Source organism: Bacillus sp. JST-5 (assembly GCF_057747715.1).
Genome location: NZ_JBYLHW010000012.1, coordinates 1 through 46205, shown reverse-complemented (window position 1 = coordinate 46205; position 46205 = coordinate 1). Strand labels below are relative to the sequence as shown.

Below are 46205 nucleotides of genomic sequence, written 5' to 3'. Positions count from 1 at the left end.
TTGCCTTTTTTAGAACTTTTGCGGTTTAGAATTTCCAATTCCTTTGATTTTGGTGCTTGACATATTACCGCAGGACTTTGTTACATTCGTACTATTAGGAGAAGGAATTTATGATAAAAAAGTTGCACACCATTGTGTGCAACTTTTTCCTTAGTATACCAGTTGTAAAAAATCTTCTAATGTTATATTTCCAAAATAATGTTTGATATCTACGTCCATTAATGCTTTCTCAATTTCTGAACGCTCATATTTAATTCCTTTTAATCGATCTTCGATGTCTTTCACATCTCCTACACCAAAGAAATCACCATATATTTTACAATTTTCAATAATTCCTTTATTGACTTCTAAGCGAACATCAATTGAGCCAATCGGGAATCTTTGTGAATGTTGATAATTAAATTTTGGTGATTTCCCATAATTCCAATCCCAGTTTTTATATCGTTGTTCAGAGATTTTATGAATTTCTTCCCAATCTTTATCCGTTAATTCGTATGTAGGAATACTTTCTTCTCCTTCAAAGATGTATTGAAGGAGCAACTGTTTAAATTGTTCCATTGTAATTTCTTGATCTAAAAACTCAGAAATATTCGCTACGCGACTACGAATGGATTTAATTCCTTTAGACTCAATTTTTTCTTTTTTTACACGTAAAGCAGAAACTACGTTATCAATTTCAGAATTTAACATTAACGTCCCATGACTAAACATACGACCTCTAGTTGCAAACTGAGCATTTCCAGAAATTTTTCTTCCTTCAACTACGATATCGTTACGACCACTTAATTCAGCATTTACTCCAAGTTTTTTTAATGCACGAATGACCGGTTCGGTAAATTTTCGGAAATTATGAAAACTTTCTCCATCATCTTTTGTAATAAAGCTAAAGTTTAAATTTCCTAAGTCGTGATACACAGCTCCTCCACCAGAAAGTCTGCGAACAACTTTAATATTGTTTTTTTCTACATATTCTGTATTAATTTCCTCAATCGTATTTTGATTTTTCCCAATTATAATTGAGGGTTCATTTATGTAAAATAATAAATACGTTTCATTTATATCTAAATTTTTTAGTGCATATTCTTCAATGGCCAAATTAATGGTTGGATCGGTAATACCTTTATTATCAATAAATAGCATTTTATTTTCCTCCTAGTTAATAGTTAATTGCAATCCCGATTTTGCAAGGAGAACATCTCCTTGGAAATATTTTTTTACTTCTTCTTTCAGTTGTTCAATATTCCCAAAGTGTGGCAAGTGAGTAAGTACTAACTGTTGAACTCCAGCCTTTTCCGCTAATGTTCCTGCATCTTTACTATTCATATGCCCAGCGCTTGTACCATCCATATGTTCATAAAAGTTGCATTCACATAATAACAATTGTGCACCTTTTGTAAACGAAATAAACGATTCTTTAAAAGAACTGTCAGCTGTATAAACCAATGCTTGTCCGCCAGCTTCAATCCTCATCGCATAGCAAGGTACTGGATGATTCGTCTCTAGAAACGAAATTTTGAACGGTCCAACCTCTAATTGTTCCGAAGGATTATAGGCTATCCCTACTGTAACATCTTTATAGGTTAATCGCTCAAAATCAATTTTTTCTTTTGTATGCCCGTAAATCGGTAATGTTTTCTTTTCACCGGATATGTATCTTTGAATGAGAATCGCATGCTGTAAAACCCCAATATCGGCAATATGATCCGCGTGGTAATGAGATATGATAACAGCATCCAGTTGTTCTGGCTTAATATACTCCTGCAACTTCGAAAGCACTCCGCTTCCACAATCAACAAGCAGGTGAAACCCTTCATGTTCAAGTAAATAACCTGTGCTTGCTTCATGAACTTTCGGATATCCACCCCAACAGCCTAATACCGTTATTTTCATTGACACCCCTCCTTTATACCCACTTTTAATATACTCTATTTCGCTTGTTTTTTCACATTTTTCAAATTGTAATAAAACAGTAATGAACATTTTTTAATCTGTTATAGTACAATATATATAACAAAATAGAAAGCAGGTGTATTTATGTATTCAAGTATCGTTGAATTTTTTAAAAATTTACCACCTAAATTGTGTGCGGTTTGTGGAGAAGTCATTGAAGAACAACATGAATGTTACGGAAATCAGTGTCATAAATGTATTGAACTAAAAGATCTATAAATAATTAATGGCGATTTTGCAGCTACAAATTTGTTGATTTTAAACGAAACGACAACCATTATCATTCAAGCCATTAGGTTAAATAAAAAGGCTGTGGATAACCACAGCTTTTTTATTTCAACTACAATTGTAAATATTTCAGTATCTCTTCTTTTGCCTTTATTCCTTGGTTAATACAATCAGGAATTCCTAAACCATCATACGAACTGCCGGCTAAGATAATACCAGGCAAATCGTTTTTCATTTTTTCTCGAATGGTATTTAATCGTGCTTTATGTCCTACCGTATATTGCGGCATTGCATGATTCCAACGCGAAATTACATAAAACTCCGGTTTAGCCTGTAAATTCATAATATTTTTCAAATCTTCTAAAACAATATTTACAATCTCTTCATCTGCTAGATTTACAACTTCTTCATCACCGGCTCTTCCCACATACATACGAATAAGTACTTTTCCTTTTGGTGTAGTATGTGGCCACTTTTTATGAGTCCACGTACATGCCGTAATCGTATAGGAGCTATTTCTAGATACGACAAATCCAGTTCCATTTTCACGTATATTTAAATCTTTTTGGTCAAAAGCCATAGCAACGGTCGCTACAGATGTAGATGGAACATCTTTAAATGAATCAAAATATTCATATTGTGATAACATCATAGGAACAGTGTAATGAGGCGTTGAAATAATTACGCCGTCAGCGATTAATTCTTCTCCTCGGTTAACGACAATTTTATATTGATTATTTTCTTTATATATTTTCTCTACTTTTGTTCCTTTGCGAATCATAGTAGGATCAAGATGGGCTTCAATCGCCTCAACAAATGATTGCAATCCAGTTGTAAAAGTTAAAAACTGTCCTTTTGATTGATTTGGATTGCTATTTCTTTTTGGTGAAGCTTTTCCCATACCAATAATTAAACTTCGATATTTCTTTTCCACTTCATAAAATTGTGGGAACGTAGACATTAAACTTAATTTATCAATATCACCAGCATATATTCCAGATAGGAGTGGCTCAATTAAATTTTCGACTACTTCGCTTCCTAATCTTCTTCTGAAAAAATGACCTAACGACTGATCACCTTTCTCTTTGGAACGAGGTAATATGAAATCTGCCGCAGCTCTTAACTTACCAATTGGTGAAAATAGACCTGATGTAATAAATGGAGTTAATTTTGTTGGTATACCCATAATGGAGCCACCAGGAATCGGATGCAATTTTTCTTTTACTAAAACAAAGGACTGTCCGGTGGCATTATTCACAAGTTTATCGCCCATTCCAACCTCATATGCTAATTGGCTAGCACTTGTTTTTCGCTCTAAAAAGGAATCAGGGCCCCGTTCAATAATGAATCCATCTTTTACTACCGTTTGAATTTTACCACCAAGTCTGTGACTTCCTTCAACTAATAATATCTCAAGAGGCAATTGTTTTTCTTTTATCTCTTTTTGAAGATAAAAAGCGGTGGATAAGCCGGCTATTCCTCCACCGATAATAACTACCCTTTTCTTCCCTACTGACATGGTAATCATCGCCTTCTGTTAATTTGACATTCCAAGTTTCTTTAAAATTACATTTGCAAGTGCATCAATAAACTCATCGTTGGCATTTGGCATTTCCGGACGAAAATAAGAAGCACCTACTTCATCAGTAACCGCCTTACATTCTATATCATTGTCATACAATACTTCTAAATGTTCTGCAACAAATCCAACTGGACAATAAACAAATGCTTTATATCCTTTTTCATTGTATAAATCTCTAGTTAGATCTTGTACATCCGGCCCTAACCAAGGTTCTGGTGTATTTCCTGCACTTTGCCATCCAATTGCATATTCTTTGACACCGGCCTCTTTTGCAATTAGTTCAGCTGTTTCTTCTAATTGTTTCGGATAAGGATCTCCATATTGTAAGATTTTTTCCGGTAAACTATGAGCAGAAAATATAACAATCGCATGTTCGCGTTCTTCTTCGCTCATACGAGCAAACGTCTTTTTCAATTGTTCTGCCCAAAATTGAATAAATTTTGGCTCATCATACCAACTTTCAACAGATGTAATAGTTGGACCGCCTAATTTTTCTGCTTCATCTTTTGCTCTACCATTATAAGATTTTACACTGAATGTTGAAAAATGCGGCGCCAAAACAATGCTGACTGCCTCTTCTAAACCATCACGATGCATATCTTGGACAGCATCTTCAACAAACGGTTCAATATGTTTTAAGCCTAAGTATTTTGTAAATTCAATTTCATCTTGAATTTCATTTAACCTTTTTTCAAGTTTATCGGCTTGCTCTTCAGTAATTTTGGCTAAAGGAGATATACCTCCGATGGCACGATACCTTTCTGTTAAATCTTGAATTAATTCTTCTGAAGGCTTTCTTCCATGACGGATATGTGTGTAATATCTTTCAATATCTTCTTCTTTATATGGCGTTCCGTAAGCCATGACTAAAAGTCCCATTTTCTTTTTGCTCATTGAAGACACCTCATTATTTATTTTGAGAATATTCATGAATAAAAGATGTTAATCTATTTAATGTTTCCGGTTGAACTTCTGGGAAAACCCCATGCCCTAGATTAAAGATAAATCCAGGTCTTTCCATCCCTTCATCCAAGATCCTCTTCACTTGTTTTTCAATGACTTCCCATGGAGCTAATAAATAGGAAGGATCTAAGTTTCCTTGGATCGCTTTTGTTACACCTTTTTCTCTAGCCTCTCGAATAGATAATCGCCAATCAAGCCCAATGACATCTAATGGGAGGTCATTCCATTCCATTGCTAGATGAGTTGCTCCTACTCCATGCATAATAAGTGGTATATTTTCTTTACGAAGTTCTGTAAAAATCTTATTCATCGACGGTTTGATGAACGTACGATAATCATTCGCGTTCAGTGTACCAATCCAAGAATCGAAAATTTGAATAGCACTGGCACCTGCTTTAATTTGCGCTTTTGTATACGTAATAATCATATCACTAAGCTTGTCCATAAGGGCAAACCAAGCATCTTGATCAGAATACATGAAAGCTTTTGTTTTATGATAGTTTCTTGAAGGTCCGCCCTCAATCAAATAACTAGCGATTGTAAATGGTGCACCAGAAAATCCGATAAGAGGTACGGTTAATTGTTCTTCAGTAAGAATTCGGATTGTTTCCAATACATACGGAATATCGTTTTCTGGATCAATGTTCGTTAACTTTTCAACATCTTGTAAAGTACGAATCGGGTTATGGATGACAGGTCCGATTCCTCCTTTAATTTCAACATCTACCCCCATTGCCGGCAGCGGAGTCATAATATCTTTATATAAAATAGCAGCATCGACATTATATTGTTCTACTGGAAGTCTCGTTACATACGCACATAGCTCTGGTTGATGCGTAATTTCAAATAAGGAATATTTTTCTTTTAATGCCCGATATTCTGGTTGTGATCTCCCAGCTTGTCTCATATACCAAACCGGAACATGTTCCGTTTTTTCTCCTCTAGCTGCCCGCAAAAGTGTATCATTTTCTATTTTAGGCATTTATGTACCACCTTTCACATACTTATGTCATTTTAATATATTTTTCATAAAATACAAAAATATTTGCCCCGTCTATTTTATGGTTAAAATATAGCCTTTCCGAATAAAATTGTATAGTATAGTAGGGAAATTGTCATAAAATTGACTGATTTATCTTCTTTATTTTGTCATAAATATTGGGGGAATACAAAATGAACATACATATTACAAGTGGGACATTTCCGTTTATGATGAACATAAAAAAGAAACATCAAAAAAAACATTCCATTATTCTAATGCAAAGCGAAGCGGATACCCTTTTGGTACATGAAACAAATGGAAAATCGATTTTCCAAACACCTAGGTCGTATGAGGTAATTAGTCATATTGGAGTCTTACAGCAAAAAGGATTTTGTGTGATGCACTATATTCCTATTGATGAAGAAGCGATTGATGTTTTTGAATATCGTTTAAAAAATCATTCATTAAATATCGAACTCTTTTATGGCTTCCAAGCCTTTCGGGCACTACGACCAAAAAAAGGAAACACCTACGTGCTAATGTCAGTATGGAAGGATGCCAACGCTTACTCTCTATCGGAAAAATTGTATACATTTCCTGATTCTCTCATTCAAGAATTTAGCCTTCAAATGTTAAAAATGCATAGTCCCACTTATGTAAGAAAATATTGGATTCCTAAAGAAGAAGATTTGGAGAAATAAAAAATAACCGCTTGTAGCTTTGCGGTTATTTTTTATTTGATTTTACTAAGTGATTCCGATTCGCATATATCGCTGCTTGTGTTCGATCGCTTACTCCGAGTTTACTTAAAATATTGCTCACATGAGTTTTCACCGTTTTAATCCCAATAAAAAGTTCTTTACTTATTTCTTGATTTGTCATACCTTCTCCAATGCACATTAAAACTTCCAATTCTCTTTCTGTTAGGTCTTCATGTGGTTTTCTTTCTTTTGTGCGTAGTTTAGTCATCATTTTATTAGCAACTTTTGGTTCAATAACTGACTGATTATTAACTGCTTTATAAACTGCTTCAATCACTTCTTCAGCGCGAGCAGTTTTTAATAAATAGCTAAACGCTCCCGCTTCAATAGCAGGGAATACTGTTTCATCATCATAGTAGCTAGTTATAATAATAATTTTACAATCTGGATAAAATTCCATAATTTCTTTTGTTGCATCAATACCGGTCCCGTTCTCCATTAATAAATCCATTAAGACCACATCCGGCCTTGTTTCACGAACTAATTTTACCGCTTCTTTCCCACTAGAACCTTCTCCAACGATTTCTATTTTATCTTCTGTAATTAAATATGAGATTAATCCCTTTCTAACCATGTCATGATCATCAATGACCGCTACTTTTATTTTGTCCACTTACTTTCTCCCCTTTAATGGAACTCTAATGTCAATATATGTCCCTTCGTTAATTTTTGAGCGAATATTAAATATGCCACCTATTTCTTCGCAACGTTCTCTCATAGTTTTTAACCCATAGGAAGTCAATTTATCTTCCATAAGATTAAATCCTTTTCCATTATCACCAATAAATAAATGTACATATTGTTCCTTTTCGGTCATAGACACCTTAACCAAATTTGCATCTGAATGACGAAGAATGTTGGATAATGCTTCTTGAACGATTCGAAAAAGATGCTCTTCTTGTGCTTTTGAGAGCGCATCAATTTCATCAATACTAGCGTCAAACTGTAAATTTGTTTTCTCTTTTAATTCCCGTAATAATTTGATTAGACCGTCACTTAAAGAATCGTTGCTTAAATCCACTGGTCGTAAATGCAGCAATAACGCTCTCATTTCGCCTTGTGCTTTTGAAGCAATTTCCGCTATTTCCTCCAGCTGTTTTTTTGCCTGTTTTGCGTCAATATCAATTAAGCGTAATGTTGCAGATGATAACATACCAAGAGCAAATAATTGCTGACTAACTGAATCATGTAAATCTCTTGCTAATCGTTGCCTTTCTTCTAAAACCGCAGCAGAATGAGCTTGCTCAGCTAGCGTTGCATTTTCATCTGCTAAGCGTTGCAACGAAGCGACTTGATCTTCAATATATGAAGCCAAGTCATTTAACTCATGAGCTATTAAACCAATATCATCATTTTCTTTCACTTCAATTCGTTCCGAAAATTTCCCTCTTCTTAATGTAGAAACAAACGTTAATAAGTCCCCCATTCGACTTTTAAAAATTTCGCTTCCTCTTAATCCAAAATAAAGGGTAGTTCCAATCGATAGTAAAAACAAATAGATAGATATATAGGTAACTGCTGTTATCGTTATGGATTTCGGAGAAAAAACGGTCATAAATAATTGCATACTAACAAAGAACAGTAAGCTAATAATGAATCCCGTTGCAATATAATGCTTTACAAACCATAATCGTAAACTAATAAATGAATTTTTCATAAATCTACACCCTATCTATACGGATGGAACCGATACTTAGTTTTACTCTTATATGAATCTTTCTTGTAGCTTCTTCGTAATCCGGTGAAATATAAGTTACCCAATCCCCTCTTCCAATTTGATCATACGATTCTTTAAATAATTTAATATCACCAATAGAATTAAATGCTTCTATTTTAACTGGAACATCCTCAGGCAAAATGATTTTCACATCACCTATTCTACCCTTAATAAATACAGGTGTTTCTTGATCAGGGATAAACGCTTTACTGAAATCAATGTAATAATTCCCAACGGCATTTACAAGATTCATTGGTTCTAATGACCAGTTAGATTTTTTAAATTCAAAATTTCCAACTAAGACATTTTTTCCTTGTGAGTTTTTTTGATCCCAATCCATATCTGAATGAAAGTGTTGACTACCATTTTCCGAACTATAGGTGTATGTCAAAATTTTGGGTGACTTTTTTTTCTTTTTAAATAATAATTTTTTCACACCAATGTATATAAAAATCAAAGGCCATAAACTCCAAAAGTCTGAAAAATGAAAGGTCAATATTCCATTGTCATCCAATATTAAGAGGCTGGAGAAAACAGTCAAAAATAATCCGAAAAATAGTCTTGAAGATGAATGCATTTTTAACGATTGTATTAATAAAATTACACCTAATAAAAGAAATACGTATGGGTAAAACAAATCAAGAAAACTTTGGAATTCAAGAGAAACGACACCTAAGTTTATTAATAAAAGAATGACACCAATTCCAAGTAAAATACATGCGACAACTATTTGTGAGGCTGTTCTCATTTATTAGTCCCTTCTTTCTTTGAGCTAACTTTAATATAAATATACTGGAGAAGAATACACGTGAAAACTTCGCACGGGACGATATATTCTCCGTCTAGAGACTGATTTTTCGATTTTATATTTTTGTACACATAAAAAATAGGATGTAAGATTTTCCAAATTAATGTTTTGCTATAAAAATATATTTGTAATAGATTATAACTAAGCTAATTTTTTCGAATGATGAAATAAATTTGAATTGATGAAAACTTTTGATTATACTGTTTCTTTATAAAGTGTACTATGAAAATATAAAAATTGTAATATATCGAGGTGAATAATTTTATGTTTAATAAGCTAAATGAAAAACTTCAAAACTATTACGAAGAAATGGTTCACATTCGAAGATATTTGCATCAGCATCCCGAGCTTTCCTTCCAAGAGTTCAAAACTGCTGCCTACATAGCTGACTATTATCGAAATCTTGGAGTGGAAGTGCAAACAAATGTTGGAGGGAATGGAGTTGTTGCAAAAATTAAAGGGAAACATCCAGGAAAAACAGTCGCTTTACGAGCAGATTTTGATGCACTTCCTATTCAAGATGAAAAAGATGTTCCATACAAATCAACAGTTCCTGGAGTCATGCATGCTTGTGGACACGATGGCCATACAGCTACATTGTTAGTTCTTGCAAAAGTGTTACATGAACTTAGAGATGAACTAAAAGGAGAATATGTGTTAATCCATCAACATGCAGAAGAATATGCTCCTGGTGGGGCTATTACGATGATAGAAGATGGTTGTTTAAATGGAGTAGATGTAATATTCGGAACCCACCTATGGGCGACAGAACCAACAGGTACAATTCAGTATCGAGTTGGTCCGATTATGGCTGCTGCTGACCGATTCGAGATTACCATTCAAGGAAAAGGTGGTCACGGAGCACAACCACACCGAACCAAAGATGCCATCGTTTGCGCTTCACAACTCGTTGTAAATTTACAACAAATCGTTAGCAGAAAAGTAAATCCTATTGATTCAGCAGTTGTTTCCATTGGTTCGTTTGTTTCCGATAACGCATTTAATGTTATAGCTGATAAGGCTAAATTAATTGGAACAGTTCGAACATTTAACGAGGAGATAAGAAACTTTATTGAAAAAGATATTGAACGTATCGTTCAAGGTACATGTATGACGAATGATTGCAGCTATGAATATTTATATGATCGTGGTTATCCAGCCGTTGTTAATCATAAGGAAGAAACCGAATTTTTAGCAGAGGTAGCTGGAACCATTGATGGAGTTAAAACGGTAGAAGAAGCTGAACCTCAAATGGGAGGAGAAGATTTTGCCTATTATCTTCAACATGTAAAAGGTGCGTTTTTCTTTACAGGAGCAAAACCAGTGAATGAAAATGATGCCTATCCGCATCACCATCCAAAATTTGATATCGATGAAAAAGCAATGCTTATTGCAGCAAAAACATTAGGAAAAGCAGCTATCGAATATCAAAATATTAAGTAATATAATATCAGCCTAGCGTAAATGGCCACAAATTTAAGGAATACAATTTGAGGGGTGAAAGAACCCTATTGGAAAAGGGTGAGCAGTTCTATACAACTCACCCTTTATTTTCTATAATAAAAACACTTTTATTCCAATCTCTTTTAGCTAATTCTTTGAAAATATTTGATTCTATATGCATAAATAGCTGTTTCTCCCAAAGTATCCAACAATTTGTAGTTCGCATATGCCCCTACTGCAGCTCCAATCCCTGGCATTAATTGCAACATTTTCGCTAAATCAATATAATCCCGGTATTCTTGCTGAACTACTTGCCAATCAATTTCTTTTTTATCGATCGGTAATTGTTCCCAGTGACAAATTTTGTTTAACGTCTCTTTCTTTTTTTCATAACTGGAAAAGGCTAATAAGAAAACATGCAATAAAAATAGTTTCTCTTCCCTTTTATTGAGTGGGCAGTTATGAATAGCGGCTACATCATGTAAAAATTTCATTTTAATCGATAACAATAGCGGAAAATCAGCCAGTCCAAGGAGGATCCCTCCAGCTCCTGTCCCTGCTCCCTCAACTACAGCCGTTTTTCGATAAGTTTCTAATTTTTCTTTAATGACACGTTCCCTTTCTTCCAGAGAAAGCAAAAAATCACTCTTTTTTGAGATTAAATACGCTCCAGACAAAACAGCTTCTATCATATTTTTAATACTTGAAGCAATAAACTCATGAACTTTTTCAGGAATTTTTTCATTTATTTTTGTTTGTGTTTTTTTCGCAAATCGATTAAACATCCCTGGTTTTTTTAATATTTTCTTTTTCCAAATTTCAGTTTCAATACGGACTTTTTGTTCATAAGCATTCATCAATGATTCACTCAATTCTTCTTTATTCTTGAATCGTCCATTTTCGAAGTGTTGATGAGCTAACGACATTAACAAAAAAGTAAGTAAACATTCCTCCTATAAGAAGCATTACCAATCCATCTACAGTTTTTCCAAACAATGCAGTTATCAAACTAAATATCACACTTTGACATAATCCAATATATAGTATGATGCGTAGGAATGATTGTTGGCGAATTTTGTGATCGACAGGATAAATTTGAATCCAAATGATATAATCGTAAATTTTCCACATACTTAATAATTGAAATTCAGTCAAATATAAAAATAACAAACCAATGAACCAACTTGCGATATTCCATTGAACGATAGCCATCAATAAACTACCGATTACCGTTAATCTAACAACTAAGCTGAAATAATCTCCATTTCTAACAAAAGATCGCAAATATAAAAAAGTATAGGTACTTTCTTTATTAAAACGGATTGGGGACAGTATAAAATCTGCCCATTTTCTTCGTTTAATTTTATTTTTCATCTTAGGAACATCAGTAAATAAATTTGCCAGTCGATAAAAGTTCGCCATTTTCTTTTCATCGATCGATATTAATTTTATCCAATGCAAACTTTTATTTTTTGATTGCCAATAAAAATATAACGAATATGCGATTAATATCAATAAAATGATCCAAACGAATAAGATGTTTGAATTTTGCAAAAGCATAAACACAATCGTGCCGTTTAATAATAGGCGAATGATAAAATCCCATAAACTTGTGAAACCATCTTTGTCAAAATCGACCCAAAATTTAGTTAATAAATTTATGCCTTTGATGAAGACGATTATAGTTAATAATATTGGTGTGCTAACAGTAAGGTCTATCGTCTTATAGAATAAAGGAGCCCCAATTAAAAACACGATTAACAAAGAATAAGATTGTAAAATGAAACTTAAAAGAAAACATCGAATAAAATATGGCCTCATTTTCGTTTCATAAGGGAGTAAAAAGACTTGATCGGCTTCCTGCAAAAATGTTGTAACCGTTCCTTTCGTTAATAAATACGAAAATATAGGAATAAAAATCCATTCGGAAGGGAATTCATTAGAAATATTATCTACCCATTGTTGATAATAATAAGCTCCGGCACCTAAAGCAATGATTAATACAAAAAGTAAATGGCCGTTTAGCATATAGCGTAAATATTTGCTTATTTCTTTCAAACGTTGGGTACATCTTTTTCTCCATAACTCTTTACTATTCATTAACATCTTCCTTTGTTAATTGAACATATATATCGTCCAAATTAGCATTTCTCATTCCAAATTGATGTCTTAAATTGTCCAATGTACCGCTTGCAATGACTTGTCCATTATGTAAGATGATAAATCGATCACAATAACGTTCAGCTGTCGCTAAAATATGGGTAGACATTAAAATGCCAGAACCAGACCTTTTCATTTGATTCATCAATTGAAGTAATGATTGAATGGCTAATGGATCTAATCCAACAAATGGTTCATCAATGATATATAGAGATGGTTGTACTAAAAAGGCTGACATAATCATTACTTTTTGTTTCATCCCTTTGGAAAAATGAGAAGGAAACCATTTTAGTCTTTTTTCCATTCGAAATTCTTTTATTAATGACGTCATTCTTTTTTCATACTGTTCCTCTTCTAATCCATAAGCCATAGCTGTTAATTTCAAATGTTCTTCTAATGTAAGTTCTTCATATAGTATGGGAGTTTCAGGAATATAACTAAATTGCTTTCGATATTCATTACGGTTCTCATGAAAAGTTATCCCATTAATTGCGATGTTCCCTTTTTTTGGTTCCATTAAGCCTATAATATGTTTAATTGTTGTGCTCTTACCAGCACCATTTAACCCGATTAATGCAACTATTTCTCCATTATTTACTTCAAAAGAAACATCTTTTAATACAGGTGTCCTTGTATATCCCCCTGTTAATGAATCAATTTTCAATAAGCTCATATTCATACTCCTTTAACAATCACTAACTCACTAGCTTTATTTTAACAAAGAATGGATATAAGAAAAAATATTAACAAAATGAAGATTGTGCATATTTCAGAAACCATTGGACAATATAATTATCGAAGGGGACTACAAAGAAAAACGGGGGTGTCTGTTAAAGACAAACACCGTTAGAAATGAAGAGGAAAGGCCTCGTTTCAAAATTGAGGTATTCATTAAAGATCATCAATAAATTCGTTTAACAATTAGAAAACGAATGGGGATGATCAGCTTGAATAGTATAACCTCTTCTCACTCATTTATGAGAATGTAAGGCCCCTTCACACGGGCAAGGTTTGTTATAGATAACAGACCTTGCCCTTTTCTTTCTTTTCCGAGCTATTTAATTTATGATAAAATGACACTAATAATGAATGAAAGGATGGGACAAGATGAGTGATTGTATCTTTTGCAAAATTATAAAGGGGGAAATTCCTTCTGCAAAAGTGTTTGAAAACGATGATGTCGTTGCTTTTCTTGATATTAGTCAAGTGACTAAAGGACATACGCTTGTCATCCCGAAAGTACATAAAGAAAATATTTTTGAATTAACTCCAGAAATTGCTTCAAAGTTATTTGAAGTTGTTCCAGAAATTAGCAATGCCATTAAAAAAGCATACAATCCAATTGGATTAAATTTATTAAATAACAACGGGGAGAAAGCTGGTCAGTCAGTCTTCCACTACCATTTACATATTATTCCTCGCTACGGAGAAGGCGACGGCTTTGGAGCTGTGTGGAAAACTCACGAGAATGATTATTCCCCTCAAGATCTACAAAATATTGCAGAATACATACGGAGTCAAATGTCATAACGGATTAGATGAATCTAGTCCGTTTTTTTATTGATGAAATTTTCAAATATTTTCACTAGGCAGATGTTTAATCATATGATAAGATATACACAATCACTTTTCTCGCTTTAGGCCAGAGGGCACTAAAGGAGTAGTTGAGTTTAGAAAGTTTAGAAGAGGAGAGATGAGGATGCAAACAAAAAATATTGTTTTACTTGCATTATTTGTAGGGATTGGAACAGTGCTACATGCAGTTGTTCCAGGAATTTATTTAGGAATGAAACCCGATTTTAGTTTGACGATGATGTTTTTAGGGATTATTTTATTCCCGGACCGACGATATGTACTACTTCTAACGTTAGCAACTGGTATTATCTCTGGATTGACGACAACATTTCCAGGGGGATTTGTACCAAATATCATTGATAAATTCATTACAGGTTTTGCCTTTTTCACGATAGTTACTTTCATTCATAAATACAAAAATATTATAAGTTACTCCGTATTTACGGCAATCGGAACTTTAATTTCCGGAACAGTCTTTTTAAGTTCCGCATTTCTTATAGTAGGATTACCTGGACCGTTTGTTGCCCTTTTTACATCTGTTGTTTTACCGGCAGTTGTTTTTAACGTAATAGCGTTTGTCATCATTTATCCGATTGTCACACAACTCGCAAAAAGGATGAATTTTGCTTTATAAATAAAATGTGACCTGGTTCTCTCTTAGAATCAGGTCTTTTTAATTGAATACAAATCGATCTTTGAATTATAAAATGGCCCCTATAAAATGAAAAAATATCTATAAATGCAATCCGCTTTATTAATTCTGCTAACTACTTACATCCCAAAAATTATTTCTTCTTTTCTTCCCCTCCTTATTAAATATCTTTAAATGAATGAAAACATTTTTCTTTCTTAAAAATAAAAAAAGGAATTTAAAAAAATATGTAGAAATTTGTAAAACAAAATAATATGAGGTGAAGGAAAGTGAAATTTAAATCATTTCTGTATGGCGCATTGTTTGGCATTATCGTTGGTTCTTCCACCGCCCTATTAACAAGTCCAAAATCCGGGAAAGAGTGGAGAGATTTGATGTTAAATTTAGGAGGAGACACTACCAAGATAAACAAAAAATTATTAACAAAGAAAAAAAACCCATCCATCCAACTGAAAAACGAGTTGAAAAAAATTGAAATTGCTATCAATGAGCTTGAAGATCATTTTATTGAATCAAGGTAACAATTCGATAAATTTTTTTACCATATAATTTCAAAAAATTTTGTAAATTACTATTTATAATTTTTTGTTTTATTGGCATAATAATAGATATATATATTTAAAGAAGGTGAAAAATGTGTCTGAAAAAAACATTTCGAAAAAAGAAGCTCTTTTATTTAGCCAACGAATTGCACAACTTGGGAAAGCGCTATGGAAGTCGGTCGAAAAGGATTGGCAACAATGGATCAAACAATATGACTTAAATATAAACGAACACCATATTTTATGGATCGCTTACCATTTAAAAGGTGCATCTATTTCAGACGTCGCTAAATTTGGAGTGATGCATGTTTCTACTGCTTTTAACTTCTCGAAAAAACTTGAAGAGCGGGGATTATTAACATTTTCAAAAAAGGAAAATGATAAACGAAATACTTATGTCGAATTAACTGAAGAAGGAGAAAAAATCCTCCTACACTTAATTGAACAATACAATCCAGAAGAAAACTCTGTATTTAGCGGAGCTATTCCTTTGAAAAAAATGTATGGGAAATTCCCGGAATTTTTAGAATTAATGGCAATCGTAAGAAATATTTATGGAAACGATTTTATGGAAATTTTTGAAAAGGCATTCAGTAACATAGAAAATGAATTTGTAGAAACTGAAGAAGGTTTAATAAAAAAAGAAAATTCAGAGAAAAAAACAGTTTAACATGATAATAGTTTTTTAAATTGTTCCATCAAATCTATGTACATTTTTTGCTGAAGACATGCTTCTACAGTTTCTTTTACTTTCAATTTAGAGTTTAATTGTTTAGTAAATTCATCTAATAGCGGATGAAAATAAACAAAACCTTCCGCTCTTTGTTCCTCCATTTTCTTGTTCAAAATTTCACAAAGTTCATGGAATTCTTGAACCTCTTCTTCAGACAAATCGTTTAAAATAATTAATTTTGTAAATGGTTCGTTGCTATATGTAAGCATGTTTATCATTAAACGTTGATGATATTGTATTCGCTCTAATTTCTTCAATAATTCATCCATTACAGAGTCCCTTCCTCCTAATTACTTATACAAACATTTCGCATTGGAATAGAATTTTCCTTCTTTTTATTTCTAAATAATTTCTACATTACTCAACATTTTAGTATGTTACGAAATTCGATGATATTCAACTATAAATCTTATTTTCTTCTATTGATTTTTCTAGACGTTCGTAATAAAGTATGTAAGTAAGTTTTTTACCTAAAAAGGATGGAATATTTATGAATTGCTGGAAATCATTTAACGTTGAAAAGCAATATGGTGAAAAATTCTTTGTTATCATGTCTTTCATCGTTATTTTGGGGAGTTTTATTTTACTATATGTACCTATACTAATACTTTTTGGAGAAAAACCATTATATGATAATCATTTATTTTTCTTTATTCTAAGTTTTTTAGCCATTTATCCGGTTCATAAATGTTTTCACTTTTTGCCACTAGTGATTACTAGACATAAATTTATCATTCAATGGAAAACTATTGCATATATATTTCCACAAATAACGATTATTATAAAGGAACCGGTAAAAAAAGGTAATTACGTCATTTCCTTAATTTGTCCATTTATTATTCTAAATGCTGTTATTTTTACTGGAATAACTTTATTTCCTCACTATGTTCATTATTTTACGATATTGTTATCTTTTCATCTTGGAATTTGCTTTACTGATTTTGTATATTTAAAGTATTTAGTAAAAAGTCCAGCAAATTGTTTCATTGAAGAAAGTGCAGACGGATATTCGATATTAACGGAAAAAAAAGCATCCTTGTCATAAGGGTGCTTGTTCCGTAATTTTATATTTTCTAAAAAAAGCATCTATGATAACCAATGAATTTTTGGTATCTTATGTTTAGGGGATCGTTAGGAGGAAGTAACATTGATTGTTTACTTATTTATTATTTTTGCGGTATTTGTCATATATAATATTAATAGATTAACAAATTCGCTTTGTATCCAAAAAGAAATCCCAGAGGATCGTCAACCAAAAGTTTTTCGTACGATCAATATTTTAGTTATGATTTTATTAATCTCGTCATATGTTGAAATATTATATACATAATAAGAGTGGGACTTTTCCGTATAGAAAAGTCCCTTTTTTGTCTACCATGCATTACCACCAGCATGCACAGCCGACAATAATTAAAAGGATAAATAATACAACTAGTAACGCGAAACCACCGCCTGCATATCCTCCAGACATAACTACACCTCCCTACCAGTCGTAGTGTATATTATTCAATTCCTTTATTTTTCGTTTAGGCGTTTCCCCTAAAAGCTAAATTTTAAATGAAACCTCCACAACTACAACCTACAATAATGAGTAAAATAAACAGCACAACTAGTAACACAAAACCGTTATTAGCATGAGACATAAGCAAATACCTCCTTTATTGTGTTCGATTTATCCTATGTTTTTTGTCTACTGGTCGTATAGTACAAATACCTAATTCCATCTATTTTTTTGAAGAAACATTTTATTTCACGGGATCATTTATGATATAGTTAATTTTGTGGAATAATGGATATTGTCCTTTCGTAATAACTCATCAATGACCTACACTCAAACATATATAAGGACAACAAAATGCTCTAGACTAGAAAAGATTTAGGAGATGTGGAACATGAAAAAGCTCGTACTATCAGTTGGACTTGTCATCGGAGTTTTATCACTAACAGCTTGTAACAACGATTCAGAAGTAATCGTCGAATCTAAGGCTGGAAATATTACAAAAGAAGAATTTTATAATGAGTTAAAGGAACGCTACGGCGAAGAAGTTCTCCAAGAACTCGTCTATGAAAAAGTGTTAAATGACCAATTTACAATTCCTAAAGAAGAAATCGAAGAAGAATTAGAAAAAATTAAAAATGAATTGGGAGACAATTTTGATTTAGCTCTTCAATCTTCCGGTATTTCAGATGAAAAGGAATTGAAGGAAATAATTAAATTTAGAAAGTTACAAGAAAGAGCAGCCATACAAGATGTTAAGGTCACTGAAGAAGAATTAAAAGAATATTATGCGGAATTAAAACCAGAAGTAAAAGCTCGCCACATTTTAGTTGAGGACGAAGCAACTGCGAAAGAAGTTAAACAAAAATTAGATGCTGGTGAAGATTTCGCTGCTTTAGCAAAAAAATATTCCAAAGATTCAACAAGTGAATCAGGCGGAGACTTAGGTTGGTTAGTTGAATCCCAATTAGATCAAGATTTCGCTAATGCAGCTTTCAAATTAAAAGAGGGCGAAATTAGTGAACCTGTTAAATCTCAATTTGGATGGCATATCATTCAAGCAACAGAAGTTAAGGAGAAAAAACCTTTTGAAGAAATAAAAGAAAAAATTGAATACGAAGTAAAAGTTTCAAAAGTAGACAATGCGAAGTTTCAAGAAGCATTAAATAAAGCTTTGAAAAAAGCAAAAATTGACGTAAAAGATAAAGACTTTAAAGATTTATTTAAATCTGAATAAATGAAAAAACAAGCATCATTTTCCTTAGGTGGTAAATGATGCTTGTTTTATTTAGTAAAAAATGGAATGAATTTTGTTCAGCATTTCAATATAAAATTAAGTTTTATCCTTAAGATTTTTACATCCCAACAGAAGTTTGTCGTTTTCTTTCCCTTTCTTTTTTCATTCGCTCTAAATACACTTGACCTTCTCTTTCTGCTTCTTCCATCTCTAATTTTCGTTCCTCTCGTGATGTTTTAATAACCATATACGCACTAATGATAATTCCACCTAAAATAATATAAACCCAAAACGGAACCATTTTATCCCTCCTAATAGGTTGTCCATTATTCAATATATGAACAAGGAGGAGAAAATATGAAATATGGATATGTTTATGATAGTTTGATATATTGAGAATTTATTTATGAAAAGTAGGTTTATAAAAGGAACGATTATCAAGTGCAAATATTTTTTCCGTAAATTCTCCGGGCTTCACCTTTTGTAACGCTCGATCCATCATATTCATTTTTGCATCAAGATTATCTATATAATGTAAAATCTCTGCCTCTTTTATTAATGGTGGTTTTGGGCTCCCCCATTCAGCCTTTCCGTGATGACTTAAAACGAGATGCTGAAGAACAATCACTTCTTCTCCTTTAATTCCTAATTCATCTGCTGCTTTACCAATTTCATTGACCATAATGGAAATATGACCGAGGAGATTCCCTTCAACTGTATAAGAAGAAGCAATCGCTCCAGATAATTCCATAACTTTCCCTAAATCGTGAAGAATAATTCCTGCATATAATAAATCTTTATCTAATGATGGATACAGCTGACAAATGGATTTGGCCAAATCGAGCATCGATACAACGTGAAACGCTAATCCAGAAACGAAATCGTGATGATTTTTTGTTGCTGCTGGAAATTCCATAAATGGTTTTTGATATTTTTTTAATAAATGACGAGTGATACGTTGAATATTAGGATTTTGCATTTCAAATATATATTGTGTAATTTTACTCGACATTTCCTCAATGGTAAGTGGAGCTGATTCAAGAAAATCGGATATTTTCACAGAATCCGCTTGGGTAGCAGGACGAATATGTTTAATCCGAAGTTGAATTCGGCCACGGAAATCTTGAATTTCTCCACTAATTTTTACAATAGTTTCCGGAATATACATTTCCTCATCTTCTCGGGATACATCCCATAATTTTGCTTCAATAACTCCGCTTTTATCTTGAAGGATTAATGTTAAAAAAGGTTTGCCATTACTAGCAACTCCTTTTGTACAGCTTTTTACAAGAAGGAATTGATCCACTTGTTCCCCTACTTCCAAATATTGAATACCCTTCACCAAGACCCCTCCCTAACCTAATACTCTAGTAAAACTTACTGTATAGTTACTGCATGAAAATTTATTGTAAATAAAGTATAGCATCATTATCGAACTTCGATAATAATCTGCGATGACAGGTAAAAAATATTACTTGATACTGACGACTTATGTCTTTCAATAGTAAGATCATTTTTTCCAATCGATCATCATCAAAATGGACAAAACCGTCGTCAATGATAATCGGGTATTTCCATTTTCGATCCATCTGTGTCATCAATGCAAATCTTAAAGCAATATATACTTGCTCTTGTGTTGCCTGACTCAATTCATAACAATGGAAAACTGTTAAATCCGCTCTTTTTACTAATAATTCATCATTTGTATCGTCCAATAATATTTCATGATAAGCATGATTCGTTAAAATCGAAAGATAATATCCCGCTTGTTGCAACACTTTTGGTAGTTTCTCGTTTTTATAACGATTAATGGTATTGGAAAGAACATATTGTGCAATTGCATATGTTGCCCATTTTTTGGCTAACTCTTGAAATTCGAATTTCTTATCATAATATTGATAAAGAAGCTCGGTATATGTTCCTCCGTTTTCTAGTAATTCTATTTTATGTTTGATTTCAGCCAATTCGCGTTCCAACATTTCTATTTCTTTTTGAAGTCTCTCCATTTGCATTTCAACTTCGTACAATTCTTCATCTGAAAATGGTTTCGGATCTATTTCACTTTGAATTTTAGATAAGATCATAGGAGGAATTTGCTGCTGAATCATTTCTAACCGTTTCTCTATTTCTATTTTTCTTTCCCATTTTTCAAAATAGACATTCCATTCTTCAACCGTATGTAGTTGAAATTCGTTTAACTTTGATTTCAATTGTTGTTCATAAAAATTTTTATCTTTTTCCAATAAATGATATTCTTCTTTGTATTCTATCAACTTTTTGTTTTTTTCTTCCCATTGATAAAATTTCCGAAGTTCTTCTTGTAATAATTTTTTTAATACAAAAATAAATGAGTGGAAATCCGTAAACTGAAAGTTTCCATCTTCAGAAATTTTCTTTATTGTATCGCCATATTCGTGTAATTCTTTTTCCATTCGAAGTAGTTTATTTTTTAATTCATTTTTTTGTAATAGTTTCATTTTTAATTCATCAAGCAATGTGACTGCTTGATGGATATGTTCAATCCCCAATTCTATTGGTAAGTGTAACATTTTGGCTATGTTTTGATATTCAGATTGTAATTTTTCATACTCAACATTCCAAAGCTTTTTTTGTTCGGCAATCGAGTGCGCATTTCTCTCATCTTGTTCTAATTGCATGTCCAAAACTTCTAGCTGTTTTCGAATCATTTTATCTCTTTCAAGTAACTGAATGACTTCATTCCCATTTTCTTCACTTTCCATTCGCCGAAATTGCTCTAACAATTCTCTTTCTTTTTCTTTATACTCATTTAGAATGAAATCATTTGGATCTTTCCGATAATAAGAAAATATGAAATATAAAATGCCAATGATTAATAATGAAATTGCTAATTCGGATTGTTGAAAGAGAAAACTTCCTATGGATAAAGAAAAAAATAATATAGGAATACCCCATTTTGAAAACAAATTTGATTTTGCAATACTTTTTTCCAATAGAGATTTTTGCTTTTTCACAAATTCTATTTCTTTTTCAACGAGTTGTTTTTCTACGTCGGAATGTACTTTTTCATATTTTACTCTAACATCTTCAGGTAACAGCTTTCTTGATAACGTATCTTTATTTTTCTTACGCTGAAGAATCTCTAATTGAATTTGCTGGAGTTGTTGATCCAATGAACGTTTTTTATCTACTAAAGTATGGCGCTTTTTCTCTAAATTTAAAATATTGGATTTCAAAGACATTCCTATCTTTAGCGACTCAATCTCTTGATCATTAGCTGTAATATTTAATTCTCTTTTTATTCTCTTAATCTCATTAGAAAGCTCTTCAGTTTGAAAGCGAATGGTTTCTGCTTCTTGATCCAATTTATTTATATACGGTGCTTTTTCCAAGACGGAAGATATGAATGTTTCGTTTTCAATGAGATACTTATTTATCTCAAGCTCGGACATCTCTTGTTGAAGAGAATCAATATTGTTCTTTAATCGTTCTACATGATTTTTCACTTCAGAAAGTTTATGGATAAGATCACCTATTCCCTCTATTTCTTCTTGTTTTAATTGTATGTCTTTAACTAAGTCATACTGTTTTTTTACTTTCATCCAATCTTGAATGAGTGGGAATGTACGATTCCATTCATGCAGTTGATTTTTTTCATCTGTTAATCTGGCAAAACGTAGTCGGTTTTGTTTCAACTGATCTCGTTTTAATTCATAGTCTTTTATAAGATTTTCGTATTGTGAAATATTTTTTTTCGCCTCTTGAACTTTCAACTCAAGTTCTTTTAGTCCTCTTAGCTTTTCATTTAATAAAGGCTTCATTCCTTGTTTTTTAAATAGATTGTCTAACTCTTTTTGCAAAGTTTTTTCGGTTTCAAAAATACGATTCGACCCAATTGCACCGGCGGAAAATAAAAATCTGCTTAAATCTTCTTGTTTTACTTTATGTACATGTTGCAATCCATGAATATTAAATGAATAAATCGATTGGAAAAATGATTTATCTATATGGTCTATTATTTCAAGGAGCAGTTCTTCATCCCCGGTAGTGCCGTTTTCAAGAATTACCGTAACATCCCCCACTGCTTTTCCTTTCACACGTTCAATTTGAATGTTTCCAAATTTCTCATGATGAAGAATAATCTTCCCTCCATACTTTCCATGATATTTTGGTTCATATCTTAACTCACTTTGATTTTTCAATGGAAAGCCAAAGAAAATACTATGTATAAATGACATGATTGTCGATTTTCCTGCCTCATTTTCACCAAAAATCACTTGGAGGGAGTTAATATTATTGATGATAAAATTTTCAAATTTCCCGTATCCGTAAATGTGTATTTCTTTAATAATCAAGTTTCTCCCACCATTCATTACTTAAAATAGTCATAAAGTAGATTTTTAGATTGTTCAATTAATTCTTCTTTTTCTTTTTCAGTCAATTCTTCTAAAAATTTTCGTGCGTGTACATGTGAATACAGTGGTGATAGAACTTCATCAAGAGAAATAGGTTGTTGAATTTCTTGTTCTAACTGATGAAAAAAATCTCCTTGAAACATCGAGAAATGATTTTGATTGTTGATTTGAATCTCGTGCACCCATACAAACGGTGTTTGAAATTCCTCTTGGTCTTGCAAAATGGATAATAATTCTTCTTTTGATTCCTCATAATCGTAATTTGTAAATTCTATTTGGAGAAAAGTATTGGTATTTTTTCGCCAATGTTCTTTTCGTTGCAAACAAAAATCTATTAAGGAATCTATCGTTTTGTAATCTTGGCAGTCTATCACTTCTTGCTCCCATATACAGTAAGCCGTTTCAAAAAATTGCACTGTTGTACCGAATTCACTTAGTTCAACAAAGTAAGCTCCTTTATTTCCTAATTCTTTTTTATTTCTCCCTTGGATATTTCCTGGGTATATGATATAAGGTTGTTGACACAAAATTTGTCTTTTATGTATATGCCCAAGTGCCCAATAGTCAAACTCCTTCTTTAAAAGTTGATCGAGGGTAAATGGTGCATAGTTGTAATGCTCATTATTTGCTTGATCTTGGCCATGTAAGATGCCAATATGAAAATCAGCTCCATTTATCTTTTTATATTGTTCAATCATCGATTCATGTACATGTTTATAAGGATAACTAAACCCATACAAATGAACCGATACATCGTTTTTTCTATATTTTTTCACATCCACATAGCTAGGAAAAACATGTACGTTTTCTGGAAATTTAATATTTGTCCAACTTCCGCTTAAATGATCATGATTCCCATGGATGATATAAACAGGAATATCAACATCATTTAACCTTCGAAATCCATCACGAAGTCGAATTTGAGCACGAATACTTCTATTCTCTCCATCATATAAATCTCCAGCTAGAATTAGAAAATCTACTTTCCTATTTATTGCTTCATCAATAATGCGGTTAAAAGCTTGAAAGGTACTTTCTTGAACTCGTTCATAGATTGTACTCGGTAACGTTTTCAATCCAACAAATGGACTATCTAAATGCAAATCTGCCGCATGAATAAAACTTATTTTTTTCATCAGATTTCTTCCTTACCTTTTTCTTCTATTGTAACATCTAAAAAATACGAATGCACGTTCTGTTCTATAAGCAAAATTATTCATATAGATGAATTTTACTTGGATTCTTTTCTAATCATTGTAATAAAAAAACGAGTATAAATGGTTTTTCACATCTATACTCGTTTTTTGAGTTATTTATTTTTGGTTAGTTGGAGTGCTTTTTTAATGTCTTTTAATGCTCCTGATTGTCCGTACATTAATACTCCACCTTTATAAACTTTTGCACCAAAGATTGCTAATAACACAATTGTGATAATTAATATTCCAATTCCTAGGAATCCTTCCCAAAGAGGAAGATCTAACATTCCTACTCTTAAAAACATTAACATTGGCGTAAAGAATGGAATATAAGAAGTAACAGTTACAAAGGATGCTTCTGGATTATCTAAACCAAATACTGCTAGCATAAAGCCTGCAACTACAAACATTATCATTGGAGTAATCATTTGTTGAACATCTTCAATTCTTGTCACTAGCGAACCTAAAAATGCAGCCATCGTAGCATATAATAAATATCCAAGTAAACAGAATACTACACCATAAATAATTGTAGAAAGCTGTGTGTCTTGGAAACCAAAGAACGTGAAAAATCCTCCACTCATCGTTTCAAGGTTCTGTTTAATAGAGAAATATCCAACCCCAATCCAAACAATTAATTGCGTCAAACTTACGAGGGCAATCGCAAAAATTTTCGCGAACATTTGAGTAATTGGCGATACGCTTGAAATTAATATTTCCATAACGCGGGATGATTTTTCCGTAGCCACTTCCATTGCAATCATATTAGCATATAAAATAACTAAGAAATAGATGACAAAAAGCATAACATAAACCATTCCACGTGTTTGGCTTAATTCTTCTTCTGATTTGGCATTTGCTTGTAACGCTTCTCTATCAAATTGGACAGGACTATTTAACATTAGTAATTGTTCATTAGTTAAGTCTAATTTGTTGGCAGCAACAAAAGTTTTTACTTGATGTAATGCTGTTTGCAATTCATTTGCAATGGATGAGTCCGCAATCGATTCTGATTTATATAATCCTTTAATTAACGCTTGATCATCCTGTTGAATAATTAAATATCCTTCTAATTCACCTTCTGTTACTTTGTCCGATAATTCTTCTTCTTGTTCCGTTGTTTGTACAATATGAATGTCTTCATTTATATTGCTCATTTGTTCTTTAAAAAGAGCAAAAAATTCTTCTGTTTCATCTTTAACAGCAACCGTTACTTTTTCTTCTGATTCAAAATAATCAATGATTTTCGAAATGTTTGTTAGAGCCAATATTAAAACGAGAGTAATAATCGTTGAAATAATAAATTGCTTCGATTTCAATTTTGACATGTATGTATAACCTAAGACCGTCCAAAAATTATTCATATTCCGCACCTACTTTCTCAATGAATATATCATTTAATGAAGGTTCTTCTAATGCAAACTTACGGACAAAACCTTTGCCAGATAATTCTTTAAAAATTTTCTCAGCAACGTATTCACCCTCAATTTGCAACTGAATACCTTCTGTTGTCATTTTGGATTTTACAACTCCAGGAATATCTTTTAAGAAAGTTACGTCAAAATCAGCGTGAACAATTAAGTTTTTCTTTCCAAAACTACGTTTAATCTCACGTAAAGATCCATGTACAACTGGACTTCCTTTATGCATAATACATAGATGTTCACATAATTCTTCTACATGTTCCATTCGATGGCTGGAAAAAACAATAGAAGTTCCATTATTTTTCAAATCAATGACTGCACTTTTTAACATTTCTACATTGACTGGATCTAGTCCGCTAAACGGCTCGTCCAAAATTAATAGTTTAGGCTTATGAATGACAGATGCAATAAACTGAATTTTTTGTTGGTTACCTTTGGATAGCTCTTGAACTTTTTTATTAGCATACTCAGGAACTTTAAATCTTTCTAACCAATAATCTAATTCTTTTAATGCTTCTTTTTTATCCATTCCACGCAATTTAGCTAAATAGGCGATTTGTTCATTTACCTTTACTTTAGGATATAATCCTCTTTCTTCAGGTAAATAACCTATATACGGACTTGTCGAATAGTCTATTTTTTTTCCATTCCAAGTGATGTTCCCTTCCGTAGGATCTAATATCCCTAGAATCATACGGAATGTTGTTGTTTTACCGGCCCCATTTGCCCCTAAAAAACCAAACATTTCTTTTTCTGGAATAGAAATATTCAAGTTATTAACAGCCGTAAAATTACCAAATTTTTTTGTTACATTTTCAAGTTTTAATACCATACCCTACTCCTCCTTCTTTATATGATTTACGGATGATATCAAATAAGGATTCACTTTTGTTAAATTTTTTATATAATCATAATATAATGAACATTAAATCATTTCACGCACTATAAAACTATTATATCAAATAGACATTAGTATGAATAATTTTGGAAAGGGGACGGAGGATGAAAATATATAAGCTTACAGCATTTGAAAGTAATGGGGAAAAATTATTAGATGAAAGTATTGAGGCAAAAAATGATGGAGAAGCAAAGAAAATTGGTGAAAAATTGCTATTTGAAAAAAATTTAGCAAATAAAACTCATCGCTTAGTTTCCCCTGAAGGAAAGCTATTGTTATTCCATGTTTGAACGTAATTCAAAAAATGTTGCTAATTCTGTTTTTAAAATAGAAACTCCTCTCTTGTTAGTGAAAGCTAACAAGAGAAGAGTTTTTTCACTTACTTCGCCATTACCTCTTTTACTTGTTCTCTTAATGTTCTCTTTAAAAACTTTCCGACACTTGTTTTTGGAATTTCATCCATAAATAGAATTTCATCCGGTAGCCACCACTTTGTAAATTGCGGTTGGAGGAAGTTTAATAAGTCCTCTTTTGTCGTTTTTCCTTTATATTCTTCTTTTAATACAACGCATGCCACTGGCCTTTCTTGCCATTGTTCATGAGGGACGGCTACAACTGCAGCTTCAAACACTGCTTCGTGTGTCATAAGAGCATTTTCCAAATCTACAGAAGAAATCCATTCTCCACCACTCTTGATTAAATCTTTTGTACGGTCAACAATTTTAATAAATCCCTCTTCATCAATGGTCACTACATCTCCTGTATATAACCAACCATCTTTAAAAGCTTCATTTGTCCGTTCATCTTTATAATATTCGGAAGCAATCCATGGTCCCCGTAAACATAGTTCACCCATTTCTTTTCCATCCCATTTAACTTCTCCATTTTTCCCTATAATTTTCATCTCTAATCCAGGTACTAAGATGCCTTGTTTTGCTTTTATCTCATACTTTTCATCTTCAGGGAGGTCTTCTTGGTAAGATTTCATCCGTGCTATTAGGGCAAGTGGGCTAGTTTCCGTCATACCATATGCATGCATAAATGGAATATTATATTTCTTTTCAAACGCTTGAATCATTCCTTTAGGAGCGGCAGATCCTCCGCAAAGAATCGATCTAACATGTGACATATCATACCTACCAGCTTCCAATTCTCGCAATAGTCCTAACCAAATCGTTGGGACTCCTGCAGCAATCGTTACTTTTTCTTTTTCCATTAATTCTGCTAAAAGTTTCGGGGTGAAATACGGACCAGGCAATACTAAATTCGCTCCAAACCAAACAGCAGCAAACGGTAATCCCCACGCATTTACATGGAACATTGGTACAACTGGCATGGCTGTATCTTTTTCACTCACTGCTCCCCCATCCGCTAATCCTAGAGCAAAACTGTGTAAAAAGATTCCACGATGAGAATAGACGACTCCTTTTGGATTTCCAGTTGTTGCGGATGTATAACACATACCAGCAGGATCGTTTTCATCAATATCTTTGCTATATTCATACTTAGAATTACCTTTTTCCAACAATTCTTCATAATGATAAACAGGTGATAAAGAGGTTTCTGGAAGGCTTTCTTGATCGGTCATAATAATAAATGCTTCGACCGTTTTCAGTTGGTCTTTACAGTTTTCTAAAAGAGGTAATAAATCGTCATCAACGAGTAAAATTTTATCTTCCGCGTGATTGATGATGTAGGAAATATGTTGAGGTGATAAGCGAATGTTAATCGTGTGTAGAACTGCCCCAATACATGGAATGGCGAAATAAGCTTCCAAATGGCGATGATGATTCCAAGCGAGTGTACCAACTCTGTCTCCTTTTTTTACCCCTAGTTTTTCCAACATGTAAGCTAATTTTCTCGTTCTTTCTCCGATTTCCTTGTACGTAAATGTTTGAATTTTAGTAGAAGTTCGAGATACAACTTTTTTCTTTGAAAAAAACATTTCCGCCCGCTCAATCATTTGAACCATGGTAAGCGGTGTGTTCATCATAAAAATATCCCTCCTAGTTCATCATAAAAGCCTGTATTATCCTATGACAGGCTCAATAGGAACATTCGCCTAAAATAAGAAAAATCCTTCTATTTATTTGAATTTTTAGAAATTTTAAAAATAAGCCCATTTCCTCTTGGAAATGGGCTGTCTATTAAATATTTACTTTATGAAAAGTTTCATTTAAAAATTGAATTTTCTTTTCCGTATATTCTTTATAATTATCATTATAAGATTTCGGGTCTTTTGGATTAGCAAAATGTGTGATTTTTCCTGTTTTCGGATCAATAAACTTACTAGAAGCTCCACATCCAAGACCAATGATTGTTTGCATTTCTTCCATAATCATTATATTGTAGATACTTTCCATGTTTTCTTTTGCATATCCAACGTTTTCTAGATTTCCTAAAATATTTTTTTGTCGATATAAATAATATGGAGCATATTTATGTTCACTCGTCCATTTTTCTGCTAAATTCATCATCTTTTGTACTTCTTCTCTATCTGCTACTTTGTATCGATGTTTATTTTTTGTCATCTCGGAAGCACGTTTGAACGATAAAGTATGCACAGTCAAAGATTCTGGCATTAATTTTTCCGTTTCTTGTAATGTGTAGGTAAATTCTTCAACACCTTCACCCGGAAGTCCAATAATTAAATCCATGTTAATATTAGTCATTCCCATTTTTCGAGCTAAATGAAATTTTTCAATTGTCTCATTCACGGTATGATGGCGACCGATTGCTTTTAACGTTTGTTGAATATAAGATTGAGGATTTATGCTAATTCGGTCAATATTCCATTTCTTTAGCACTTGCAATTTTTCCTCTGTAATCGTATCCGGTCTACCTGCTTCAACAGTAATTTCTCGAATGCTTTCTACATGAGGGAAAGATTCGTACATGCGTTCATATAGCATATCCATTTCTTCTGCAGTTATCGATGTTGGAGTACCTCCACCATAATAAACCGTTGTTATGTTAATTTCATTTTCCTTTAACCATTTTCCAATTGCCTCTATTTCATAATGCAGCCCACCCAAAAATGAATCAACTGATCCTTGACGGCCGCCTATGGCATATGCTGGAAACGTACAATACGCGCATTTTGTTGGACAAAATGGAATCCCAATATAAATGCTCACTTCATTTTTTAATTCATATAGATCTGGAACAACCTTTAATTGTCGATCAACAATTCGCTGCATTAACTCTATTTTTTCATCCGTAATCAAATAATCTTCTTTTAAAGTTTGATAGACCTTTTCAATTGGTTCCCCTTCTTTAATTTTTTGATGAAGAAGTTTCGTTGGACGAACTCCTGTTAAAATCCCCCATTTTTGTTGTATTCCTGTATAATCTTGTAATAGCGTTAAAAATACACGAAGAACAGCATTTTTCACAATTTTAAAATGAGCTTTTATATTTAAGTCCAATGGAAAATCTATTTCTTTTTCAAATGATGAACTAATAACCTTTTCATGATATTTTAATGTTCCAGTAACTTGTAGCCTTTTATTGATTTCCCATTCAATGAAAATTTCAATATCATCATTGTTATGAAAATTTTTTTCTTGATTGAAGAAAACTTCTATATCTTCATAAAAAAGATTAGCAATTAACTGTACCGGTCGAAAAAAGCGTTCATCCTGAAGCCCATGCATATATATCATCTTTCATTCACCTTCCATGATTAAAACTTCCTTTAGTTTACTGAATCCCTTATTTCTGGTCAATATATACAAATAGAATTACCCCTTCCTTTATTAGGAAGGGGCGAAAACAGTAAAATTATTATTTTATGACGTTCATTCTTCTTAAAAATTCCAAAGGTTGCTGTTTACGGAAATGTTCGATCACCATATAAGAAACACCGTGCTGTTGATTGGATCGTGTGACCCAGTCAGCTGCTTCTTTTACCGCTTTTGGAGAATTTCCCATTGCCACTCCAAGACCAACCGCTTCAATTAATTCAATATCCTCTAATTCAGAGCCAATATACACCATTTCTTTCGTTGATATTCCTAATTTTCTTCCTAAATATAATAAACCGGTTAATTTTGATACACCTTTTGGTACAATAGCCAACTTATTTTCAAATTGATAAACATCAATTTCATAAAACATATTTTGTATCGCAATTTTTGCATCTTTTGCATCTTCTTCTCTTTCGAATAATACATCGATGTGAGGAGGTTGAATACGTTCATCCGCACAAACTGTACTTAAATCATCGACATATCGATGGTTATAAAAAATCGGATCACTAGCGTAAAAAATTGTTTTTGCTGTCAGTCCTTCTTTTCCAGTTGGATTATTGCTAACGGAATATTTTTCATGGACAAGACGTATATGAGCTGGAAACTTTTCTAAAAAGACGACAAGATCGTAAACTGTTTCATAATGGATTCTTTTTTCAAACAATGGTTCTTTATCTGGGGACGAAGCGATATATGCACCATGATGAGTTACAATCCAAGAAGGAAGCTTTAACGTTTTTGCCACTTTATGCGCCATCACATAATTTCTTGAAGTTACTAGTGTAACAAAAACTCCTTTATCCATTACATATTGAATCGCTTCTTTAACAGATCGATGAATTTTCCCATTATTTTGTGTTACCGTTCCGTCTACATTTAATGCCAACAAACGATAAATCATAATAAAGCCTCCCTGTCGATCTAGTTGTTCATTATATAAAAAATTTATGACAGGATTATGAATAATAGAACGCAAAAGAATAGATATGACTTTTATATTTTCTTATTTAAAATAAAAATCTTCAATTATTGAGAGAGAACATTAAATTAAATACAAATTGTTACTATCTATTAATTTTTAAAATACATACAATAAAAAAAGCCCTTGATTTCCAAGAGCTATCTTTCAGGTCCAAAACCGTATAGTTCTTCTAACGGTTTCATTATAATTTTATTTAATTCATTAATAAATAAACTCATCTTTTGTTCAGCTTCCATTAATCTTGATATTTTATCATTTTGTTGAACAAGTTGAACCAATTTTTGAGCATATTGAATTTCATCATCTGAAATTGGTTGCCCAGACATTTGTTTTTGTTGAAGATTTAATTGTATATCTCGAAAGTTTTCAAACATTTTTTTAGAAGTTTCATCGTTATACAACTCTTGATAGATCGCTTGTAACTCCTCAAATTGTTCACTTTCTCTTACAGCTTTTTCTAGTTCTTGTGCCACTTCATACGGTCGATTTGACAAGGATATCCCTCCTACAATAGATTAACTTCAACTATAACAAACTATGAGAAAAAATGCGAGTATGTGCCTAATTGAAATTATGGCAATAAGGAAACAATCACTCCTTGAATCAAACCAATAATCCCTCCAATGAAGGCACCTAAAAAGGTAATCATTTTTAACTCTTTTTTTGTAATCGATAAAACGATTTCTTCTAAACGCTCAACAGGAAAACTTTCTACTTGCTGTTTTACCATTTCAGCAATTTGAAGCTTGTCCATAATTCCTTCGATTCGATTGATTAAAAATTCTCTCCCAAATGCTATACCTTTCGCGATTAATTTATTTATTATAAATTGATTTCTCTCGATCCATTGAGAAATATTGAATTGTAGAATATTCTCCTGCTTTACAAACATCCGAACAACTTCAGTTACCCCTGATTCCATACGATCATTTCCAATTTTTTCGACAAGCGTTTCCACTTTCATTTGTAAAAGGTTGCTCCACTCATTGCTTAAAAGGTTTTCTAACCAATCTTTAGTATTTTGATGTTTTATTACCCTTATCATTTCTGGTTGAATCTTTTCAGCAATATTGGATTGTCCTAAAAACATTTGAATCATATTCCAAAACATCCCTTTATTTTGAAAAAAAGTAGACACCCATTTTTCAAGCATTTCTGCTCCTTCATTTGAGGAAAAAAATTTTTCTCCTTTAAGTAAAATCCAATTTGTAACTTCTGGAATGGTTAGTTCTATAGACTGTTGAATAGATGATGGAAGGATCTCCTTTAAAGGGATGTGACTATTTTTTTTCAAGTAGTTTCGAAAAGACTTATTAATCCATCGATCAACATGTTTTTCAACATTCCATTGATGAATGTCGGCACCAAAAGTATGAGCAATTTCTATTACAGTAAAATCGCGTTTTATCATTTTCATTAATTGTGCATCGAGAAATAATTTCATTTCATGCTCGATCTTTTCTGTTTTCAATTTATTTCGTAAAGTATCAGGAGTAACTAAATGATTAACAACTAACATTCCTAACTGTTTCGCTAATTCATCTCTTCGTTTCGGTATTAGCCCTGGTGTAAAAGGGATTTTCCATTTTCCTAAATATTTTGCATTGTACGGACGAAATAACATCTTAATGGCTAATAAATTCGTAATTCCTCCGATAATGGCACCAATTATGATCATACCTAATATTGTCAAAATTGTCGCAAGCACCAAAATTCACTTCCTTTTTATAGGCACCTTTCTTACGTACGTTCCATACTATATATAAACAATCGCCCAACTTTCAATTGTAGTCCATGCAAAAAGGTTGGGCAAATGGGGAATGACCATGCATTTAATGAAAGTTAATTTTCAACCTACAAATGAATCGCTACAAACTCTCTCTACCATTTTTTTATGTGAGAATGAATGGAAAAAATTAAATGTACTTAACAAGACAGCAAAAATTATTTGGGGAAAAAATGAGCTCCAAGTTAATATACAGCTTTCTGAACGTAATAATTGCACAAATATGTTAAGCTCAGACATATTAACATCGCTACACATTCCTTCGATGGACGTCATTCATACCTATTATTGTAAAGAGTTGAATCGATTTATTATTGGTCCAATTATAGGATTAATGACTGAGCTCAAAGAAGATCGTGAAGGAAATATAATACTTTCTCTAAGTAATTTTGCAAAAGAATTAAGCAATTACTGTAAAAGATTAGGACTATTTTTCTTTTTATATTCCCCTGATCATTTATTTGCAGACATCCCTAAAGGTTATTTTTATTATGAAGATCATTGGATAAAAATGGATACACCATATCCAAATGTTATTTATAATCGCCTCCATAGCAAGAAGAAAGAAAATCATCCAACAACCCTACAATTGAAAAGTCAATGGAGGAATGAACAATTACCATTCTTTAACGAAAATTTTTTATCTAAATTAGATATGTATTCTTTATTAGCAGATAATCCCATTTTACAACCTTATTTACCAGAGGGAAAACCTTTGACAACAGAATCTATTCATCAATTTTTACTTCTCTATCCAAGCATTTACTTGAAACCGATCTATGGAAGTCAAGGAAAAGGAATCATAAAAGTAACCTCATTTGATCATTATCTATTATTTCAATCATCTGATGGTAAAAGTATAACTTTTCAAACAATAGAAGAATTAATCCAATATTTAAATGATAATATTCAATTTTCTAGTTATATGATCCAAGAAGGTTTAGACCTTGTTTGTATAAATCATCATCCCGTTGATTTTCGATATTTATGTCATAAATTAAATCAGCACAATTGGGTAGTAACATTTTCTACCGCGAGAATTTCAAAAGGCGACTCCATTGTATCGAACATTGCCCAAGGTGGCGAGCTTGCACCTGTAAAAAATATTTTGAGTCGAATATTTCCAGACAAATCTGAAATGATTATGCAAATGATGAACGAATTGGCGATCTCTATTTGCCAAACTATTAGCAGTAAAAACCTCCATTATGTGGAAATCGGTATTGATCTTGGTGTAGATCATAATGGGAAAGTGAAAGTTATCGAGATCAATTCAAAACCATCCAAAACAATCGGAAATACTGACACAACGATTCGGCCAAGTGCCAAGGCGATTATTAACTACTGTTATTATTGCGGTTCTTTGCGATTAGAGGAGTGTTGTCCATGCCATCATTCGGTATCATCCAATTAAATGAAGTTGCAGAATACGAATATTTAACCGAATTAGCAAAACAAGCTCATGAATTTGGATTTGAATGTTATCGATTTACTCCAAAGAACATTGATCCAATTTCCCAAATTGTTACAGGGTATAAATTTATTCATTCAGAAAAGGAATGGGTACAAGTACAATTCGACATTCCTACCATCCTTTATGACAGATGTTTTTATTCTAATGACAAAGAAGCAAAAGAATACTCACCAATCATTCATTGGCTAAAATCTCGAAAAGATCTAATTTTTTTATCACATGGCTTCCCAAATAAATGGGATGTTTATCAATGTTTAAAACTATCTCCCTCATTATCTCCTTATTTACCTGAAACTAAAAAGGTTTTGTCATTTGACGATATACGCCCGTATTTTCTCAATAATGAATCATTTCTCATGAAGCCTCTATTTAGTTCACAAGGGAGAGGAATTTATGTGATTGAGCCTTCTAAAGATAGTGTATCCATTAAAACTGTTAAGCAAGGCAACCTTATTCATAAAATACTGTCTTTCCATCAAGCAAAAAAATGGATCATTCAATTGATCAAAAAGTATTCCTACTTAATACAGCCATATTTATCTTTAAACAATCACGATTCACGTCCCTTTGATATTCGAGTATTTCTTCAAAAAGATGAAAACGGAAATTGGATAGAAAGAGGGAAATGTGTTCGAATTGGTCCAATAGGTAGTTTCTTGTCCAATATCAGTGCGGGTGGAGAAATAAATAGTTTTGAAGATGGTTTAAGTAAAATACGCCAAGAATATCGGAGATTTATTGAACAAGAAATCAATGAAATAGTTCGTTCCATTCCAACAATAGTGGAAGAAAAATATAAGCAATTATTTGAACTTGGTATTGATATTGGAATTGATGAGAAAGGTGCCATTTGGCTATTAGAAGTAAACTCTAAGCCTGGTCGCAAATCTATTTTAAAAACAGCACCTGATTTGAAAAATACATTATTTCAAGCACCTTTCCTTTACGCGAAATATTTGCTGAATAATAAAATTGTGGAAAAAGTGAGGGAATAACATTGAATAAAATCTATAAAATTGAATGGGAAGCTGATGAACAGGTACACGTCTTTCTTCCAAAAGAACTTTCAAATGAAACGGTTGATCAAGTAACATTTGGTTCCACTTGTTTACAAGCGAATATTCACAGTCGAAATGACAATAAAAAAATAATAACTTTAAGTAAATCTTTAGCACAAAACTTAATGCTTCCTACGAATTACAATAATATTCGACTACATGCGTTTGTAAAAGATCATACATTATTTCTAGGGCCAATTTTAGGAGTATTTACTGCAGGGTTTACATCAATCCCGGTTCATCCTATTGGAGCAAGAACAAAATTTTTTGCAGATGTATGTAAAATCGCATGGAAAGAAGGGATTTTCCCTATTATTTTCGGTTTGCAGCACATTCAATGGACAAATGGAAGCATCCACGGATTTACTTTTCATGAAGGAAGATGGGAGAAAATTGAAGTACCGTTTCCAAATGTTATTTATGATCGTTTACCTAACCGAAAAGTTGAAAACCTTGAACAAATTCAAAATATGAAAAAACGTTTAGAGCAAGAATATCTTATCCCATGGTATAACCCTGGTTTCTTCGATAAACTTCATATTTACAACAAACTAAAAATTTCAGAGCGTACATCCATTTTCTTACCAAAAACGGTACCTTTTGAATCCGTGAAACATTTGCAAAAAATGTTAGATGAATTTTCATCAGTTTATATTAAATCCAAAAGCGGCAGTTTAGGAAAAGGCATATATCAAGTAATCAAAAATAAAAGTAACGAATATTATTGCCGATTTAGAGATGAAGATGAGAAAAATCGACTCATTAAATTCACTTCCCTTTATTCGTTTGTTCAACATAAGTTTCCGAAAAATAAACATAAAAACTATATTATTCAACAGGCCATTCCTTTATTAAAATCGAATGGGAAGAAAGCAGATTTCCGTGTCCACACAAATAAAGGCATTGATGGCAAGTGGTATGTAACAGCCATCGGAGGAAAAATCGTAAGAGAAACAACAGCAACAACTCATATTGCTTCCGGAGGAATGGTTCAAACTTTGGAAGAAATGTTTCCAAATAGTGAAATCCGATTAGACACGAAAAAGAAATTAGTTCAAGCTGCATTAACATTAAGTCAAGAACTTGATGAACAAATTCAAGGAAACATTGCTGAAATTGGCTTTGATTTAGGAATCGACAAAAAAGGAAAAGTTTGGATGTTTGAAGCAAACTCTAAACCGGGACGTTCCATTTTTTCACATCCAGATTTAAAGAAAATCGAAAATATTCCATTAAAAATGGCGATTGTATATTCCACAAAATTAATGAAAGAATCAATTGAAAAAATTGGTGAACCTTCCAATGTATCTCTATTACAGTAAAAAAGAAAAATTATGGTTTCATTCAATTCCAAATGAGTCTTTATTAATTGGCGGAAGGAACGTCCCTATTTCTTTTTATCATTTTGATGAACATTGTATAGAGTTTCCTGCTCATATTAACGAAAAAAAAGCTGGCCCTTTCATTGGTATTATGATCTCGAAAACAAAAAAAGGAAAATGGATTGGAAATATAACGATTATTCAATATCTTGTTAAAGAATTGCTAAAAAAAGGTGGAATCCCCTTTCTATTTTCTCCAGAACAATTAACAGAAAACAGCATATCCGAAGGTCTACTCTTTCATCCAAATACGAAAGAATGGTTGAAGGTATACTTACCAATTCCAGATGCAGTTTATAACCGAATTCCAAACAGAGAATATGAAAATACAAAAGAATGTTTAAATACCATTCACTTTTTTCAAAAACATCATATCCCTTTCTTTAATCCTCATTTTCTTGACAAATACGAATGCTATAAACTTTTAATGGAAAATGAAAAATTAAAGAAATATTTGCCTCCAACGATAATGATCGATGATCAGGAAAAATTAAAACAGTTTTTACAACTAAATAAAGAAATTTACGTAAAACTTGCTAATAGTTCAAGAGGCAAAGGAGTTCATTATTTAAAAATTCGTGATGATCAATCTATATTATTTAAAAGCCCAAAAAAGATAAAATATTATCCAACCTTTCATCATTACTGGAATTCATTCAATGGAAAATTTATTAAAAAACGTTATATTGCTCAAAAAGCAATTTCTCCAAAAAAAATACAAGGAAAACGATATGATTTTCGAGTTCTTGCTCACAATAAAGAAAATGGATTTAAAATCACTGGAATTGGAGTTCGCCGTTCGAATGTACAGAACATTACTACACATATACCGCTTGGCGGAAAACTTCTTCCATTTGAATACTTTAAAACAACAGAGATATTAAATGAAATTGAACAAATATTAAACGAAATTTCCGTACAATTTTCAAATCATCAAAAATTTTTTGGCGAAATTTCTTTAGATATAGGAGAAAGTGAGTCTAACCAATTGTTTTTATATGAAATTAATTCCAAGCCAATGACATTTGATGAACCAATGATCGAACAGAAAAGAATGGAAAAATTAGCAGAAATACTCTTTCATTTATCCGGCTTTCACTAAAAAATTCCCCGAATTTTTCCATTATGGTATTGTAAAAGAGGGGGGACTTTTTATGTTACAACACTTTCAAATACAACCATTATATAACAATGACCAAATTCCGGGATGGATGATAACTTTTTTCTATAAAAGAGAAAAATTTAAAGCATATTACCTACAAAACGGACAAATTGAATGGATTCAAGGAATACCTCTGAAAGACGAGGAAAAACAGATAAAAGAAATGATTCACGAGTTAATGTTATTCCATGTTTATGATCGATAATAAAAGGGAAATCATTCCTCCTTTACATGTTCTTTATGAAAATGAACAAACTATGAATGGGAGGGATGACAATGAATAAAAACGATAAAAAACGAGAATTTTATGATGACCTCGATCATCAAGGGAGAGAAAAAGTAAGTCTTGATGTTGACAGATATATTAATGAAGGTCTTGCTGGGGGAACTGTATACAGATATGGAGATTTGACTAATATTGAACAAGCTAGAAATTTGGATGAAGAAGAAGAACCTCAATCATTTGATCATTAAGTTTAGCCTGAGAATATTCTCAGGCTATTCTTTTATCATAATCACTTCGCTGTGATTGCAATTTGGACAAATAAATACATGAGGACACTCACCGATTTTTTCATCAGTAGGAAAACCATCTTCAAGTTTTAAATGATCAATTTCCATGTAGGCACTATAATCATCAAAAAAATCGCTGTATCTGCCTGAATCTATCATAGTTGCCATACAAGAAGTACATATGTAGGAATAGGAATAAAATCCGTTGCATAACGGACATTCACCCATCATTATTCCCTCCAAATCATAACCATTTTTTTTAGTTTTCACATAGATTTCTATTCCTACACATATTGCAAAAATTGGATAGTAACGTAAAAATTAGAAGAAAAAATTTGAATAGAAACAAAGAATAGAAAACAAAATAGTAGTAACCAATAAGAACATTAGATTTCATGGTTTACTACTATCAGTAATCTTAAACATTAAATTTTGGATAAAATTCATTTATTGTGACACAATGAATAATAAACGATGGGTTAAGCCAGTTAAGTGGCGCAAATGATTTGATTCATTTGCTGCTGGTGCAACTCCAGCTAACCCAACCAAAAAACTTATGAGGAGATGATTCAGCATGGCTAACAACAGAAGCAATTCCTCAAACCAATTGCTTGTTGCTGGTGCACAACAAGCATTAGAGCAAATGAAACTTGAGATTGCACAAGAATTTGGAGTAAACTTAGGTCCTGAAACAACTTCTCGTGCAAACGGATCTGTTGGAGGAGAAATTACAAAACGATTAGTACAAATGGCACAACAACAACTATCTGGTGGCGGTCAGTTTTAAACATACAACTGAATAATATGGCTAACCCCTGCATGATGCAGGGGTTTTCAATTGGATTATACCGCTTGTTCAACAGAAAGTTTACCTTGTTGCAATTGATACATCTGATAATACTTTCCTTTTTTCTTTATAAGTTGTTCATGTGTTCCGCTTTCTACGATTTCTCCATGATCTAACACGATAATCTGATCTGCATGAATAATCGTAGATAAACGATGGGCAATGACAAATGTTGTTCTTCCTTTTTTCAAAACATCCAATGCTTGTTGGATAATGGACTCTGTTTCAGTATCAATGTTTGAAGTTGCTTCATCTAAAATAAGAATTGCTGGATTATAGGCTAATGCACGTGCAAAAGAGATTAATTGCCGTTGCCCCGCAGATAATGTGCTCCCTTTTTCAATAACTGGTTCATCAATTCCGTTAGGCAAATGTTTCAATACTGAATCCGCACCAACGGCTTTCAAAGCTTGTTTGATATCTTCCTTATTAATATTAGGGTTTTCTAAACTTACATTGGAAGCAATAGTGCCCGTAAATAAAAATGGATCTTGCAGCACAATTCCCATATGTCTCCTTAAAGCTTGATGCGGAATATCTTTTATATCTTTGCCATCAATCAAAATGCGTCCTTGGTTTGGATCATAAAATCTAAATAGCAAATTCATAATCGAACTTTTCCCCGATCCGGTATGACCGACAAAAGCAACAGTTTCCCCTTGTTTAGCCTCAAATGAAATATTTTTCAATACCCATTCGTCATCTTTATAACCAAAAGAAACATTTTCAAATTTGACATTCCCTTTAAATCTTGGAATTTCTGTGTCACTCACATCGGTTCCTTTTTCATTTAATAATTTTAAGACTCGTTCACCTGCAACTAATGCCTGTTCTAGATGGGCAAATTGATTAACAATTCCACTAACTGGTTGGAATAAACGATTAACATAGTCAATAAATGCATATAGGATTCCTATAGAAATCATAGAATTCGGATCTAGTGATATACCTCCAAAATACCAGATAAAAGCAACAAAAATGATATTTCTTAATACGTTCACTAAATTATGAGAAGTCAAGGCATTTAAATTTAACATTTTATTTTGAAACTTAAAATGTGTATAATTTAAGTTTTCAAATTCCTCCATGATCTCTTTTTCTCGATTAAATGCTTGAATGATAGACATCCCTTGAATCGATTCATTGACTTTTCCGTTTATTTCACTATTCTTTGAACGGATGACACGATTATATTCTGATGCAAACTTCCGGTAAATAATCATCCAAGCATAAAGGGCTGGAAGTAATAGTAAACAAAGAAGCGCCATCTTAACATTTAATATAAACAATGCTACATAGATACCTGTGATATAAATACCGCTGGAGAAAAATGTTGATAATACGGTTACATATAAATCACGAATTGCCTCTGTATCGTTGGTAATTCGAGCTACAACTTTCCCGGCAGGTAAATTATCAAAAAACTTTATTGGTAGTTTTTGTATATGATTGAATACATCAGTTCTCATTTTTTGTATGATGCGATTTGCTGATTTTTGCAATAAATAACGTTCAGCATAAGTAAAAATCGATGCTACAATTAATAGTAATAAATAGGCGACTAACAAGTAAAACATATAAGGAAATTCTGGGCGATAAAATTGGAAAACTTCTTTCGTACTTAACTTAATTGCATTATATTGAGCAGTACTTTCTCCCTGTTTTATTGTTAAAATTCCATTGTTGTATAATCGTTCCCCATCAAATTCTATATCGCTGTCTATAAATACAAAGTCTCTTTGCACTTGTAGGATTCGTACAATTTTTCCTACTCTTTCACCTTCATTAATATACTCTAGCCTTTTATAATACTTGCCATTAAATGGAACTGATTCCTTCACCTCATCTGTTTCAACCCACTTAGACTCAATGCCAGATATATGATTATCAATTAACGACTTTGCAAGAAACGGACCCGCTAACTCAGCGGCAACTGCAATTGTTAACATACATAAAGCGCCAATAATCATTCCTTTAAAATGTAGTGCATATTGAAATAAACGTTTCCCTACACTCATCTATTTCACCCCTTCCATCGATGCGTCATTTAATTCAAACTGCTCTTTATACCATCCATTTCGTTTCATTAACATTTCATGCGTTCCTTCTTCTACAATTTCTCCGTCATTTAAAACGATGATCCAATGAGCATTCTGGACAGCAGACATTCGGTGTGTAGAAATAATTGTCATTTTCCCTTTTCGTTCTTTTCGAATATTTTCGATAATTCTTTGTTCTGTTTTTGCATCTACCGCTGATAATGAATCGTCTAAAATTAGAAGTTCAGGATTTTTAATGATTGCACGCGCAATGGAAATGCGTTGTTTTTGTCCCCCTGATAAGGCTACACCTTTTTCACCAACTAGCGTATCAAGTCCTTCCGGTAACATTTTTAAATCTTGGTCAAAAGCTGCAATTTCTATAGCTTTCATTAATTCTTCTTCAGTCGCATTTGGATTTCCAAATAAAATATTTTCTTTAATCGATTTTGAGAATAAAATATGTTCTTGTGGCACATATCCTATTCTTTCTCGAATATCTATTTTGCTAATTTGGTTTATAGGAATTCCTGAAAGATAAATTTCTCCACTTTTTATCTGATATTCTCTTAGCAATTGCTTAATTAAAGTTGTTTTTCCACTGCCGGTTCTTCCAACAATACCTAGTGTCTCCCCTTCTTTTAATTCAAGATATATTCTTTTTAAGTTTTCAACATTTGAAGAAGGATATTGAAAGGTGACGTTATCAAACTTAATCGATTGAATGGTATTTAATGTTTTTGGATGATCCATGTCTGGCGTTTGTTCTTTTTCATCCAAAGTTTGCTGGACTCGGTCTAATGATGCATTTCCTTTTTGTAAAACGTTCATCAATTCTCCAATCGCAAACATCGGCCAAATAAGCATACCTAAATATACATTAAATGCGACAAGATCACCGAGAGTAATCTCTTGATTGAATACTAAATACGATCCATAACCGAGACTGATTACATAACACATTCCGACTAAAATATTGATCGTCGGCTCAAATAACGAATCGATTTTTGCCACTTCCACATTCTTTTTGTACACATCTTCTGTCATATTGAAAAAACGTTTTTCATCCGCTCTCTCTTGAGCGTATGCGCGAATCACTCGTATACCAGATATCGATTCCAACACTCGATCATTCAATTCTCCAAATGATTTTTGTGCATTTGTAAAGCGATTGTGAAGTTTATCTCCGTAAATTTTTAACAATAAAGCCATGATCGGTAATGGAATGATTGCCATTAGAGTAAGTTTAAAACTAATAAACACGCACATCATAAATAAGATTGTTAGCATAAAAAAGATCGAATCCACTAAAGTTAAAATTCCAAAACCTGCTGTTATGGAAATCGCTTTTAAATCATTTGTTGCCCGGGCCATTAAATCTCCCGTTTTATTTTTTTCAAAAAAAACTGGTGTCATCTTTAAAAAATGATTCATTAGCCTAGAACGGAGTTTTCTTTCAACTAAATATGCACTCCCAAATAATTGATGCATCCAGATATAGGTAATTCCATATGAAATTACTGTAATAACAAAAAACGTAACTATATACTTAATGATGTCCGATAAAGACATACTCCCTATATGAATTTGGTCTATTGCCATCCCTACAAGTCTTGGCGGAATTACGTCAAAGATCCCAGCTAAAATTAATAATGGGATAGCAATCGCATACCTTTTCCATTCTTTTTTAAAAAACCATCCCAATTTTACAAATACAGAAAACATAGATTATCATTCCCTTCGTCTTTCTCCGATGCTCCTCAAAATTCCCCTTTATGTCCTATTGATTTTTTTCCAACTAAAAAAAGTAAAAGACATACTGCACGTAGGCAATATGTCTTAAAATGGAAAAATGTATAAAAAGAGACAAAAAAATGCCCGAGCAGCATTACGCAACCCGGGTCATATAAAGATCAATCAATAGTGACACTTCGGGTTACGTGAAATTTTCGTATTTAGTTGACCGAATTTTTTGTTCATTAAAACCATAACGTAACCCTCCTTAGATAAATTTTTCTTGCAATTATAAATATTACCATTGTTTTTAAGAATAATCAATATTTTATTTATTTTCAAACATTATTCTACATAAACAGCCGTCCCGTATGCAATGATTTCAGATGCACCACTCATTACAGCTGAAGATTCTAATCTCATCGCAATAATGGCATTGGCTCCTTTTTGTTTTGCATCTTCTACCATACGACCGATTGCTTTTTGTCTCGCTTCATTCATCATTTCCGTGTAATCTGTAATTTCTCCTCCGACGATAGTCTTCAATCCTGCCATAATGTCTCTTCCGATATGTTTCGATTGAACGGTACTTCCTCTAACAAATCCTTTTAATTCTTTAATTTCTTTTCCTGGAACAAATTCAGTAGTTACGATAATCATTTCGATCGTCCTCCTCTTTTTCTCTCATTCTCTCTACAATCAAGCATATTAATAGTCCTAATAAAAAAATACCATGGATGATTAAAATTACAATGGTTGTTTTCCAACTAATGACAGAATACCAACTTAATAAAAGTGAAAATAGAAACAAAAAATGACTGAATTTGAATAATAAAAAAAATACTTGTTTCAATATAGACAATTTCCACTTTCGGTAAACTTTACGAATAAATAAAAAATAAACAATCAGTGGAATAGGCGCTTGAATTAAGCCAACAATTCCCCAAAACCAATACAAATGTCCATGTTTTCTTGCGTGTAAAAATAAATACGTGCTTTGACTTAAAAGAATCAATCCTACAATCGATAATACTAGCCATTCCGTCATCTTTTATTCACCTGCTTTTTCTGCTGGACCTTCATGCAATAAAAAATGATGACAAGAATGGTTAATGTTTGTAATATATAAAAGAAAACAGGAGCTTTTATAAAAATGAACAACGTTATGAAAAGGATCAACAAAGCCATTAAGAGAAACTTAAAGAATTCATTTCGTAACGATTGTTTCATAATATGCTGTTGTTTTTCGGCCCACTGTTCCAACCAATGTGTGTCAGGAGTTTTTACCTCTATTTTCTCTTCTAGTAGGTTTAAACTTTCTTGAATCTGTTGAATAATTCTTATTTCTTGATTATCTTGGTTTTTTTGAGTCATTTTCTTCTAACTCCTTCCGCACCAGATCAAGGCCATAATGAATTCGAGATTTAACCGTTCCTACTTTCATATGGAACATTTTACTGATCTCATCATACGAATATCCATAATAATGCTTTAAAACGATAAGAACCCTGACTGTTTCCGGTAACTTATTTAATGCAGTCAATGCGTCGTTCCATTCAACGTTTTGTTGTTCCAATTGCCATTTTATTTTACGAAATACATGTTCATTTGTAATCCATTGTTTTTCTCTCTTTTTTTTACGTTTTATATCAATATATAAATTGGTTGCAATAGTAATCAGCCATGATGAAAATTTTGATTTCTCATTATATAAATGAATTTTCTCAATACATTTTGCCATTGTTTCTTGTGCTAATTCTTCGGCAATATCCGGATTCATGGTTATTTTAATTAAATACTTTACTAAAAATGAGTAATGCTCTTGAAAAAGAACTGCAAAGGCGTGTGAATCTCCTTTTTTCGCCAATTGTATCCATTCTTTATCCCCCATCTCTTTCCTCTCTTTCTATCTGCACAGAAACTATGGCTACTAATATTACGTTCAAAATAAAAAAAAGTTCAAAAAAATTTTTAAAAAAAGAAAAAAAATCTCCAGTTAGAGGAGAATTGGAAGAAACGAAAAATAAACAAGGAGTAATTTTTCATTGTTAGGAGTTTTGAAGCAATCGAGGCAACATTGAAAATAAAATAGATTATTATAATGCTATATGCTTTTTCCAAATATGTTGTAAATAAGATACTAGGCTCACGCTCAAGTACGCCAAAATGATATATAAAAAAGTAAAAACATTAGGAACAATAAAAACATGGATCCAATCTTGTAGTGATAAACCATAAAAAACTTCTGTACTGTTAATTCCAAAAATTCTTCCCTTACTCTGTATACCTTCAGTATAATAATAAATTCCTAAATTAGAAGCTGCATATATTATGGAAAATATGAGTGGATTGCTCCATTTTCTATCCCTAAATAAAACTTTTAAAATGGATGAAAGGATAACCGCACACGTTGGATAAATGACAAAAATAATCCGAACGGGTGTCATAATCTTACCTCCTCGTTCGTTTTTTACTATATTTTTTATTTTAATTCATCCTTCATCATTATTTCAATAAATGTAAATTTCCTGTATAGTTTTATACTAAAATAAAAATATGAACAAAATATTTGTTTATGCAATAAGAAAAACCGGGCATAGCCCGGTCCTTTTCATGGTTAGAGAATATCCGATAATTTGTACTCTATGCCATGTATCCCTTTATAATACTCAGGATACATTTCACCCCCACATTTTTCACATGCAAACATAGGAGGAGTTGTCGGATCTCCAT

The 46205-nt window shown here is 32.4% G+C and carries 51 protein-coding genes; 18 read left to right on the top strand and 33 right to left on the bottom strand.

Translation table 11 applies throughout. The annotated features are described in order from the left end of the window. Positions 1-150: 150 nt before the first annotated feature. Positions 151-1140, bottom strand: coding sequence for a lipoate--protein ligase (gene lplA, locus AC3ASS_RS04660; RefSeq protein ID WP_488282346.1), 990 nt, complete (start codon positions 1138-1140; stop codon positions 151-153). Positions 1141-1152: 12 nt separating this feature from the next. Continuing rightward, complete coding sequence (locus AC3ASS_RS04655) at positions 1153-1890, bottom strand: MBL fold metallo-hydrolase (RefSeq protein ID WP_488282345.1); 738 nt, start codon at positions 1888-1890, stop codon at positions 1153-1155. 144 nt (positions 1891-2034) lie between these two features. Here AC3ASS_RS04655 and yhfH point away from each other — a divergent pair, with 144 nt between their 5' ends. Then, on the top strand, positions 2035-2169 hold the full coding sequence (yhfH, locus tag AC3ASS_RS04650) for a protein YhfH (protein ID WP_488282344.1): 135 nt from the start codon (positions 2035-2037) through the stop codon (positions 2167-2169). A gap of 121 nt (positions 2170-2290) precedes the next feature. On the opposite strand, the gene hemY is transcribed toward yhfH, so the two are convergent. Genes hemY through hemE form a run of 3 tightly spaced genes read right to left on the bottom strand, consistent with a single transcriptional unit; the run spans position 2291 to position 5705 of the window. Continuing rightward, positions 2291-3697 carry a protoporphyrinogen oxidase gene (hemY, locus tag AC3ASS_RS04645; protein ID WP_488282343.1) on the bottom strand — a complete coding sequence of 469 codons (1407 nt, stop codon included), beginning with the start codon at positions 3695-3697 and terminating at the stop codon, positions 2291-2293. Between the two features lie 18 nt (positions 3698-3715). Next, positions 3716-4654 carry a ferrochelatase gene (gene hemH / locus AC3ASS_RS04640; protein WP_488282342.1) on the bottom strand — a complete coding sequence of 313 codons (939 nt, stop codon included), beginning with the start codon at positions 4652-4654 and terminating at the stop codon, positions 3716-3718. A gap of 13 nt (positions 4655-4667) precedes the next feature. Next, a complete protein-coding gene (gene hemE, locus AC3ASS_RS04635) occupies positions 4668-5705 on the bottom strand; it encodes a uroporphyrinogen decarboxylase (protein WP_488282341.1) in 1038 nt (345 codons plus the stop codon). Positions 5706-5896: 191 nt separating this feature from the next. Between hemE and AC3ASS_RS04630 the strand changes: the two genes are divergently transcribed. After that, complete coding sequence (locus AC3ASS_RS04630; protein WP_488282340.1) at positions 5897-6406, top strand: antibiotic biosynthesis monooxygenase; 510 nt, start codon at positions 5897-5899, stop codon at positions 6404-6406. Positions 6407-6431: 25 nt separating this feature from the next. Here AC3ASS_RS04630 and AC3ASS_RS04625 read toward each other — a convergent pair whose 3' ends face one another. From AC3ASS_RS04625 to liaF, 3 genes are read right to left on the bottom strand one after another with little or no spacing between them, the layout of a single operon-like run. Further along, positions 6432-7079, bottom strand: coding sequence for a response regulator transcription factor (locus AC3ASS_RS04625; RefSeq protein ID WP_488282339.1), 648 nt, complete (start codon positions 7077-7079; stop codon positions 6432-6434). Continuing rightward, a complete protein-coding gene (locus tag AC3ASS_RS04620; protein ID WP_488282338.1) occupies positions 7080-8123 on the bottom strand; it encodes a sensor histidine kinase in 1044 nt (347 codons plus the stop codon). A 4-nt stretch (positions 8124-8127) separates the two neighbouring features. After that, positions 8128-8931 (bottom strand): cell wall-active antibiotics response protein LiaF, encoded by an 804-nt coding sequence (liaF, locus tag AC3ASS_RS04615; RefSeq protein WP_488282337.1) that lies wholly within the window; start codon positions 8929-8931, stop codon positions 8128-8130. Between the two features lie 324 nt (positions 8932-9255). Between liaF and AC3ASS_RS04610 the strand changes: the two genes are divergently transcribed. After that, on the top strand, positions 9256-10434 hold the full coding sequence (locus AC3ASS_RS04610; protein ID WP_488282336.1) for a M20 family metallopeptidase: 1179 nt from the start codon (positions 9256-9258) through the stop codon (positions 10432-10434). 143 nt (positions 10435-10577) lie between these two features. On the opposite strand, the gene AC3ASS_RS04605 is transcribed toward AC3ASS_RS04610, so the two are convergent. Genes AC3ASS_RS04605 through AC3ASS_RS04595 form a run of 3 tightly spaced genes read right to left on the bottom strand, consistent with a single transcriptional unit; the run spans position 10578 to position 13267 of the window. After that, a complete protein-coding gene (locus AC3ASS_RS04605) occupies positions 10578-11291 on the bottom strand; it encodes an EcsC family protein (protein ID WP_488282348.1) in 714 nt (237 codons plus the stop codon). A 22-nt stretch (positions 11292-11313) separates the two neighbouring features. Continuing rightward, on the bottom strand, positions 11314-12534 hold the full coding sequence (locus AC3ASS_RS04600) for an ABC transporter permease (RefSeq protein ID WP_488282335.1): 1221 nt from the start codon (positions 12532-12534) through the stop codon (positions 11314-11316). Then, positions 12527-13267, bottom strand: a complete 741-nt coding sequence (locus tag AC3ASS_RS04595) for an ABC transporter ATP-binding protein (protein WP_488282334.1) — start codon at positions 13265-13267, stop codon at positions 12527-12529. The genes AC3ASS_RS04600 and AC3ASS_RS04595 overlap by 8 nt, the downstream gene beginning before the upstream one ends. A 434-nt stretch (positions 13268-13701) precedes the next feature. On the opposite strand from AC3ASS_RS04595, the gene AC3ASS_RS04590 reads away from it, so the two are divergent. The 4 genes from AC3ASS_RS04590 to AC3ASS_RS04575 all read left to right on the top strand — a co-directional run bounded on the left by AC3ASS_RS04590 (position 13702) and on the right by AC3ASS_RS04575 (position 16033). Beyond that, the gene (locus AC3ASS_RS04590; protein WP_488282333.1) at positions 13702-14124 is read left to right on the top strand and encodes an HIT family protein; all 423 of its coding nucleotides are present in this window, start codon (positions 13702-13704) and stop codon (positions 14122-14124) included. Positions 14125-14293: 169 nt separating this feature from the next. Next, complete coding sequence (locus tag AC3ASS_RS04585; protein WP_488282332.1) at positions 14294-14803, top strand: tryptophan transporter; 510 nt, start codon at positions 14294-14296, stop codon at positions 14801-14803. 287 nt (positions 14804-15090) lie between these two features. Next, positions 15091-15342, top strand: a complete 252-nt coding sequence (locus tag AC3ASS_RS04580) for a hypothetical protein (RefSeq protein WP_488282331.1) — start codon at positions 15091-15093, stop codon at positions 15340-15342. Positions 15343-15457: 115 nt separating this feature from the next. After that, positions 15458-16033, top strand: a complete 576-nt coding sequence (locus AC3ASS_RS04575) for an HTH-type transcriptional regulator Hpr (RefSeq protein ID WP_488282330.1) — start codon at positions 15458-15460, stop codon at positions 16031-16033. Here AC3ASS_RS04575 and AC3ASS_RS04570 read toward each other — a convergent pair. Beyond that, positions 16030-16365: a DUF1878 family protein gene (locus AC3ASS_RS04570; protein ID WP_488282329.1), complete on the bottom strand. Its 336-nt coding sequence runs from the start codon at positions 16363-16365 to the stop codon at positions 16030-16032. The genes AC3ASS_RS04575 and AC3ASS_RS04570 overlap by 4 nt on opposite strands. 221 nt (positions 16366-16586) lie before the next feature. Here AC3ASS_RS04570 and AC3ASS_RS04565 point away from each other — a divergent pair, with 221 nt between their 5' ends. Continuing rightward, positions 16587-17141, top strand: coding sequence for a DUF3267 domain-containing protein (locus AC3ASS_RS04565; RefSeq protein WP_488282328.1), 555 nt, complete (start codon positions 16587-16589; stop codon positions 17139-17141). A gap of 105 nt (positions 17142-17246) precedes the next feature. Then, on the top strand, positions 17247-17426 hold the full coding sequence (locus tag AC3ASS_RS04560) for a hypothetical protein (RefSeq protein WP_488282347.1): 180 nt from the start codon (positions 17247-17249) through the stop codon (positions 17424-17426). A gap of 51 nt (positions 17427-17477) precedes the next feature. On the opposite strand, the gene AC3ASS_RS04555 is transcribed toward AC3ASS_RS04560, so the two are convergent. After that, positions 17478-17567, bottom strand: coding sequence for a YjcZ family sporulation protein (locus tag AC3ASS_RS04555; RefSeq protein WP_488282327.1), 90 nt, complete (start codon positions 17565-17567; stop codon positions 17478-17480). A gap of 82 nt (positions 17568-17649) precedes the next feature. Further along, positions 17650-17739: a YjcZ family sporulation protein gene (locus tag AC3ASS_RS04550; RefSeq protein ID WP_488282326.1), complete on the bottom strand. Its 90-nt coding sequence runs from the start codon at positions 17737-17739 to the stop codon at positions 17650-17652. 249 nt (positions 17740-17988) lie between these two features. On the opposite strand from AC3ASS_RS04550, the gene AC3ASS_RS04545 reads away from it, so the two are divergent. After that, positions 17989-18831 (top strand): peptidylprolyl isomerase, encoded by an 843-nt coding sequence (locus tag AC3ASS_RS04545; RefSeq protein ID WP_488282325.1) that lies wholly within the window; start codon positions 17989-17991, stop codon positions 18829-18831. A gap of 118 nt (positions 18832-18949) precedes the next feature. Here the strand turns inward: AC3ASS_RS04545 and AC3ASS_RS04540 are convergent, their stop codons facing one another. The 6 genes from AC3ASS_RS04540 to AC3ASS_RS04515 form a co-directional block, all read right to left on the bottom strand. Further along, positions 18950-19132, bottom strand: coding sequence for a sporulation YhaL family protein (locus tag AC3ASS_RS04540; RefSeq protein ID WP_488282324.1), 183 nt, complete (start codon positions 19130-19132; stop codon positions 18950-18952). A gap of 99 nt (positions 19133-19231) precedes the next feature. Further along, positions 19232-20176, bottom strand: coding sequence for a 3'-5' exoribonuclease YhaM (yhaM, locus tag AC3ASS_RS04535; protein ID WP_488282323.1), 945 nt, complete (start codon positions 20174-20176; stop codon positions 19232-19234). A gap of 58 nt (positions 20177-20234) precedes the next feature. Then, entirely contained in the window at positions 20235-23165 is a 2931-nt protein-coding gene (locus AC3ASS_RS04530; protein ID WP_488282322.1) for an ATP-binding protein, read from the bottom strand. 17 nt (positions 23166-23182) lie between these two features. Beyond that, positions 23183-24361, bottom strand: a complete 1179-nt coding sequence (locus AC3ASS_RS04525; protein WP_488282321.1) for a metallophosphoesterase family protein — start codon at positions 24359-24361, stop codon at positions 23183-23185. Between the two features lie 173 nt (positions 24362-24534). After that, positions 24535-25785, bottom strand: a complete 1251-nt coding sequence (locus AC3ASS_RS04520; protein WP_488282320.1) for an ABC transporter permease — start codon at positions 25783-25785, stop codon at positions 24535-24537. Then, positions 25778-26677 carry an ABC transporter ATP-binding protein gene (locus AC3ASS_RS04515; protein ID WP_488282319.1) on the bottom strand — a complete coding sequence of 300 codons (900 nt, stop codon included), beginning with the start codon at positions 26675-26677 and terminating at the stop codon, positions 25778-25780. Before AC3ASS_RS04515 ends, AC3ASS_RS04520 begins: the two co-directional genes overlap by 8 nt. A gap of 170 nt (positions 26678-26847) precedes the next feature. Between AC3ASS_RS04515 and AC3ASS_RS04510 the strand changes: the two genes are divergently transcribed. Further along, entirely contained in the window at positions 26848-27033 is a 186-nt protein-coding gene (locus AC3ASS_RS04510) for a YhzD family protein (protein WP_488282318.1), read from the top strand. Positions 27034-27122: 89 nt separating this feature from the next. Here AC3ASS_RS04510 and AC3ASS_RS04505 read toward each other — a convergent pair whose 3' ends face one another. The 5 genes from AC3ASS_RS04505 to AC3ASS_RS04485 form a co-directional block, all read right to left on the bottom strand. Continuing rightward, positions 27123-28736 (bottom strand): long-chain fatty acid--CoA ligase, encoded by a 1614-nt coding sequence (locus AC3ASS_RS04505; RefSeq protein WP_488282317.1) that lies wholly within the window; start codon positions 28734-28736, stop codon positions 27123-27125. A gap of 154 nt (positions 28737-28890) precedes the next feature. Continuing rightward, the gene (locus AC3ASS_RS04500) at positions 28891-30408 is read right to left on the bottom strand and encodes a coproporphyrinogen III oxidase (RefSeq protein ID WP_488282316.1); all 1518 of its coding nucleotides are present in this window, start codon (positions 30406-30408) and stop codon (positions 28891-28893) included. 121 nt (positions 30409-30529) lie between these two features. Continuing rightward, positions 30530-31396 carry a Cof-type HAD-IIB family hydrolase gene (locus AC3ASS_RS04495; protein WP_488282315.1) on the bottom strand — a complete coding sequence of 289 codons (867 nt, stop codon included), beginning with the start codon at positions 31394-31396 and terminating at the stop codon, positions 30530-30532. A gap of 218 nt (positions 31397-31614) precedes the next feature. Further along, positions 31615-31971: a YlbF/YmcA family competence regulator gene (locus AC3ASS_RS04490; RefSeq protein WP_488282314.1), complete on the bottom strand. Its 357-nt coding sequence runs from the start codon at positions 31969-31971 to the stop codon at positions 31615-31617. Between the two features lie 77 nt (positions 31972-32048). Further along, complete coding sequence (locus AC3ASS_RS04485) at positions 32049-33185, bottom strand: DUF445 family protein (protein WP_488282313.1); 1137 nt, start codon at positions 33183-33185, stop codon at positions 32049-32051. 118 nt (positions 33186-33303) lie between these two features. On the opposite strand from AC3ASS_RS04485, the gene AC3ASS_RS04480 reads away from it, so the two are divergent. The 6 genes from AC3ASS_RS04480 (at position 33304) to AC3ASS_RS04455 (ending at position 38813) form a co-directional block, all read left to right on the top strand. Next, positions 33304-34677 (top strand): YheC/YheD family endospore coat-associated protein, encoded by a 1374-nt coding sequence (locus AC3ASS_RS04480; RefSeq protein WP_488282312.1) that lies wholly within the window; start codon positions 33304-33306, stop codon positions 34675-34677. Continuing rightward, entirely contained in the window at positions 34650-35732 is a 1083-nt protein-coding gene (locus tag AC3ASS_RS04475) for a YheC/YheD family endospore coat-associated protein (RefSeq protein ID WP_488282311.1), read from the top strand. The genes AC3ASS_RS04480 and AC3ASS_RS04475 overlap by 28 nt, the downstream gene beginning before the upstream one ends. Before the next feature lie 2 nt (positions 35733-35734). Further along, positions 35735-37117 carry a YheC/YheD family endospore coat-associated protein gene (locus AC3ASS_RS04470; RefSeq protein ID WP_488282310.1) on the top strand — a complete coding sequence of 461 codons (1383 nt, stop codon included), beginning with the start codon at positions 35735-35737 and terminating at the stop codon, positions 37115-37117. Then, the gene (locus AC3ASS_RS04465) at positions 37098-38279 is read left to right on the top strand and encodes a YheC/YheD family endospore coat-associated protein (RefSeq protein WP_488282309.1); all 1182 of its coding nucleotides are present in this window, start codon (positions 37098-37100) and stop codon (positions 38277-38279) included. The genes AC3ASS_RS04470 and AC3ASS_RS04465 overlap by 20 nt, the downstream gene beginning before the upstream one ends. A gap of 52 nt (positions 38280-38331) precedes the next feature. Next, positions 38332-38544 carry a DUF5342 family protein gene (locus AC3ASS_RS04460; RefSeq protein WP_488282308.1) on the top strand — a complete coding sequence of 71 codons (213 nt, stop codon included), beginning with the start codon at positions 38332-38334 and terminating at the stop codon, positions 38542-38544. A 71-nt stretch (positions 38545-38615) separates the two neighbouring features. Continuing rightward, complete coding sequence (locus AC3ASS_RS04455) at positions 38616-38813, top strand: hypothetical protein (protein WP_488282307.1); 198 nt, start codon at positions 38616-38618, stop codon at positions 38811-38813. A gap of 24 nt (positions 38814-38837) precedes the next feature. On the opposite strand, the gene AC3ASS_RS04450 is transcribed toward AC3ASS_RS04455, so the two are convergent. Further along, the gene (locus AC3ASS_RS04450; RefSeq protein ID WP_488282306.1) at positions 38838-39080 is read right to left on the bottom strand and encodes a hypothetical protein; all 243 of its coding nucleotides are present in this window, start codon (positions 39078-39080) and stop codon (positions 38838-38840) included. Between the two features lie 346 nt (positions 39081-39426). Between AC3ASS_RS04450 and AC3ASS_RS04445 the strand changes: the two genes are divergently transcribed. Beyond that, entirely contained in the window at positions 39427-39639 is a 213-nt protein-coding gene (locus AC3ASS_RS04445) for an alpha/beta-type small acid-soluble spore protein (RefSeq protein WP_488282305.1), read from the top strand. Between the two features lie 56 nt (positions 39640-39695). Here AC3ASS_RS04445 and AC3ASS_RS04440 read toward each other — a convergent pair whose 3' ends face one another. The 7 genes from AC3ASS_RS04440 to AC3ASS_RS04410 all read right to left on the bottom strand — a co-directional run bounded on the left by AC3ASS_RS04440 (position 39696) and on the right by AC3ASS_RS04410 (position 45919). Beyond that, positions 39696-41717 (bottom strand): ABC transporter ATP-binding protein, encoded by a 2022-nt coding sequence (locus AC3ASS_RS04440; RefSeq protein WP_488282304.1) that lies wholly within the window; start codon positions 41715-41717, stop codon positions 39696-39698. Beyond that, the gene (locus AC3ASS_RS04435) at positions 41718-43463 is read right to left on the bottom strand and encodes an ABC transporter ATP-binding protein (RefSeq protein ID WP_488282303.1); all 1746 of its coding nucleotides are present in this window, start codon (positions 43461-43463) and stop codon (positions 41718-41720) included. A gap of 354 nt (positions 43464-43817) precedes the next feature. Beyond that, complete coding sequence (locus tag AC3ASS_RS04430) at positions 43818-44132, bottom strand: heavy metal-binding domain-containing protein (RefSeq protein ID WP_488282302.1); 315 nt, start codon at positions 44130-44132, stop codon at positions 43818-43820. Beyond that, positions 44113-44520: a hypothetical protein gene (locus tag AC3ASS_RS04425; protein WP_488282301.1), complete on the bottom strand. Its 408-nt coding sequence runs from the start codon at positions 44518-44520 to the stop codon at positions 44113-44115. The genes AC3ASS_RS04430 and AC3ASS_RS04425 overlap by 20 nt, the downstream gene beginning before the upstream one ends. After that, complete coding sequence (locus tag AC3ASS_RS04420; RefSeq protein WP_488282300.1) at positions 44517-44846, bottom strand: YxlC family protein; 330 nt, start codon at positions 44844-44846, stop codon at positions 44517-44519. Before AC3ASS_RS04420 ends, AC3ASS_RS04425 begins: the two co-directional genes overlap by 4 nt. Next, on the bottom strand, positions 44824-45363 hold the full coding sequence (sigY, locus tag AC3ASS_RS04415; protein ID WP_488282299.1) for an RNA polymerase sigma factor SigY: 540 nt from the start codon (positions 45361-45363) through the stop codon (positions 44824-44826). Before sigY ends, AC3ASS_RS04420 begins: the two co-directional genes overlap by 23 nt. Before the next feature lie 205 nt (positions 45364-45568). Continuing rightward, positions 45569-45919 (bottom strand): hypothetical protein, encoded by a 351-nt coding sequence (locus tag AC3ASS_RS04410; RefSeq protein ID WP_488282298.1) that lies wholly within the window; start codon positions 45917-45919, stop codon positions 45569-45571. Between the last annotated feature and the right edge of the window lie 286 nt (positions 45920-46205).

Coding starts and splice junctions, on each gene's coding strand:
- hemE (WP_488282341.1), bottom strand. CDS start 5,705: ATGCCTAAAATAGAAAATGATACACTTTTGCGGGCAGCTAGAGGAGAA.
- AC3ASS_RS04420 (WP_488282300.1), bottom strand. CDS start 44,846: ATGACTCAAAAAAACCAAGATAATCAAGAAATAAGAATTATTCAACAG.
- AC3ASS_RS04510 (WP_488282318.1), top strand. CDS start 26,848: ATGAAAATATATAAGCTTACAGCATTTGAAAGTAATGGGGAAAAATTA.
- AC3ASS_RS04425 (WP_488282301.1), bottom strand. CDS start 44,520: ATGACGGAATGGCTAGTATTATCGATTGTAGGATTGATTCTTTTAAGT.
- AC3ASS_RS04545 (WP_488282325.1), top strand. CDS start 17,989: ATGAAAAAGCTCGTACTATCAGTTGGACTTGTCATCGGAGTTTTATCA.
- AC3ASS_RS04430 (WP_488282302.1), bottom strand. CDS start 44,132: ATGATTATCGTAACTACTGAATTTGTTCCAGGAAAAGAAATTAAAGAA.
- AC3ASS_RS04465 (WP_488282309.1), top strand. CDS start 37,098: ATGTATCTCTATTACAGTAAAAAAGAAAAATTATGGTTTCATTCAATT.
- AC3ASS_RS04460 (WP_488282308.1), top strand. CDS start 38,332: ATGTTACAACACTTTCAAATACAACCATTATATAACAATGACCAAATT.
- AC3ASS_RS04500 (WP_488282316.1), bottom strand. CDS start 30,408: ATGATATATATGCATGGGCTTCAGGATGAACGCTTTTTTCGACCGGTA.
- hemY (WP_488282343.1), bottom strand. CDS start 3,697: ATGTCAGTAGGGAAGAAAAGGGTAGTTATTATCGGTGGAGGAATAGCC.
- AC3ASS_RS04455 (WP_488282307.1), top strand. CDS start 38,616: ATGAATAAAAACGATAAAAAACGAGAATTTTATGATGACCTCGATCAT.
- AC3ASS_RS04655 (WP_488282345.1), bottom strand. CDS start 1,890: ATGAAAATAACGGTATTAGGCTGTTGGGGTGGATATCCGAAAGTTCAT.
- AC3ASS_RS04495 (WP_488282315.1), bottom strand. CDS start 31,396: ATGATTTATCGTTTGTTGGCATTAAATGTAGACGGAACGGTAACACAA.
- AC3ASS_RS04475 (WP_488282311.1), top strand. CDS start 34,650: ATGCCATCATTCGGTATCATCCAATTAAATGAAGTTGCAGAATACGAA.
- AC3ASS_RS04550 (WP_488282326.1), bottom strand. CDS start 17,739: ATGTCTCATGCTAATAACGGTTTTGTGTTACTAGTTGTGCTGTTTATT.
- AC3ASS_RS04630 (WP_488282340.1), top strand. CDS start 5,897: ATGAACATACATATTACAAGTGGGACATTTCCGTTTATGATGAACATA.
- sigY (WP_488282299.1), bottom strand. CDS start 45,363: ATGGGGGATAAAGAATGGATACAATTGGCGAAAAAAGGAGATTCACAC.
- AC3ASS_RS04450 (WP_488282306.1), bottom strand. CDS start 39,080: ATGGGTGAATGTCCGTTATGCAACGGATTTTATTCCTATTCCTACATA.
- AC3ASS_RS04600 (WP_488282335.1), bottom strand. CDS start 12,534: ATGAATAGTAAAGAGTTATGGAGAAAAAGATGTACCCAACGTTTGAAA.
- AC3ASS_RS04410 (WP_488282298.1), bottom strand. CDS start 45,919: ATGACACCCGTTCGGATTATTTTTGTCATTTATCCAACGTGTGCGGTT.
- AC3ASS_RS04435 (WP_488282303.1), bottom strand. CDS start 43,463: ATGTTTTCTGTATTTGTAAAATTGGGATGGTTTTTTAAAAAAGAATGG.
- AC3ASS_RS04480 (WP_488282312.1), top strand. CDS start 33,304: ATGCATTTAATGAAAGTTAATTTTCAACCTACAAATGAATCGCTACAA.
- AC3ASS_RS04590 (WP_488282333.1), top strand. CDS start 13,702: ATGAGTGATTGTATCTTTTGCAAAATTATAAAGGGGGAAATTCCTTCT.
- AC3ASS_RS04440 (WP_488282304.1), bottom strand. CDS start 41,717: ATGAGTGTAGGGAAACGTTTATTTCAATATGCACTACATTTTAAAGGA.
- AC3ASS_RS04570 (WP_488282329.1), bottom strand. CDS start 16,365: ATGGATGAATTATTGAAGAAATTAGAGCGAATACAATATCATCAACGT.
- AC3ASS_RS04525 (WP_488282321.1), bottom strand. CDS start 24,361: ATGAAAAAAATAAGTTTTATTCATGCGGCAGATTTGCATTTAGATAGT.
- AC3ASS_RS04565 (WP_488282328.1), top strand. CDS start 16,587: ATGAATTGCTGGAAATCATTTAACGTTGAAAAGCAATATGGTGAAAAA.
- yhfH (WP_488282344.1), top strand. CDS start 2,035: ATGTATTCAAGTATCGTTGAATTTTTTAAAAATTTACCACCTAAATTG.
- AC3ASS_RS04595 (WP_488282334.1), bottom strand. CDS start 13,267: ATGAGCTTATTGAAAATTGATTCATTAACAGGGGGATATACAAGGACA.
- AC3ASS_RS04610 (WP_488282336.1), top strand. CDS start 9,256: ATGTTTAATAAGCTAAATGAAAAACTTCAAAACTATTACGAAGAAATG.
- AC3ASS_RS04620 (WP_488282338.1), bottom strand. CDS start 8,123: ATGAAAAATTCATTTATTAGTTTACGATTATGGTTTGTAAAGCATTAT.
- AC3ASS_RS04515 (WP_488282319.1), bottom strand. CDS start 26,677: ATGGTATTAAAACTTGAAAATGTAACAAAAAAATTTGGTAATTTTACG.
- hemH (WP_488282342.1), bottom strand. CDS start 4,654: ATGAGCAAAAAGAAAATGGGACTTTTAGTCATGGCTTACGGAACGCCA.
- AC3ASS_RS04520 (WP_488282320.1), bottom strand. CDS start 25,785: ATGAATAATTTTTGGACGGTCTTAGGTTATACATACATGTCAAAATTG.
- AC3ASS_RS04505 (WP_488282317.1), bottom strand. CDS start 28,736: ATGATGAACACACCGCTTACCATGGTTCAAATGATTGAGCGGGCGGAA.
- AC3ASS_RS04540 (WP_488282324.1), bottom strand. CDS start 19,132: ATGGTTCCGTTTTGGGTTTATATTATTTTAGGTGGAATTATCATTAGT.
- lplA (WP_488282346.1), bottom strand. CDS start 1,140: ATGCTATTTATTGATAATAAAGGTATTACCGATCCAACCATTAATTTG.
- AC3ASS_RS04445 (WP_488282305.1), top strand. CDS start 39,427: ATGGCTAACAACAGAAGCAATTCCTCAAACCAATTGCTTGTTGCTGGT.
- AC3ASS_RS04585 (WP_488282332.1), top strand. CDS start 14,294: ATGCAAACAAAAAATATTGTTTTACTTGCATTATTTGTAGGGATTGGA.
- liaF (WP_488282337.1), bottom strand. CDS start 8,931: ATGAGAACAGCCTCACAAATAGTTGTCGCATGTATTTTACTTGGAATT.
- AC3ASS_RS04555 (WP_488282327.1), bottom strand. CDS start 17,567: ATGTCTGGAGGATATGCAGGCGGTGGTTTCGCGTTACTAGTTGTATTA.
- AC3ASS_RS04605 (WP_488282348.1), bottom strand. CDS start 11,291: ATGAATGCTTATGAACAAAAAGTCCGTATTGAAACTGAAATTTGGAAA.